This is a genomic window from Youngiibacter multivorans (genome assembly GCF_017873395.1).
GTDB classification, from domain to species: Bacteria; Bacillota; Clostridia; order Clostridiales; family Clostridiaceae; genus Youngiibacter; species Youngiibacter multivorans.
Genome location: NZ_JAGGKC010000014.1, coordinates 1 through 57,671, shown reverse-complemented (window position 1 = coordinate 57,671; position 57,671 = coordinate 1). Strand labels below are relative to the sequence as shown.

Below are 57,671 nucleotides of genomic sequence, written 5' to 3'. Positions count from 1 at the left end.
AGCTCCGGATCAGTCTTTCTGCCCATGCCACCATAGGGATCGACCTTTTTCTTGCTGCATTTCATCCAACTTAAGGCAACGTTCCTGTTGACTCCAGGATCGATAACCCCCTTGTAAATGAATTCTTCCCATAGTCTCTTTTTCTCATCGAGGTCCAAATGTCTCACTCCTCTTCTAAACGTTTTCAGTTCACCCACTTGAATTTTATCACGAATTTGAGACAAAATCAGTATTTTTTGGAAATTTCAGACCATTCAATATCCAAGCTAACACCAAGTTGGTATAATGAAAATGTAAAACAAGGAGGTTGGAAAATGGCAGGACTATTCGATTCGGGGATGATAGGAAAGACAAAGATAAGGAACAGACTCATTATGCCGGCTGTCGCCACATGCTACAGCGATAATGGGTATATAACAGAAGACCTTTTAAACTACCACAGAAGACTTGCAGAAGGCGGTGTTGGTGCAATCATCGTTGAAGCCGCATTTCCTTGGAAGGGTATTGCTTACGGGAGTGGAGCGCTCGGAATCTGGGATGACTCAACAATAGAAGGCCTTAAGACTTTGGCAGAAACCATCAAATCAAAAGGAGCTGCAGCCATACTTCAGCTCGGGCACAACGGTCCTCAGGGATCAGGTGAAATTGTTTCACCATCGGGCATACCGTACATGAGGGACACCTCACCAAGGATACTGACAATACCAGAAATCATTGAAATCGAAGATGGCTTCACAGCTGCTGCTGAAAGAGCTAAAAAGGCAGGCTTTGACGGAGTTGAACTCCACGCAGCCCATCTCTACCTTCTAAGCTGCTTCCTGTCTCCTTACATGAACAAAAGGACTGACATCTACGGAACCGATGCAGAAGGAAGGTCAAGGATAGTATGTGAGACGATAAGGAAGATCAAGGAAAGGTGCGGTGAAGACTACACCGTCAGCACAAGGATAAACGCAAGGGACGGCATGGAAGGCGGCATGGACAAAGATGAGCTTAAGGCTGTAGTCGGATATCTTGAGAGAGCAGGAGTTGACGTCATAAACCTGTCATCAAACGACATCCCATTCGCTGCCCAGCTTAAGAGATGCACAGTTGGCTCAGTTTCAATTCCAAGAGCCGATACCGAGCAGGGAATCTTTTCGGGATATGCAGCTGAAGTCAAGGAGTACGCAAAGGTACCGGTAATAGCAGTCGGCAAGATCACCGACAAGGATTTTGCCGAGAATCTATTAGCTGAAGGCTCAGCGGATTTCATAGCCATGGCAAGACCACTGATAGCTGACCCGAACCTTCCAAACAAGTTTCAATCAGGCGAGGCAATCAACAGCTGTATCTACTGCAACGCATGCATTGGAGCAGTTGCAAGAAACAGAAGGATGGTATGCACGGTAAACCCTGACATAAAATGAGATAGAAAAAATAAGAAAGGATAAACTGCAGGTTCAGTTTATCCTTTCTTATTACTATTTTTCTGGTATGCACGTCTCGCATGGAACCTTTGTCTGGCACTTGTCGCAGCCATATCGTGGCGCATATTTTGCAGCTGTCGTATCAAGGTAATCTGAGCACTTCTTATGGTCTTTTCCTGTCAGGACAGAGATTGCCCCTGCCGGGCATCTTTTTGCACATGCGCCGCACATGCTGCAGTTTTCATAAAGCTCTGTATAGTACCTCTCATCCTTTTCAATGTCCATATCTGTAAGGATGCTGGCAAACCTTCCTGCAATTCCACGTTTAGTGATGAGCCCCTTTGACAGGCCAAAGGTCCCATGGCCAGAAACATATGCCACATGCCTTTCGGACCAGTTGCTAGTGAACCCTGCCTTTTCCGGATTGGTATTCCCATCGTGTATGACAGACCAGTATCTCTTGTCAAGTGATGGTGCCATGGCTTTGTACCCATAGGATTCTATTTCAGCAACAGCCATAGCCAGCATCATGTTGATGAATGCCTGCCCTTCGATCCTTCCATGAAGCCAAGCGCTTGAAGGCCATTGTGGTGAAGAGTCTTTTCCCCTTCTCACCGCCTCGGTGAAAGGAAGGAAAATCGAGATTACCGTTTTTACCTCTGGCATCCATTCCCTGGGTGATGTGAAATGAGGTCCTATTACACCAGGTTCCTTCAATTTATCAAATATCGGATCCAAAGGATTGCCAAATGCAAACAACGGGCTTTCGAATATCCTCATTCCGGAAAGCTCCGGAAGTATTGCACAATCCCCCGAAACTCGATTCTCAAGAGAATCTTCAACAATTCCTGATATAGCCTGGATCAGTTCTCCCCTATCCATAAATCCTCCTATCTTATGAAGTTCATCCTTGCCTTCTTTTCCCTCTCAGGGGCAGGATATGTCTTCTTGCCTTCATCCACAACCTTCATGAGCCATGCCATGTTCTTTCCAAGAAGTCTCATTATCTGAAGGCCCTCCTCATCCTTTTCAACTTCACCTGGAGCAGCCCCATGGATTACATTCCAGTAGTTTGATGATGGCATGAGCATCTCTGCATAAAGTATGTACCTGTTCATCATGTCAAACGCAGGTACTCCTCCAGACCTTCTTACAGCTCCGACTGAAGCTCCGACCTTATGCCTGAACAGACCTCCGTTGTTGCTTGAAACGTAGAATGCCCTGTCGAGGAATGCCTTCATCAAGGCTGAAATCCCTGAAAAATGTATCGGAGATCCGAGAAGTATTCCATCAGCCTCCTTCATCTTCTGGATCCAGAGATTAAGGTCATCTCCCATGAGCACGCACTTCTCATCCTTGTTTTTTGCGCACATCCCGCAGGCTATGCACTCCTGCACCTGTTTGGCTCCAATATGGATGATATCTGTCTCGATGCCTTCCTTCTCGATCTCATTGAGGACGAGCCTCAGCGCATGATATGTGTTTCCTTCCCTTTTCGGACTTCCGTTGATTGCAACTACCTTCATCATGTTCCTCCCTGATTCAAATTCGTTTTATCCAATTAAAGCTTTGACACACCATATCCTGTTCTGTCAGATTCTCTCCCTGGTTCTCAGTCCTTCTATCTGCCCCATGGCCCTTAAGAACATGCAGTTCCTCACTGCCAGGCTTCCCTTCCACCAGTTTTCTGATATGGCGAACTCTTTAGGATATTTGTCCCATTTCCAGGAAATATCCCATACCCCATCCTTGTTCCTGTTTTTTACCAGCCATTCGGCTTCCTTTAATGACAGGTCACCTATCCCTCTGTCCACCTCGTCTCCCCTTGATTTCACGAAATGAGAAGGGTATGTAGAGTATCCGCCCCAGTTGTCTTTGTCTGAAAGGATCAGCTCTACCGATCTCTCATTGAAAGCCTTGACAGCCTCAGCATACCTCAGCCTGCTCTCTACCCTGGCCCTGGATATGTCTTCAAGAAGGTCCTGTACACATATCAAAGGATGCATATCAATTTTAGGGTTACTGAGAAATTCTCTCAGCAGATCATCCGCCAGGGCCAAAGCCTTTTTGAACAAATCGGAATTCCTGTCGGCAAATACCAGGATAAACCCTGTGAGTGTTGCTGTAGGATTGAACCTCTCCCTTTCAGCACTACCCGAGTCATATGACCACCACGGAGCATGGGGATAAGAGTCATTTGACATAGCTACATTCTCCCATCTGCCCTCTCTGAATCCAGACTCACTTTCAAGGTAACTAAGAATTGCATTCACAAGGCCATCCCTTCTGTCCTGAAATCCTGACTCCTTGAGGATTCCTATTGCTGCAGCAGTCTGTACCGGTGTAGAGTATGGATTCCATGAATCTGCCTCCAGCGCATTCCCGAATCCCCCATCGCTGTTCTGGTATGTTCCCAGGCAGGTCATGACATCATGTATTGAGCCCTCCTCAAAATGGTATTTCCATCTTGCCAGGTCAATGGGCCTTGCATTTCTAAGCATCCAACCGCGGATCCTGTTAAATTCCTTCCATTCAAGCATGGGAATCGCCTCCTTCCTGCTGACTCAATTTTATTATAAAACAAATCCCCATGGTATCGTACCCATAGGCAGAATATTGGCAAAACAATAATCTCCGCATGTTTTCGTTAGACTATTGCTAAATATACCATCGATTGACAAAAAAACGTATACATCACAATATCATTGTTATACAATCATAATGAAAGAAGCAAGTATTATACATAAATTTGTCGGAATATTGCAAAGATTTAGGGGTGAATTTGATGGATAGAGCCAGGAAGGTATCAATCGGCAGCATACTGATGGTAATGGTGGCCATAGGCTCCAATGTATCCATGTCAGTTTATCTGCTTCCAATATGCAGGCTTTATGATATAAGCATAACCGAAGGGTCCTTCATTTTTACAATTGCCGGCATCGGGGCTCTGGTATCATCGCTTGCCATCGGTAAGATCCTTGATGCATTCGGTATAAAGAAGGTTGTCGCAGCCAGTGGAGTCATGATGTTCCTTTTCTTCGCATCCATAGCCTTCATGGGACTTCCTTTCGTATATGCCGCTTCGTTTCTTCTGGGTTCTGCCTCTGTCCTGGCCGGCTTCGCATCTGCACAGGTTGTCATAACCTGGTGGTATGCCAGAGGAAGCGCGAAGGTGATGGGATTTCTTGGAGTTGGAACCGGCTTCGGAGGAATATTCATAGTCCCTGCGGCAGCCTGGCTCATAGAGAACATTGGTGTAAGAAAGGCAGCTCTTGTCCATGGAAGCTTTGCAGGAATATGGATCATCCTGACAGGTATCTTCCTTCTTTCAGAGCATCCTTCCCATTATGGTCTTGAGGCATCAGGCTCAGATGATAAGGCAGAGACAGAAGCAAAAAAAATCACAGGACTTGTTATGCGCGACATAAAGGGAACATTGCAGTTCTGGCTGATTTTTTCAGCCTGCTTCCTTATTGCACTAGCTTTCATGGGTTATTTCAACAATGCCTCTGCAATCTACCAGGGAATGGGAATAACAGCTATACAGGCTTCACTCTGCATATCCATATACAGTATCGCAAAGATGGCATGGGGGCCGATATATGGAGCACTCGCTGATAAAAAAGGCGTAGGCATCGCAACATTGATCTGCATGATGCCTTCTGCGATAATACTTGTGCTATCCCCTTTACTGAAAGGATTCGCAGGTGCTGCGGTACTTGCAGTGCTTATTGCTCCTGCTACAGTGGTTGGAATGCTCGGCACCCTTGCATTCATCAGCGTATTCGGAACTAGAGAATCCGGAACCCTTGTGGGGCTTTCCCATGCGGCTACCAGCATCGGAGGAATAATCGGTCCGCCACTTGCTGGATTTTCCTATGATTCAACAGGCTCCTACATAACATTCCTAGTCATCGGAGGGATCCTGATGATGAGTGGGACACTCCTGACCTACATATCGACCGGCAGGAAGGCAATAAGAGCTGTACGTAATAAGGAAGAATCCATCAACACCATCAGCTGATTAATCCACAGTTTGCTGCGGCATCCTCTGTATCAGTTAAGCTATAGCATATAGATGACCGGTCCGTAAACGGACCGGTCACTTCTTTTCTATGAGTTTGCAAATAGCTTGTCTATGACTGGCATGATCTCAGATACCTTTATGTTCTGGGGACACTGCTCCTCACAGTTTTTGCATGCTGTGCAGGCATCCGCAAGAGTCTCCATTGCGAAATATAGTCCCTTTGATTCATCCATCTTCTTGATTGCAGTGGAATTGTACGCCTCGAATATTCCCGGAATGTTGAGTCCAAATGGACAAGGCATGCAATACTGGCACTTTGTGCAGGGCACAAGGGCCATTGTGTCGTAAATGGTCTTGGCCTTTTTGAACATTTCCTTCTCAGGCTCTGTCAGCATTCCTTTGCCGGACCTGTCTGCGAAGACCAGGTTCTCTTCAACCTGCTCCATGGTACTCATCCCGCTTAGCAGCAGCGAAACGCCTTCATGGTCCCATATATAATCAAAGGCCCACTCTACAGGTGTCCTGGATGAATCCAGGGCATTCTTGACCTGGATTGGAGGAACGGCAAGCTTTCCGCCAAGGAGAGGCTCCATGATGACAAGGCCTATGCCTCTTTCCTTCACCATATTGTATCCTTCAAGACCTGCCTGAGTGTCAGTGTCAATATAGTTGTACTGAATCTGGCAGAAATCCCACTTGTCATAACCATCAAGTATAAGCTTAAATGCATCAAGGTCATCATGAAACGAGAATCCAATATATTTGATTTTCCCAGCAGCTTTTGCCATTTCAGCCCTTTTCAATACATCATGCTTCAGTATGACATTATCCCATCTGTCCCTGTTCATGGCATGCAGAAGGTAAAAGTCGATATGGTCTGTCTGAAGCTTGCCCAGCTGCTCATCGAGATACTTGTCAAAGTCTTCAGGCTTCTCAATCTTCCATACCGGAGATTTGGTTGCAAGGTATGTCTTTTCCCTGTACCCGTCCTGTAAAGCCCTGCCAACCAGTGTTTCGCTGCTGTACTTGTGGTACAGGTACGCAGTATCAACATAGTTGATTCCGCTGTCAATGGCATGCCTGATCATGCCAACTGCCTTATCCACATCAATGTTCCTGCTTCCCGGGTCCCCGTCTGTAGTCGGCAGCCTCATGGCTCCAAAGCCGAGTGCAGAAACCATTATTCCTGTTTTCCCAAATTCCCTGTACTTCATAATTTCCCTCCCATAATTCTCACTTATGACTAGTATATAGCATCTATTATCATCAGTTAAGCATTTGCATCGAAATTTCAAGTTACAAAATTATCAATCATAGATTACTGGTAAGACCAGACATATCGAAAGTATAACGTTTTCTTTTTTGAATGTCAATAATTGCAAACTCCTCATTGTAATTAAATCCGTTACCTCAATTATGAAAACAGCCAGACTATTTACAGAAACACAGGGTAGGATATATAATACAGGTGTCGAGGAAAAACGGGCAATGGCGTCCGCAGCTTTACCATTTGGTTTAAGCTGCGGGCTTTTTTATATTGCTTGTTCTTCCACAGGCGAATAGAGGATATAATTAGGGAAAGAAAATATTAATATTGTACTCAGGAGGTTCAAATGGACAGGAATGAAGTCATCCAGGCCGTGGTGGAGAATCAGGTGGAATTCATTGAATTGCAGTTCACGGACATATTTGGAATAATGAAGAGCGTGTCAATTCCGTCAGAAGAACTGGGAAAGGCTCTTAGCGGCGAGATCATGTTCGATGGCTCGGCTATAGACGGATTCGTGAGGATTGAGGAATCGGACATGTATCTCAGGCCGGACCTTGATACCTTCCTCATACTTCCATGGGCGGAATATCCAAAGGAAGCAAGGCTCATCTGCGACATAGTCGATTCAGAAGGGAAGGACTTCAGCGGCTGCCCAAGGAACACTCTGAAAAGGGTGATCAGGGATTCAGCTGAAAAAGGATATACTCTTCAGGTTGGTCCTGAGTGCGAGTTCTTCATGTTCCATACAACCGATACAGGAGAACCAAGCAGGATAACCCATGACAAGGCAAGCTACTTCGATATGGCTCCCCAGGACCTTGGAGGAAATGCAAGGAAGGATATAGTCAGGACCCTGAAAGACATGGGCTTTTCAGTCGAGGCGTCCCATCATGAGAACGCACCCGGACAGCATGAGATAGACTTCAGGTACAGCAATGCGCTTAATGCCGCAGACAGCATAATGACCTTCAAGATGGTAGTGAGGCTCATAGCAAAGAGACACGGTCTCCATGCGACGTTCATGCCGAAGCCTTCCTTCGGTGTAAGCGGTTCAGGAATGCACCTCAACCTGTCGCTGAGCTCGGAGGATGGATCTAACCTCTTTTATGACGGCAGCGATACTCTTAAAATGTCAAAGCTCGCATATAGCTTCATGGCAGGACTGCTTATCCATGCCAGGGAATATACCGCAGTTACCAATCCGACTGTCAATTCCTACAAGAGGCTTGTTTCAGGCTATGAAGCTCCAGCTCTCATCAGCTGGTCTTCAAGGAACAGAAGTCCGCTTATAAGGGTTCCTTCCATAATCAGGGACTCGACAAGGATCGAGCTAAGGAGCCCGGATTCGTCAGCGAACCCTTACACAGCTATAGCTGCAGTCCTAGCTGCAGGAATGGATGGGGTTTTGAAGAACCTTGATCCTGGAGCACCCCTGAACTCTAACCTCTACGACCTGTCGCAGAAGGAAATTGACGAAAAGGGAATTGAGAGGCTGCCTTACAACCTCTATGAAGCTGTTAGCTGCCTTAATGAGAGCAGTCTCATGAGAGACACACTAGGAGAGCACATATTCGAGAAACTGACTGAAGCATGCATGAAAGAATGGGATAACTATTCCAGCCAGATTACTGCCTGGGAAATCGAGAGGTATCTTCAGAGATTCTGATCCCTTTGGAGGAGCATCATGAAAGAACAGACGATAGTCATTGGCCACAGCAGCATATCGGTCATTGAAAAGCTCCGTTCCTCCCTGGAGAGGCGGGGATATAGGATTTACACTTTCCAGAGCATAGAAGAGGTCTTAAGGACTGCCAGGCGGGTCAAGCCTGACATAGTCATCATGCCCCTTGAAATTGGAGGCGCAAGCACGGTAGCCACGGCAAGGGTCCTTGAATCCGACTATGTTACCTCCGTGGTCTTCATAGTAGACCAGCCTGAAGGAGCCTTCAGGAAGACCCTGGAGACGATGAACCTCTATGCCTATATAACCTTCCCCATGACCCTTGATTCGCTCTACAAGACCGTAGAACTCGCTGTGAACACATCCAGGAAGATCCTTGACCTCAAGCTGAAGCTTCTGGAAGTGGAAAAGAAGCTTGAGGGGAGGATCACAGTAGAGAAGGCCAAGGGCATACTGATGAAGGAAGAGAACATGACTGAGGAAGAAGCCTTCGCATGTCTTAGGAAGATGGCCATGGACATGTGCCTTCCGATGGAGAAGGCCGCCAAGGCTGTAGTAGCCCACGGCTTCAGGAAAGAATAAAGAGCAGGAAGAGTGCGTAAAACACACACTTCCTGCTCTTTATCATTTCTGCACATTACAGGGATTGACCTGGATCAGATTCCGTAAACCCAGTGGTTCATTCCCCTGAATACATCTGGACCGTTCTTGAATGCCACATAGTTGAAATAAAGCTCACTGCCTATCTCCTTGCCCTTGACGATTAAATCGCCCAGGTCTCCCAGGTCGACCATATGAAGTCTTCCAAGGTCATTGAAGCCAGTGACTTCATTTATATTCTTTATCTCATCTACAAGTTTTTCTGCATCGTGCGGAAGAGCGTTTATGCTGAGAACCTCTTTAAGCTGCTCTTCAAGTTCAGTAAGGCTTATGAATGCCTTTTTCATTTGTCATTTCCCCTCTTGATAAAAGATTTCGCGTACCACATTATTATAATCAATTAATAATAAAATGCAATAAATATTTTCAAAGCATGTCAATTGTCGTTAATATTTTAACATTTTTAGAAACTTGCTTTATTATTTTTAATTTTACTATATTTTACTCTGCTAACATTTCAATATATCAGTAATACTTCAAACATGAATATAGTATCATATTGTATCATTATGTATCACGCTGTGATTTTAAGGCATTTCAAAGTATTCCAAAATGGAACAGCTTAGTAAGGCTTCTGCGCTCAGCTTAACCTCAGCAAGCAGATAAGCTTTAGATTTTACGAGAAAATATGCCTTGAGACAGAAAATACCGGGATGCATTAATCTGCATCCCGGTATTTATCTTACTTTATGACACTCTTTCCCATCAGATATTTGTCAACTTCCCTTGCGGCAAGCTTACCTTCCTGAAGGGCCCATACTATTAGGCTCTGGCCTCTTCTCATGTCTCCGGCGGAGAACACCTTCTCGACGTTTGTCTCAAATACTTCATAGTCTGCCTTGACATTGCTTCTCGGATCCCTGTCAACATCCAGCTCATCAAGGATATCATCTTCAGGTCCAAGGAATCCCATTGCCAGAAGCACAAGGTCTGCTTTCCATACCTTCTCGCTTCCGGGAACTTCCTTCGGATAAAGCCTGCCTGACGGATCCTTTTCCCAGCTTATCTCAACAGTGTGTATCTCCTTCACGTTTCCATCCTTGTCTCCTACCATCTTCTTTGTATTGATGAGGTAGTTTCTCGGGTCTCTTCCGTAAAGGCTTATAGCCTCTTCCTGGCCATAGTCCACCTTGATCTTCTTCGGCCATTCAGGCCATGGGTTGCTGTCCTCTATCCTCGCTGCAGGCGGTTCAGGAAGTATCTCCAGCTGATTGACGCTCTTGCAGCCATGCCTTATTGAAGTGGCGACGCAGTCAGTTCCTGTGTCTCCTCCTCCTATTACTATGACATGCTTGTCCTTTGCGCTTACATATGCCCCATCCTTATGATCAGAATCAAGCAAACTCTTCGTGTTGGCCTTCAGGAAGTCAACAGCAAAGTGGACACCCTTGAGGTCCTTGCCCTCGACCTGGATTCCCCTTCCCTTGGTTGCACCTCCGCAAAGTACTACAGAGTCATACTTCTCAACGAGTTCCTTTGCTGAAATGTCCTTACCGACCGAGGTGTTCATGACGAACTTGACTCCTGATTCCTCAAGAACCCTGACTCTTCTCATCACCACACCCTTGTCCAGCTTCATGTTGGGTATTCCATACATCAGCAGTCCGCCCGGCCTGTCGTTCCTCTCATATACTGTGACGTCATGTCCTACCGCATTCAGGTAGTATGCCGTCGACATGCCCGATGGTCCCGCTCCTACGACAGCAACCTTCTTGCCTGTAGGATTTGGCTTCAGCGGCCTTACCCAACCTTCAGAGAAGGCCTTCTCTATGATCTCATACTCAAGGTTGCTTATTGTCACAGGCTCCATGATAAGCCCTTCTGTGCAGGAGCCTTCGCATGGTGCCGGACATACCCTTGATGTGAACTCAGGGAATGGGTTGGTCCTTGCAAGCCTCTTGTAAGCCTCTTCCCACTGTCCCTTGTACACAAGCTCGTTCCATTCAGGTATCAGGTTATGCAGAGGACATCCCGACGCCATTCCATTAAGCAGCACTCCGCTGTGGCAGAAAGGAACTCCGCAGTTCATGCACCTAGCACCCTGCTTCCTTACTGTAACCGCATCAAGCGGAAGCTTTATTTCCTTCCAGTCACTGATTCTTTCCCTGGGAGGTCTTTTCTTGGGGTCTATTCTGTCAAATTCCATAAATCCAGTTGGTTTTCCCATTTTATTCGCCTCCCTAGTTGGATTCCGAGCCAAGCGGAATCTTGAAGTTCTCTGAGAATGCAACCATAAGCGCATCATCGCCTCTGTAGCCCGCATTCTTAGCCCGCTCTATGCTCTCTACCATGTTCTTGTAGTCTGTAGGTATTACCTTGGTGAACCTTCCAGCGTAATTGTTCCAGTCGTCCAGAACCATCCTGCCTCTTGGGCTTCCGGTAACTTCAACATGCTTCTCGATCATTTCCCTAAGCTCCTTGAGCTCCTTCTCCTCGGTGACCCCGCAGAGGAGGATCTTGCCCTTGTTGCAGTATACCTCATCAAAATCGAGTATGTATGCGATTCCGCCTGACATTCCCGCTCCGAAGTTCCTTCCGGTCCTTCCGAGAATTACGACCCTTCCGCCTGTCATGTATTCGCAGCCATGGTCTCCGACACCTTCAACCACTGCCTTGATTCCGCTGTTCCTTACGCAGAATCTCTCGCCGGCTATTCCGCTTATGTATGCCTCACCCTCGGTTGCACCGTAGAATGCCACATTACCGATAAGTATGTTCTCATGCGGTTCGAAATCAGATGTCTTAGGAGGATATACCACTATCTTTCCGCCTGAAAGTCCCTTTCCGATATAGTCGTTGGAATCTCCCTCAAGCTCAAGAGATAGTCCCTTCGGTGCGAATGCTCCGAAGCTCTGTCCTGCACTTCCTACGAAAGTAAGCTTTATGGTATCTTCAGGAAGACCTGCCTCTCCATATCTCTTGCTTATCTCGCTTCCAATAATAGTTCCGACCACGCGGTCAACGTTGTTGATCTTAAGCTTGGCCCTTATTGGCTTCTGGTTTTCAAGGGCAGGCTTGCACATCCTCAGCAGCTTCTTCATATCGAGTGATTCCTCGAGCTTGTGGTCCTGAGCTACTGTGTTGTACCTTCCTACATCAGCACCCGCATACGGCTGGTAAAGTATCTTGGAAAGGTCCAGATGCGATGCCTTCCAGTGGGTAACATTATCTTTCGGCCTTAGCCTGTCGGTCCTTCCAACCATCTCAATAATGGACCTGAAGCCCATCTTGGCCATGTATTCCCTCATTTCCTGGGCGATGAACCTCATGAAGTTAACTACATGCTCCGGCTTTCCGGTGAAGTTCTTCCTCAGTCTTTCGTCCTGGGTTGCAATTCCTACAGGGCATGTGTTCAGGTTGCAAACCCTCATCATAACGCAGCCCATGGATATGAGCGGCGTAGTTGCAAATCCGAACTCCTCGGCACCAAGCATTGCAGCTATGACCACGTCTCTTCCTGTAAGAAGCTTTCCGTCGGTCTCAACTACAACCCTGTCCCTCAGCTTGTTCAGAACAAGTGTCTGATGGGTCTCTGCGAGTCCAAGCTCCCATGGAAGTCCTGAATTCCTTATGCTTGTCCTTGGAGATGCTCCAGTACCTCCGTCATAACCCGATATGAGTATGACGTCAGCCTTTCCTTTGGCAACTCCGGCAGCAATCGTTCCGACTCCCACCTCAGATACCAGCTTGACGTTTATCCTCGCATTCCTGTTGGCATTCTTTAAGTCAAGTATGAGCTCGGCAAGGTCTTCTATTGAGTATATATCATGATGCGGTGGCGGCGATATCAGCTCTACTCCAGGAGTTGAATGCCTTGTCTTGGCGATCGAAGGGTATACCTTCCTGCCAGGAAGCTGACCACCTTCACCAGGCTTTGCGCCTTGAGCCATCTTTATCTGTATCTCTCTCGCATTGACAAGGTAATTGCTTGTGACTCCGAATCTTCCTGATGCCACCTGCTTTATGGCGCTGTTCTTGCTGTCTCCGTTCTCCATGACGAGGAATCTCTCCTCATCCTCTCCGCCTTCACCGGTGTTGCTCTTTCCTCCGAGCCTGTTCATCGCTATGGCAAGGCACTCGTGAGCCTCTTTGCTTATTGATCCATAGGACATTGCTCCGGTCTTGAATCTCTTCACTATCGAATCAACTGATTCAACTTCCTCTATCGGAATCGTATCGCCAGGATTGATCTTGAAGTCCAGAAGGCCTCTCAGAGTGAATATCTCCTCATCGTTGATCTTTCTCGAGAAATCCTTGAACAGTTTGTAGTTCGACTCCCTTACCGCTCTCTGCAGCAGGTATATGGATTCTGGATTGTACATATGGACTTCTCCATCATCCTTGACCTGGAAGTGTCCGCCTACTTCAAGAGTATCCGTGAACGGCGAATTCGGCGCATATGCGCTTTCGTGCCTCATCTGGCTTTCCTGGGCTATGTGCTCAAGGCCTATTCCCTCCACCCTTGATGGGGTATTGGCGAAGTATTTGTCTATGAGGTCCTTCCTCAGGCCTACTGCCTCGAATATCTGTGAACCATGGTAGCTCCTTGTGGTAGAGATTCCCATCTTGGTTATGACCTTCAGTATTCCCTTGACCGAGCCCTTTATGTAGTTCTTCTTGCCTTCCTCATAGGTGAGGCCGTCAAGCTGATCTCTGCATGCAAGGTCCCTTATTGATTCGTATGCCATGTATGGATTTATGGCAGTAACTCCGTATCCTAGAAGGGTACAGAAATGATGCACTTCTCTCGGCTCTCCCGACTCAAGTACAATTCCCATGTTGGTCCTTATCTCGTTCCTTATGAGATGGTTATGAAGACCTGCAGATGCCAGCAGAGCTGGAATCGGTGCATATGTCTCATTTACGCCCCTGTCTGAAAGGATGATTATCTTTGCTCCATCCTCCACAGCCTTGTCAACTGCCCTGAACATCCTGTCCAGCGCCTTCTCCATTGCTCTGGGGCCTCCTGCGGCCTTGAAGAGGATCGGAATCACGGCAGACTTGAAGCCGCCCTTATCCTGATTCTTGAGTATCGCAAGCTGCTCATTCGTGAGTATCGGATGCTCAAGCGAAATGCTTACTGAAGCCGAATCGTCTGGATTAAGAAGATTTCCGGTATCACCTAGAAGCATGGTGCTTGAAGTGACAAGCTCCTCCCTGATTCCATCGATAGGCGGATTTGTGACCTGGGCGAAAAGCTGCTTGAAGTAAAGGTAAAGAAGCTGCGGCTTCTCTGAAAGCACCGCCAGCGGTGAATCCATGCCCATTGATCCTATCGGGTCGTCTCCGCTCTCAGCCATGGGGATGATCGTCTTCTGGATATCCTCAAAGGTATATCCGAAGGTCTTCTGAAGCTTCAGCAGCTCATCAACATGAGGCTCTTCGAATTCATCGAAATTCCTCAGGTCCTCAAGCTTCGTGATATGCTTTGCATTCCATTCATCGTAAGGATGTATGGTTGAGACTCTCTGCTTTATCTCCTCATCAGAGATTATCCTCTTTTCCTTGGTGTCGATGAGCAGCATCCTGCCCGGCTCCAACCTGCCCTTATACTTTATGTTCTCAGGCTTGATGTCGACAACTCCGACCTCTGATGCCAGGATTACCCTGTCATCCTTGGTCACATAGTACCTTGATGGCCTGAGCCCGTTCCTGTCAAGCACTCCGCCTATGATGTCACCATCAGAGAAGGCCATTGCTGCAGGTCCGTCCCAAGGCTCCATGAGGAAGGAATTGAACTTGTAGAACTCCTTCTTCTCCTTGGACATGAGGACGTTCTTCTCCCAGGGTTCCGGAATCATCATCATTACAGAATGAGGAAGGGTCCTGCCGGTCATATGAAGGAATTCAAGGCTGTTGTCAAACATGGCGGAATCGCTTCCTGACTCATCGACTATAGGATAAGCCTTTGTCAGGTCATCGAAGTACTTAGACTTCATATTCTTCTGCCTTGCCCTCATCCAGTTGACATTTCCTCTTATGGTATTTATCTCGCCGTTATGGACTATGAACCTGTTCGGATGCGCCCTTTCCCAGCTTGGGAATGTATTTGTCGAGAACCTCGAGTGCACCATGGCCAGAGCCGATGAAAAATCAAGGTCTGAAAGGTCAAGATAGAAGTGCCTCAGCTGCTCAGCTGTAAGCATGCCCTTGTAGACTATTGTCTTTGACGAAAGGCTCGATACATAGAAGGTGCCTCCCTTGTCTTCACAAAGCGGAACTATCGCCTTCTCTGCAAGCTTCCTTATAATGTAGAGTTTTCTTTCGAAATCCCTCTCGTTCTTTATGTCTTCGCTCTTCCCGATGAATACCTGAATGAATCTTGGCATGACATTCTTTGCAGTAACGCCAACCATCGTCTTGTCGATAGGGACTTCTCTCCATCCGAGGATGCTCTGCCCTTCCTCTTTGACGATCTTTTCGAATGCATCCATCTGAATTCTTCTGAATTCGTCGTATTTGTGCGCGAATATCATACCAACGCCATAATCGCCTTTCTCAGGCAGCTGGAATCCCAGAACTTCGCATTCGCGCTTATAAAAATCGTGAGGTATCTGGACAAGTATGCCCGATCCGTCTCCGGTTTTCTCGTCAGCTCCCGCGGCTCCCCTGTGGCTAAGGTTCTCCAGTACTGTAAGCGCCTCGTCGATTATGTCATGCGACTTGTCTCCCTTGATATTTACGACAAATCCCATCCCGCAGGCATCGTGTTCGAACTGAGGGTCGTACAACCCCTGCTTCTTCGGTAACCCATGCTCCATATTCCTCACCCTTTGTCTCCCTAACTCGTCGTTAGAATAATTCCACCATAAGGATGGTTTTATCCACCTTAATGATTGATACGTAAAATTGTATACCAGAGGTTATGGCAATTCAATATTTATTTTACAAAATATTAATGATTTATGATTAAATTCGCTTTAATTTTGATAATTGCCTATCATCATGCAATTTTACCTTCATTTAGGGATTCATTTTTCATGTTTTTGCAATACGAACCTTCAAATGTCAAAATTCTTATTAGTACGTACCTGTACGAAGGACTCTTTCAATATCGAAGCAATGGTTCAGAGGTCCGCTTCCTTTTCCCAGATCCAGGCCGGTGCCCAGAGCTCCTGCGACATATTTTTTGGCCATTATTGCGCTCTCTTCAACAGTCATTCCGCTTGCGAGTCCTACGGCCAGTGCTGAGGATAATGTGCAGCCTGTCCCATGGGTGTTATTGCTGTCTATCCGTTTACCACTGATCCAAATGAATTCATTCTTCCTGCATAGAAGATCATCCGCACTCCCATTAAGGTGCCCACCCTTTAACAGCACCCACCCCGGAATCATATCAGAAATCGCCTTAGCGGCCATTTCCATATCAGTCTTATTGTTTATCTTCATTCCTGTAATCTTCTCAGCTTCAGGAATGTTTGGAGTGACCAGGTCAGCAAGCGGCATAAGTTCTTTCACCAGAGAAACCTCAGCGCCATTACCGAGGAGACTGCTTCCGCTGGTTGAAACCATGACCGGGTCAACCACGATGTTCTTGGCTCCATACTCCCTGAGCTTTCCTGCTATCACACAGATGAGCTCCCTGTTAGACACCATGCCTATCTTCACTGCATCCGGGTATATATCCCTGAATATACAATCAAGCTGAAGAGAAAGGAACTCCGGGTCAGATTCAAGAATCCCATATACTCCTGTAGTATTCTGTGCAGTGAGTGCCGTAACCGCGCTCATGGCATACGCCCCAAGCGCAGTCATAGTCTTTATGTCAGCCTGTATTCCAGCTCCTCCGCTGCAATCAGAGCCCGCAATCGTCAATACCTTTATCATTTTAAAACCTCCAGTCAGCCAGCGTTTCAATATATACATCCGCGACCCTGATTATCTCCTTCAGCTCACCATGGCTTGCTTCATCCTCCACAGCGACAGTAATGAATCCTGCTTTTTTGGCTGTCCTCAGCGCATGAAGCGCATCCTCGAAGACTGCGGTCTCCTCGATTGACGTGCCAAGGATGTTGAGAGCCCTTAGGAAGATTTCCGGCTCCTTCTTGGTTGCCCCTGCTTCACGCTCGGTTATCAAACCGGAAAACAGGTCTATTACACCGAGCCTTTTAAGTGCAGCCTCTGCAAGGGCTCTGTCTGTTGCAGTGGCTGCTACCGCCTTCACACCCATAGCCCTCAGCCTTTCGAGGAACTCTGCAGCATATGGCTTAAGCTGCAGAGTCCTTGTGTATCCTTCCTCAATCAATGACAGGATTCCCTCATATATTTCCTTATCATTCATCGGCAGAGCATACTTTTTCCTAAGGTATTCACATGCCTCCCCAATACCCATGGGAGCAAGGATCAGAGACAATCCTTCTTCAGGCCTTATTCCCAGCCCTACAAGGAACTTCTCTCCCAGATTCTTCCACATTCCCATCGAATCAATTATTGTACCGTCAAGGTCCAATATAACTCCCTTGATCTTCAAGTCAACAACACCTCCATTCCTGCAGCAAGCTCCTTAGCCGCCTTTTTAGGGCACTTTGCGGAAAAGATCGCTGACACCACCGAAATGCCAGCTATACCAGTACCTGCCAGCAGATGCAGGTTGTCCTTTGAAATTCCTCCTATTGCGACAACAGGAATGGAAACGCTGGAGCAAATGTCCCGCAGCGTCTCGATATCCACTAAACCTGCATCCGACTTGGTTGAGGTTGAAAACATTGCTCCTACTCCGATATAGTCAGCGCCTTCAGCCTCAGCCTTCCTTGCCTGCTCAACAGTCTCGGCTGAAACCCCAAGGATCATCCTTCCTCCTATGATTTCTCTTACACTTTTCGCATCAAGGTCGCTTTGCCCCACATGGACACCTTCTGCCTCCAGCATAAGCGCAGCTTCAACATCATCATTAACTATCAGCGGCACACCACTCCTTCTGCATACATCGAGAATACCTAGACCAAGCTTCGCATACTCCTCTGAACTCAGGTCCTTTTCCCTTAGCTGTATCATGGTTGTACCACCTTCAATCGCAAGCCTTACAGCCTCGGCAAGCTCCATATCACCTAAATCCCTCCGGTCTGTCACGGCATACAGCAGGAGGCTGTGCTTATCTAACCTCAATCTTCATCCCTCCTTCGAGTTCAGTTGAAGTCATGTTTCCCATGGCATCGATGATAAAAGACCTGTAGGTTGAGGGACCTCCACCTGACTTCATCAGACGCTCATATGCGATCTCGCCTGAAAGGCCCATGGCTGCTATGGCCGTGGCACATGCTCCAGCCATTTCTTCAGGATTTGCTGACACATAAGATGCGATTACAGCTGTAAGCATGCACCCGGTTCCTGATACCTTCGACATCATCGGATGACCGTTCCTGACGATATAAGCTGCTGTACCATCAGCGATGATGTCTATTGCACCTGTTATCGCGACAACTGCCCCTGTATTCTTTGAAAGCCCTCTGGCGAGGCTTATCTTCTCATCCAGGTTATCTTCAGTAACAGTATCACCTATGCTGGCATCCACACCCTTGGTGCTGCCTGTACCGTGATAGAGCGTCATGATCTCCGAAATGTTTCCTCTTATGACCGCCATCGGTATTTCTTTGATAAGCTTAAGGGCAGTCTCTGTCCTCAGCTTCGTGGCTCCGGCTCCAACCGGGTCAAGAACCACCGGGTGACCAAGCTCTGAAGCCTTCCTCCCAGCCAGCATCATCGAGTCGACAGTCCTCTCATTGAGGGTGCCTATGTTAAGCACAAGCGCATCGCATATGGCTGTCATTTCCTCGACCTCAGCCGCCTCATCCGCCATTATCGGAGCTCCTCCGCATGCTATGAGCATGTTGGCAACATCGTTGACTGTGACATAGTTCGTGATGCAGTGTACAAGCGGATTCTTAAGCCTGTTCTTTTCCAGATGCATTTTTGACATATTGAATTCCTCCATTCATCATAATAGTCGCAAGGCTTATAAGTCCCATTACCGGAAGTGTGCTTCCCAGTATAGTGTCCATAGACATGAATAGCCTGTAGACCATGAAGCCTGCTGCCCAAAGGGCAAGGTTCAGAAAATTAAATGACTCTCCTGAGCTGTCCTTGCCAAGTATGTAGTGATCAGTCAGCATTATCGCAGCCATTGGAGCGAATACGGAGCCAATCAGGTAAAGGAATCCCTCGAACCTGAAGACATCGACGCGAAGAGCAAGGATCGTACCAAGAATGCAGGCTGCTATTGCGACAGCTTTGCGTCCAGGCCATTGGGATATTGATGTAAAGCTCTCCCCGGCAGAAAACACATCCAGGAACGTTGTGGTTACAGTTGATGCTATGACCACATATATCCCAAGCACTCCAAATCCGGCTCCTGCCATTATGACAGCAATATCTGATTCACCCAGGAATACTGCAGCACCGAGACCTATGGCATACATCCATATGCTTCCGGCTGTATAGGCAAAGGCTGAAACGAGGGAAACTGCCTTCTTCCTCCCTGCTCCCTTTGTATAGTCTGCCACAAGCGGAAGCCACGAAAGAGGCATGGCAGCTGACAGCTCCACCGCTGCACCGAATGACATGGTACCTCCTGCTGCACTTCCGGGATCCCCCTTGAATACTGCTAGGCTTATGGCGACTGTCATTAGGAAAAGCGCTCCCACTATAACAATATTGACCTTGCCAAGGTTCTTCATCCCCATGACAAGCCAGGCAAGTATCAGCACGCCAATTGCCAGGCTCCATAATGAATAGCCGCCTGCGCCGTTTGCTGCAAGATTCGCCGCACTCGCCCCTGAGGCTATCATTATTGCTGTCCAGCCGATAAGCTGCAGCACGTTGAGAATTGAAAACAGAGCAGCCCCCTTCTCCCCGAAGGAAAGCTTGGCAGTGTCCATTGCCCCTCTCCCGCTCCTTGCTCCAAGGAGTCCGGCTAGATAGATAAGCACTCCTCCTATAAGGTGTCCGGTTATTACTGCCGCCATACCTTTGGAAAAGCCCAGTGGTGAAATGAATGTACCTGTCAGTATCTCAGCGATTGATACTGATGCCCCGAACCAAAGCAGTCCATGACTTGAAACGGGGTCCTTCTGATTTCCCATTTGATCACTCCTTCTTACTGGAATACCGGTACCAAAAGACAATGCTGTGTGCGGGAATAAAAAAAAGCGGGATGTCCTATAAGGTCATCCCACATATCTACTGTGTGAAAGCTTTCCCTACGTTGGCATTATCCAAATCAGGTTCCAGGGTCGAAGTTGATTACTTCCTCTCAGCCTGCACACAAGCTCCCCACATATTCCGTTATGACTCGATGTTACATTAATATCTGGCAGGTGTCAAACTCCCGTGAGCAAAAAATCCCAGCTCTGCGCTCCTATGAAGCACAAAAGTTCCTCATTGACAAACACTTCACTCTGGATTATCATCATAGTTAACCAATTTAATACTAAAACCTTTGATTGAGAGAAGTAACAGAAGTTTCCTTTCCAAAGAGAGCCGCAGATGGTGTGATTGCGGTGCTAGGACCTCTGCGAATGGACTCATGAGGGCGATGCAGAAACCAATAATGGCAGTATGCAAGCCGGGATCTCGACCCGTTTCAAAGTGAGCGCGCATGAAGGTGTGTAGAACGAGCGGCGATTTATCGCAATTTGGGTGGTACCGCAGAGACTTTGTCTTTGTCCTATGTAGGACAAGGGCTTTTTTTATTTTAATTTTAACTTGAAAGGATGAGTAACATGGAAAAGATACCTTACAAAATCTATCTCTCTGAAGATGAGATGCCAAAGAGCTGGTACAACGTCAAGGCAGTCATGAAGGAGCTTCCTGACCCGTTCCTTCACCCCGGTACACTTCAGCCAATGACTGCAGATGAGCTGAAGCCTATTTTCTGCGATGAGCTGGTCGACCAGGAGATGAACACAAAGGATGAGTTTATTCCTATACCTGAGGGCGTCACGGATTATTACAGGATGTACAGGCCTTCGCCTCTCGTCAGGGCCTATAACCTTGAGAAGCAGCTTGGGACACCGGCCAAGATCTACTTCAAGTTCGAGGGCAATAACACTTCAGGCTCCCATAAGCTGAACTCTGCGGCAGCTCAGGTCTACTACGCGAAGCAGCAGGGAATCGAGAGCCTGACCACAGAAACCGGAGCAGGACAGTGGGGATCAGCCCTTTCAATGGCATGCGCATATTATGGAGTACCCCTTGATGTCTTCATGGTCAAGATATCCTCGGAGCAGAAGCCTTACAGGAAAGTCCTCATGGAAACCTACGGCGCAAAGGTCCATGCTTCGCCTTCAACTGAAACCGCAGTAGGCAGAAGGATACTTGAAGAGAATCCTGGAACAGGCGGTTCACTGGGATGTGCCATATCTGAGGCTCTTGAAACTGCAATGAGCAGGAAGAACTGCAGATATGTACTTGGAAGCGTACTTGACCACGTTATACTTCACCAGACGGTAATAGGTCTTGAGACACAGACAGCCTGCGAAAAATACGGCATAAAGCCCGATGTCATAATCGGATGTGTCGGCGGCGGATCGAACTTCGGTGGACTCATAGCTCCTTTCATGGGAGGCAGGATAAAGGGAGAGAATAGTATCGAGTTCGTCGGAATAGAACCTGCTTCCTGTCCATCTCTCACAAGAGGAAGATATGCGTATGACTTCGGCGACACCGGCAAGATGACTCCTCTCATAAGAATGTACACCTTGGGCTCAGGCTTCATGCCTTCTCCAAACCATGCAGGCGGCCTCAGATACCATGGCATGAGCCCCATAATATCCAAGCTGTTCCACGATGGCTATATCACTGCAAGGTCAGTGGAGCAGAGCAAGGTATTTGATGTAGCCTCGATTTTTGCAAAGTGCGAGGGTATCCTCCCCGCCCCCGAATCATCCCATGCCATCTATGGCGCTGTTGAAGAAGCTCTCAAATGCAAGGAAACCGGTGAGGAAAAGACTATACTCTTCGGACTCACAGGCACAGGCTACTTCGACATGACAGCATACATGAACTACAACAGCGGCAACATGGTTGACCATATACCAACTGATGAGGACCTTGAAAAAGGCTTCGCAACAATACCGGACATCGGAAAGTAAGAAAAGATTGAACCTCTCATGACTAAAGTCACGAGATTCTTGGGAACAGAGCATACTTACCGGCTTATTTCTTTGCCGCCAGAGGTTTCTCTTATTTACCAAGCTATCCCCGCAATTCCTGCGGTTCTTGTTTGTTTCTGTATTACTAAGACCCTGGAGTCAGAGCTCTTATCCTGAGTCCTTCTGCCAGTATATTTCTTGCTGCATTGACATCGCGGTCATGGTGGGCATGACAAACAGGACAGGTCCACACCCTTACATGGAGTGGCTTCTTCCCGTCCTTGTGGCCGCACTCTGAGCATATCTGACTTGACGGAAACCATCTGCTTATCCTGATGACTTCTTTTCCATACCAGGAAGCCTTGTACTGCAGTTTCGATACAAGGCTCGTCCATGATACATCAGAGATGCTTTTTGCCAGTTTATGATTGCGCATCATGCCCTTAACGTTAAGGTCCTCGATACAGATGATATCGTGGTTTTTGACTATCTCTGTACTGAGTTTGTTAAGAAATTCATTCCGCTGGTTTGCAACCTTTTCATAAAGTCTCGCTACCTTCCCCTTTGCTTCTGATAGTTCCTGGCTTCAGAAAGGGGAATGCCCCTTTTCTCCGCAGCAAGTGCACGCCTTGCAAGCTTTCGCTGCTCACGTCTAAGCCTCTCTTCCATTTGCCTGGTGAAATGGTTGTTGTCATTCCTGGTGCCGTCTGACAGGACTGCAAAGTCAGTGATTCCGAGGTCAATTCCGACAGCAGAGTCAGTCTTAGGCAATTCACAGATTTCCTCTTCACAAAGGATCGATACGAAGAATTTCCCACTCGATTTCCTTCGTATTGTGGCATTCAGTATACGTCCTTTCATCTCCTGGCTGTCTGCAAACTTGACAAGGCCTAGCTTGGGCAGCTTCAGGTAATTTCCGGATACTGCGATGTTGTTGTTCGTTAATTGTGTAGTATAGCTTTGCCTCGGGCTCTTCTTGCTCTTGAACTGGGGATGCTCATTCTGTCCTTTGAAAAATCGGGAGAAGGCGTCCGACAGGTTACGAAGGGAATTCTGGAGCGAGAACTTATCCACTTCACAAAGCCATACTGTTTCCGTGTCCCTCTTCATCTTGGTCAGAAGTTTGGAGCATGCGAAATAAGTCAGACCTTTTCCAGTCTCCTCATATTCCTTGTTCCAAAGTTCCAGAAAATGGTTGTATACGAACCTTGAACTGCCGATTGTCTTTGCAATCAGCGTTTCCTGTTTCTTATCTGGATAGATACGGTATTCATAGGCTTTATGCTGCAGCAATGCACTCACCTCCACCATTGTCAAAGCTTGAACTGTCTCATTTTTTCTGATTCTGTATGTACCTGTGGATTTGCTCCTCGGTGTTTTCACTGACTGTGGCAACAAAGCAGCTGGGATTCCACTTGACTGACCGCCCCATAACCGTTTCTTCAGTTCAGGGTGATTCTTGAACAATACCCTTGCTGATACCCCTTTGAGTGCTTTCACGACATTTGGGATATAGTGCTGAGGTTTGCAGTCAATCAGAAGATACACATAATCATTATGCTTTCCCATCTCCAGAATATACAAATCATTGTCATCAGTAATCAGATTTAACAAATCCTTCACATTTCCATTCGTCTGTCTGATTAGGATATCGTGCCGATACTTTACGCAACAAACCATAGGATACTGGATTGTTTAGACGTATCCGCGTCCATATGTATTTCAGACATAAGAATACTTCAGAACCGTTTAACACTTGAATAATGCAAAACTATTATTCACTTCGCTTGCTAACTCACGACTGAAGTCACGAGTTTGCGCAAGCTTTTTCATCAAGGGCTTCACCTGGATCTCAGCAAAAAGCTGAGAGTTCAGGTGAAGCCCTTTTAATTAATTGAATCAGCAAAATTTCCTCATATCTTCCTTGTCCCGAACCTCAGGACACCCTTTTTACAAGCACCGGTGCATTCTCCGCACATGATGCAGTCAGGATCTTCTATTGATCCCTTCTTTAGGTCCTCAGATACATTTATCCCCATCTGGCACTTCCTGTCACAGGCTCCACAGGATATGCAGCTCTTCGGCTCGGACAATATCCTAAGCTGAGGCAGCTTGAGCCTTCTTCCCAGTCTGTAACCACCTTCCAGGAATGGCGACATCCAGCAGATGGAATGGCGACATCCAGCAGATGGAATGGCATGCGCCCCTCTTGCCAAGGGCGAAGGTCAGCACAGTGAAGAGAAGCAGGACCATGAAGTAGACAATGTACTTTACCGGTTCATCGACAGATATCACATTCTCGGTCATATGTAAGGGTGCGATGCCTTTTATACCGCCTGATTTTATGAACATGACGATTATCCCGCCAAACCATATCGTGAATATCACAAGCCTTATCTTCCGAAGCCTCTTAGTGTTGACGCTTTTCCCGTTCACTGACAGTGCATATTCGCTAAGACCTGCCATTGGACATGCCCAGCCGCACCATGCCCTTCCAAGGAACACTCCAGACAAGAACAGCATGCCGAATAAGATCAGGCTTCCTGAAACCAGACCGTTCATTGCACCATCGAAAGATACATATGGTGAGAAATAGTTCAGGGTAACTGGAAACAGAAGCAGCGAAACCAGAATTATTGCCTTTCTTGTTCTTTGAAGCATGTTGTCCCTCCATGTAAGCATTAATATTTCACAAGTGGAACTGGTCACCAAGTGACAGCAGTAAGTCATTCACTGCTCCTCAGTTCCAACACACAGCTTATAACCCGTATTCCCTGTTCATTTTCTCAAGTAAGCTCTTTACAGAAATCACATTCCCGTTACTCAAGTCACTAATGCCCTTATTAATCTCAGCATTGAAGTCATCTTCTGTCAATAATTCACGCATCCCTGGTTTACAATCAGGAGAATTTATCTCGGTATCAATCCTGACAAACATTTTTGAAGTCCTTGTCATCGAGCCACCTCCTCATACTGCTATTGTATGCAAATGCATAGTTTGTATCAATCTCAAATATACAATAAATAAAGATAATTGAAGAGGGGCCCGGAAGTGCACTCAGGCATTCCAGACCCCCAATTATTTACATTGCTCTTACTTTTTCGAACTCGTCAGTTATCTCTGTCGAAGGCTCCTTTGTCAGAAGCGATACCAGGAGTATGACTACGCATGATACCACGAATGCCGGGAACAGTTCATATATCCCAAATACTCCGCCAATCTGCTTTATGACCAGCTTCCAGATGAACACGGTAGCTCCGCCTGCAAGCATTCCAGCGATCGCACCCTCCCTTGTGGTCCTCTTCCAGAACAGTGAGAAGAGCATGACCGGTCCGAAGGTAGCTCCGAAGCCTGCCCATGCAAAGGATACTACAGTGAATATTACACTGTTCTCATCCATTGCAATGAATACCGCGATTATTGCGATTATGACAAGTGTTATCCTCGACATGTTGAGGACCTGCCTGTCAGTTGCATCCTTCTTGAGTATTCCCTGGTAGATGCTCTTCGAAAACGCCGAAGCTGCTATCAGAAGATATGAGTCGGATGACGATATTGTAGCAGCAAGTATTCCAGCCATTACGATTCCTGCCACAAGCGGCGGGAAGAAGTGGGTGGAAAGTACGATGAATATGCTTTCAGATGCGCTCTGGGTAAGAAGCTCTGTTGGAAAGAGAAGCCTACCGATAATTCCGATTGCAACTGCTGCAGTAAGTGATATTGCAACCCAAACAGTAGCTATTCTCCTTGAGAACTTAAGGTCCTCTGAATTCTTGATCGACATGAATTTCAACAGCACCTGAGGCATACCGAAGTAGCCGAGGCCCCATGACATTGTTGAAATTATCGTCAGGAGTCCATAGCCTGCAGCATCTCCGAATACCGGTGCTCCGTTCACTACCTTCTGCACTCCATTTTCGAGAGCCGGCTGAGCCATTCCGAAGAATTCAAAGAATCCTGGAATTTCCTGTGCATTTTGGATGACCTGTGATACTCCTCCTGCGGAAGCGATTCCTGCAATCAGGACAGCGCTCAGTGCAAGTATCATAACGATTCCCTGCATGAAATCTGACGCGCTTTCAGCGAGGAATCCACCAATGAAGGTATAACAGACAACAAATACCGCACCTGCTATCATCATCAGGACATACGATGTTCCGAACAATGTGCTGAACAGCTTGCCTACTGTTACGAAGCAGCTTGCAGCATAGACACTGAAGAATACAAGTATGAAGACAGCTGCTATTACCGACAGTACCTTCTTCTTTTCCTTGTACCTGTTACTGAAGAAATCAGGTATTGTTATTGAATCACCGGCAGCGTGCGAGTAGTTCCTGAGCCTCTTTGCAACAAACAGCCAGTTAAGGTATGTTCCGATACCAAGTCCGATTGCTGTCCATGCAGCATCACTCAACCCGTACCAGTATGCTACTCCTGGCAGCCCCATCAGCAGCCATCCGCTCATGTCGGATGCCTCAGCTCCCATGGCTACGACCCAAGGTCCAAGTGACCTTCCACCTATAAGATAGTTGTCGCTGCTTTCACTTGCCCTTTTAGCGTAAAAAATTCCGATGCCTATTACTACAGATATGTATAATGCCATTGCTATTAGAATTTGAATGTTTCCACCGTCCATCGGTACCCCTCCTTTGTCCCTTCCCCTGAAGGCATATGCAAAATATTTTACCGCATATCTATTCATTTGTACATATATTTATAACAATAAACCTAATCCATGATGTTCTTTATCAATTTAATAATCTCATGACATTCAAGGAAATGGCAAAGGGCCGCTTATTGCGGCCCTTGCATTTGACTGTATAAACTTTAGCTTAGTATGTTTATTCTCCCCTCCACGGCCGGTGCTACCGGGCTGTGAAGCTTCAGGTACTCTACGAGTATCTCATCAAGTGCTGGATACTCAATAAGTATCGGTGACCCGACAAGCATGGTGTAGTTATCCCCGCCTGCTCCCAGGAAATTGTTTAGGGCTACCGTATATTCCCTTGCCAGGTCGATAGGCACACCAGAAACCATGATGTTTGATACCCTTGAGCCTTTTGCCTTTGATATATCAGCATCGAAGGTGATACCGCCAACCTGAAGGAACGATCCGGCCGCGGACGGCAGGAACTCAACGCTGTGCTCCAGAGCTACCTTTATGATGCTGCCGGTGTATTTCCTTGTTTCAACATAGTTTCCGAATGGCAGAACTGTTATAACCTCTCCAAGAGTAATATCTCCGATATTTATGGATGACCTTATTCCTCCGCCATTCATGAACGCAAGCTCTGCGCCGGTCTTCTCAATCATTGCATCTGCTATGAGATTACCAAGGTTTGTCTCCCTTGATCTAACATTATCCCTGACTCCGTCAAGAACTACGTTCGAATACCCTACGACTTCCTTCAGGATCTCCGCCTGTCCGGCATTGATCTCAGAAATTATGGAGGTAACCTCGCTATCTCCCTTTATTGCAGTTGTACTTGCCATATTCACAAGGATAGGTTCAAGCACATCGACACTCCTCTTGCCTACCAGGAGATTTACAACTCCAACATTCTTGTTGTATTCACCTGCGCTGGCAATCATTGTTCCGTTGACTACCTTTCCAAACTCAAATACGGTATGGCTGTGCCCGTCAAGTATTAGGTCGATCCCATCAACCTCCATTGCTATGGCGGTTGATCTTTCATCCTCTTCAGTAGACAGGTCCGTACCAAGATGCGCAAGAGCTATCTGGACATCACTAATCGGTTCGAGCATTGCCATCATCATCTTCGCTGTCGTCACCGGGTCATTAATTGTGAGTCCGGCTACATTGCTTGGAAGAGTCTTGTAATAGGTCTCAGGAGTGGTCAGTCCGAAGATTGCAACCTTGATTCCATCAACCTCCTTGATTACATATGGCTTCAGAAAGTTTGTCTCGTTCTCATAAGTAATGTTGGAGGATATTATGTCAAAGTCGGCCATTGCTGCAAGCTCAAGCAGCCTTTCCTTGCCATAGTTGAAGTCGTGGTTTCCTGGTGTCATGACATCATATCCGACCTCGTTCATTACCTTCACTACACTCGCACCTTTTTCAAGGGTTGCGAAGGTTGTTCCGTGAAGGACATCGCCAACATCAAGAAGCAGAACTGATTCGTTATAACCGATGAATTCATCCCTAAGCCCTGCTACCTTTGCCATACCAAGTCCATCACCAGGGGTTACCCTTGCATGCTGGTCGTTGGTATGGAGGATTGTAAGCATCTTCTCCTGTCTTTCTCTTACTTCGTATAGTGCTACTGTTCCTGAAGCTTCACAGGCTACAGCAAGAAGCGCTTCACCTGTTGGTGATTTCTCAGCATCCACGAAGAGAAGGTCAGTAGGACCTGAATCAACATTTCCACCAAAATCCCTTGATGCGGAGTATGACACGAATTTTGGATCAGTTATGTCATTAAGACTGTATGCTGCAACTCCACCGACTTCTCCAAGTCCGATGAATGCATAAGTAGTGTTACCGATCTCACCTGCAGCGATAGCCTGAGGTGCCGGACCGTTTTCATCGGACCTTGCATCCCTTGTCGCATCTTCAGAGGAGGCATTGAAGTATTTGTATAGTGATTTTGCGGTAATCTCTTCAAGCTCGTCTCCGCTTTCATAGACTTTCTCCATGCTCTTTGCGTCAACAACAGAGAAAGACCTTCCGCCGAAACTGTAAAGGGCATCGTATTTTCCATCCTCACCAATGCCTTCAAGCCTGGAGACCGTCATTCTCCCAAGTCCATCTTTGAATCCAGCAGCAGCTACCATTGCATCTATTGCTGTCTGTTCCAATCCTCCGTATAGTGAGGCATCAAGACCCAGAAGACCCTTTGCCATGATCTCATTGACGGTTATCGTATCGTTCCATTTGCTGTAATTCTGCCACGCCCCTTCGTTGGCAGTAAGAAGATATTCCTTCCCCTTTACCGTGACCAGTTCCACATCATCAGGCATGTACATTCCAAGGACTGGATACTGCGCAATGTTTATGTTGTCCTTGTCACTTGCATCAAGCCTGCTGTCAGGAAGTGAATGGTCTTTGACACCCATGTCAAAGACACCAGTGAATTTCATGGCCTTCAGGTCAAGCACTGCAAGAGCGTTTGACTCCTGGAGTGAAACATATGCCGTTTTGCTGTCCTTCGCTACCGTTATGTGCTCAGGCTCGAAGCTCTCAGCCCATGTGGCAGCAAGATCAGTCTTTCTAACTGTCTCCTCTACAGGAACCCCTTCGAGTCCGACAGTGAAAGCAGAAGCCTTCCTGACTCCGCTCCTGACATCAATTACAGTGACCGAGCCCTCTGGATCGGTTGTGTATAAGTCATCAGGCTCCCCTTCATTTGCAACGAGGAGAGTATTGTTGTCGGGAGTCAGCACCATCATTCCAGGCTTGGGTCCTGCCCCGATAACCTTCGTGACATTACCCTTCATATCAAGAAACACAACCCAGCCATTTTCCTGAGGCACGGAAGCTGCCACTGATACCGCGACAAAGGACTCCTTTTTATCCACAACTACAGAGGTTATTTCCCCAATTGATTCCAGTCCGTCAACATCATCAAACGCTATCCTCTTCGTCATGTCGAGTGTGAAGTCTTCTCCAGCACCTGAAAGGTCTACAATGTCCAAAGCCTTCTTACTTGAATTCACAACAAACAGCTTTTCAGCCTTGTCAGCATATGCAGTGTAAACCGCTCCTCCATCACCGCTCCCCGAGTCATATCTGCCTACAAATTCCATCAGAACATCCATCGACCCCGGGTAAACTACATCTGCTACATTGACAACCTCAGCCTTGACATCAAGCGCGAATACAGAGCATGCAAACAGAGCGGCGGAGAACATGGAAACTAGCTTCTTCACGTTCATTCCTCCATTTCTATTTATTGCCTTGTTCCGGACTTTTCCTTCGCAAGGGAATTATCTTATTGCTATTAGAGCCTTGACACCAGTGATATCTTTCCTTTGGCTTTCCTTTCTTCGAAATATCTGTGAGCATCAGCTGCCTCATCAAAATAGAAGGATCTTTCATCCCTGTTTATCCTAAGCTTTCCTTCATCTATCAGCTTTGCTACATTCTGAAGTATTTCACCCTGTTCCTTCCTGCCTTTTCCAGTCACAAGCGGAAGCGCCATGAACACGACGTTCAAGGTAAGCGCCTTTTGGTGCATCGGGGAAAGGTCCAGAGACACTCTTCCATTGGTAGTCACGACAGTACCCTTGATTTTGGCTGCAATGAAGCTATTGGAAAGGTTCTGTCCTCCTACTGTATCAAATACAAGGTCGAAGCCTTCCCCTCCCGTGCATCTTTCCTTATACTCATCAGGGGTCTCTACCCCAGCAATTATAACTTCATCTGCTCCGAATTCCTTCGCAAGACTAACCTTATCACTTGATGTGACTGTGCCGTATACCCTTGATCCCGCCATTTTCGCCATCTGTGCCGCGATGTGGCCTACTCCGCCTGTTATTCCGTGGATAAGGACCTTGTCAGCACCATCGAGCAATGATCCAGTCATCAGCGCTTCCCATGCGGTTATGGAAACCAGCGGATAAAGGGCAGCTGTCTCGTGGCTTATGCTTTTTGGCTTGAGTGCGATGAGATCGGCATCTGCCAGAACATATTCCGCAAGGGCTCCCTGCATCTTTCCTACTCCGCCGCCGATTCCGAACACTTCGTCTCCAGCCTTGAAGCCAGTGACTCCGCTGCCGACTTCGACAATTGTTCCTGAGAAGTCCATGTTAAGCACTGCTGGCATTGGTGGACAGCTTCCTGCTGCTATCCCTGACCTTATCTTTATCTCGAGTGGATTTAGGCTGCTTGCCGTGACCTTTGCAATCACGTGGCCCGTCTTTAGCTCCGGATAAGGAACCTCAGAGAGAGTGAACACCTCCGGTCCACCGAATCCTGTCATAACTATAGCTTTCATTCAAGCACCTCCAAATCTGATTATTCTGATAATTCATTTCGTAATTCATTTGCATCACTATTATACATCAAAAACAATCCAGTTTCATCTGACAGGACCAAACTGTCAGTTTTGCCATTAACGTACAATTAATATTTTTTATCAATCAATATTCGTATTGCATATGCGTTTCAATTGATATAGAATAGAGAATAATATTTTGCAATTTCCAAAAACGAATCCGTCAAATTTACATACGAACGCATAACCCACAGTGAAGGGACATCAGCGGAAATCGTTATGCACTGCGGGAAAAGGAGGAACACATGGTAATCAGAAGCAACAGCATAATAGAAGAAAGGCTCGACGAACTTGCAAAAGTCGTTCAAAGCAACAGCTATATTTCTCCAGAGCTTTACAACAGGTATAACGTCAAGCGGGGTCTGAGAAATCAGAACGGCACTGGCGTGCTTGTTGGAATCACCAGAGTTGGCTCTGTCATTGGTTATGACCAGACAGATGGAGCTAAGATACCCATAGAAGGTAACCTCTACTACAGAGGTGTCGATATGAGCGATATAGTCACCGGATTCCAGGGTGACGGTAGGATGGGCTTCGAGGAGGTAGTTTATCTTCTGCTTTTCGGAGAGCTTCCGACAAGGGAACAGCTTTCTGACTTCAACGAATTGCTTGATGCCTGCAGGGAGCTTCCACATTCCTACAAGGAAGACGTCATTCTGAAGATACCTTCTAAAAACATAATGAACAAGCTTCAGAGGACGATCCTTACCCTTTACTCCTATGATGAGAATCCGGATGACACTTCAGTAAGGAACGTACTTGCCCAGTCAATCAACCTGATCGCCAAGACGCCGCTCATCGCAGCCTATGCATATCAGGCTAAGAGACATTACTTTGACAATCAGAGCCTTGTTCTCCACACACCCAAGGTGGGTGTCGGAACTGCAGAGAACATGCTTCACATGATAAGGACTGACTCGAACTACACCAGGGAAGAAGTCGAGATGCTTGACCTGCTCATGGTCGTACATGCTGAGCACGGCGGTGGTAACAACTCCTCCTTCGCGACTCATGTCGTATCATCTTCAGGAACTGATACCTATTCAGCCATGGCAACAGCTATCGGTGCCTTGAAGGGCCCTAAGCACGGCGGAGCTAACCTTATGGTGGCTTCCATGTTTGAGGAGATCAAGCAGAATGTCAGTGATTGGGAGAATGAGGCTGAGCTTTCGGATTATCTTGCAAAAATACTCGACAAGAAGGCCTTTGACGGAAAGGGCCTGATATATGGTATGGGACATGCTGTATATACACTGTCTGACCCGAGAACAGTACTGCTGAAGAAGAAGGCTCAGGAGCTTTCAAGGCACAAGGGTCTGGACAGGGAATATAACCTTATCGCCGATGTCGAGAGGATATCGAGCAAACTTATACAGGAGAAGACAAATAAAGACTACGCGCCTTCAGCGAATGTAGACATGTACTCAGGCTTCGTATTCGACATGCTTGGAATACCAAGGGACCTTTTCACCCCAATATTCGCAGTATCAAGGATTGCCGGCTGGAGTGCCCACAGACTTGAACAGATACTCGACGACAAGATAATGAGACCGGCTTATGTCAATCTGAGCGAGCTCAGACCATATACACCGATCGACGACAGGATGACACCTTCAGGAGAGTGATTCTGATGGAAATCAATCCAAAAAGAGGCTTTGACAGGGCGGACCGTGATGACTTCACCGGTTCCGCCCTTTTGCGCCTGAAGACGGCAAGGGAAGAACTTATCTGGCTCCTTGACAGAGGGTACTCCATGGATACCGCCTCAACTTTCGTCGGTAATCACCACAGCCTTACAGCAAGGCAGAGAAATGCCATGAAGAGGAGCTCATCCTCAAGAAGCGATTTAAAGCAGAGACTCGGTAAAAGGATCAGTCCTTCTGAAATCAATGGAAAGGAAGTCCTGATCGACGGCTTCAACATAATAATCACTCTCGAGACCTCATTATCCGGCAGCCTTCTCATACTTTGCGGTGACGGAGTTATTAGGGACCTTGCAGGTCTAAGGGGAACATACCATCTCATACCTCAGACCGATACAGCAATAAGTCTGCTGCTTGAATCACTCGAAAGGCTTGGGACAGCATCAGCAAAAATTTACCTTGATTCACCGGTATCGAACTCAGGCAGGCTTAAGAAAAGGATCCTTGAGATTTCCTCAACATTCCGGCTTCCTGTTGAGGTATCACTGGCAGATGACTCCGACAAGTCTATGGCAGGCAAAGAAAGGATAATAACAGGTGATTCCATACTCCTCGATTCATGCACCAGCTGGGTTAATTTGACAAGAGAAATCATACTGAGTAGTGTACCTGATCCTTTCATAGCTGACCTTTCTGAATGACTCGTAATAACTTGATTTAAATATTTTTCCTTATTAGTACAGCCTCGGAATTTTCCGAGGCTGCTTCTTATTTCGGCAGATCGCCGTTTATTATGAAGTTTCTGATGTCCTTTAGCGACATGTTGGAAAGTCCCATAGTCTCTACGTTTCTGCCCTGGGCCCTGTAATCAGTCTCGTGAAGGATAGAGCCGAGAAGAATTATGGAATCAATGGTCGGAGTCTCTACGCCTCCGAGCTTTCCAAGCTCTGCAATGGGCACCAGGCTCATTGGTATGTCTTCGGTAATGTACCTGGTATAGACTGTCTTAGGTGCCTTGATTCCATCGTAGCCTCTGTTGTTTCTCATTGCCTCGAACAGAGTCCTCCCCGCCGCATCATATGCAATATACAGCCACTCTCTGGCTGTCATCGCCCTGAAGCCGAGAGATTCTGCCACATTAACCCTTTCCTGGTCCATCTTGTCAAGGATCAGGGCTACAGATGCTGTTATACCCTCAGTATAGTAATCAAAGTCACCGTTTGTGCTTTCAATCCTGGCAGCATTAAGGAGAGTCACGGCAGGATGGAATATTGCCCCAATGTTGTCAAGGCTCGTCTTCATTACATTATCTCCAGGGATGAACTGAGGGAGAGCCTTTCGCAGCTTCTTTACGACCTCAGGTGTCCTGTGTGCAGGAATTGCTGCAACAGGCACGCTGTTCTTTACTCTGAAAATTTGAGTCTGCGCAGGGTTTATCGCCCTTGAAGCATACAGAAGTGTCTGCGCCTCGCATACTGTGACATCAGCCGTGCAGCCAAGCTTCCTGATAATGTTCAGCACTTCAAGCGCTCCGCCAGTCCTGCCTGGATTCAGCACTATGATCTGTCCATCAACAAGGTGCGGTGCCATGTGTTCTGCCATAAATGCATGTCCTGTCGCAGGTACGACGACCATCAGTATATCCTTTCCTTCGATGGCCTCCTTCATATCAGATGTGACAACTTCTAATTTAGCATGCCCGTGAGGCACTGTATCGGTATTACTGACAATCTCGAGACCCCCATTATCCTGAATTGCCCTTATCCTGTCAGCTCCCCTGTTGTAGAGACTGACATCAATACCAAGCAATGAAAGGTGTCCCGCCATTGCAGTACCACCATGACCGGCTCCAAGAACAGCAAATTTCGGCTTGTTATTGTTCGTATCCAATTAAATGCCCCCCATCTGTGTAGTTATATTCATGTTTTTCATGTCATCATAAAATATTTGAATTGATCCAAATCAAGTATACCTAATAACCCTTAAATTTATTATATCTTCTATATTCAGGATATTTGATGATGTTACACTCTATTTACAAAAAACTAACCTCTGTGAAGAGATTGGAATGATTCTTCTCAAGTTGCATTAAACCTGCACCAGAAGTATAATCGAACTAATATGCCAAGGAGGTACTATAATGCCGCATGAGGTCATGAAAGACATTTATCTGATAAGGGTCCCTCTTCCGGGGAATCCTCTGAAAAATCTTAATACGTATTTGATCAAGGGTGCTGAGCGCAGCCTTCTAATAGATACAGGCTTCAATATTGATTCATGCCATGAAGCGCTTATTGAAGGGATAGCTGCCCTGGGAGTAAGCCTCGATGACCTGGATATATTCCTGACCCATGTCCACTCTGACCACACAGGCTTGATTGGAAGGCTTAAGACTGAGAAGAACAGGATATTCATCTCATCTACCGACCTCCTGGTACTGGACAGATTCAGAAGTGCATTGAGATGGAAGGATATAGAGGAGCAGTCGATTAAGTACGGCTTCAGCGAAGAAGAGATCCACGAAAACAGGAGTACCAACCCCTTCAAGAATTATCTTCCTCCAAAGAATCTCGAAATTGAACCCATTGAGGAAGGATTCATATTTAAGATAGCAGGTTACAATCTGGTAGCCATTTCGACACCTGGGCATACTCCCGGCCATATGGTCCTATACGATGAAGCTTTTGGAATTCTAATCGCTGGAGACCACATAATTTTCGACATTTCACCGAATATAACAAGGTGGTCTGAGCTTCAAGACTCACTCGGCGACTATCTGAACAGCCTCGACAAGATATTCAAGCTTCATGTCAGGACAACTCTCTCAGCACACAGGAATCCCAATGGTGATGTCCGTGAGAGGATTACAGAGCTGAAGGAACACCATATGCTGCGTCTCGATGAAGCTCTGGCTATCATAAAAACCGAACCGGGGCTGACCACTTATGAGATCGCAGCAAGAATGACCTGGTCGATAAGGGCCAAGAATTGGATCGAGTTCCCGCTGACCCAGAAGTGGTTCGCAGTCGGAGAAGCCGGCGCTCATCTCGACCACCTTATACAGGGCGGTCTGATTGAAGAATATGAAGAGAACAGCAAACTGAAATATAAATAAACTTTTGAATACTTTGAAGAAATACCAGCCGCCCGGCTGGTATTTCATTTGCCATTATTTATCTGTTTCTTCCGATCACCTTTTCAATCGCACTGAACAGTATAACTACTGCAGTCCTGTCATCATAAGGAACCTTGGCTGAGCCCTTGCCGAATTTTGCTTTCGGAAGCAGGCTCTTCAGCTCCTCAATCATATCGAAATCTAAAGTATGGAACGTAAAGTGATCGCTTGCTGCCGAAAATGCCACATACATTCCATCGAACTTGAACATGGGCATCTGGTAGGATATCCTTCCTGGAATCTCAGGATGGTGTTTCCTCATGTATCCGACAAAGGTATGAAGCCATTCACGTTTCTCACCATCGAACCTCTCCATGTATTCATCAATCGGGTCCATGTCGCACCTCTAATACTCTTCGGCATAAAGCATAGTTGAGTAATCAACTGAATCAATGACAAATATCTTGCCATCCTTGTTTTCACCATCAACCTTGATCAGGTGTTCCTTCTCATAATGTGGAACCTCCTGCCTGTGTATTACCTTGAGCCAGTCCCTTCCGAAAGACTCCAGCACGAAAACCTGGAGGTAATCCTTCTCGATTTCCATCCTGTCGATAAGATTCCAGAGATAGAACTGAAGTCCCGGACATAGTCCTGACATCACTCCCCTGGTAGCATACCTTCCACCACTGAACAAAGATTTTTCACTCATGATATCCCTCCTGCATTTCTTTACTTCATTATGCGGAGGACAAATCATATTATTCAGTTACTACCGGGTGATAAAGTCGTAAATATCACCCCTGACCGGAGTGTGAAGAGAGTAGTAGAGCTTGACAGCTGAAACATTTGTTCCAGGCATCGTGAATTCCTCTGGGGTTCCGGTTGTCTTCATGGTTCCAAGGAAATAGAACTCCTTCGAACTACTATCATCTTTGTTCTTTCTTACAAAGAGTAGTAATGTAATCCCTTCACTATCGGAATTATACGCGCGAACCACTTCTTTTGATGTTACTGACCTTTTGTTTTTTGATATTGCCTTAAGTATCTCTGATGAAAGGAAGATGTCCTCGTATTTTGTTGTAGCACTTATATCCTCATGCTTGTCATAATTTATGAACACTGGATATGTCCTGGTTTTTTCATCGAACCGGTAACCACCGATATTCTGTGCTAAGATGTTCTTCTCCCAGTCAAGGCACCTGCAGACATCCTCATATGTATACTTTTCATAGAGTTTTAAGTTAGTCTGCCTGTATCTGTCCGAGTACCTTTCCTGGTATCGTGACAATCCTACATCTAGCAGCTCATCGAACTGCAATCTGAAGTCAGGATTATCGAGACATTCCACAAATCCAACAGCACCTTTGGAATCAGACATGAACACAACATCCTTGTAGCTGCCCTTCGCTGAGCCTGTGGCGAAATTCTGAGTCATCTGGTTTTCCAGGTTAAGCCTGGTGTTTTCATTTATGACTATTCCGTATTCCTTTAAAAGTAGTACCTCAAGGTTATCTATGGGATGCTCCGCATTTCCCGCAATAAGCCTGAGCAATTCAAGCTCATGTGGTCTCTTCCCGGAAGCATATTTCATTGAAACATACTCGATGTACCTTTCCTCCAGAACGGAAAGCTTAACCTTATATTCATCTTCGTACTTCTTCAGGAAATTATGGTAGGATCCGGTTTTCTGAAATATCCTTTCAATGGCTATGGAGCCGAATTCAGCAAACTCACTCAATCTTGGAATCCTGCCAAGCCTCATCTTCAGCATCATGTAGGATTCCTTGATTAGCTTGATGTCGTTGACATTTGCCCTGTCGATTGATGAATATATCCTGTCCCTTGTTATCCTGTCGAAGTTGATCGTGGAGCACCCCGGTATTACCCTTGTGCCTTCAGCAACGAACCTCCTCATTGTATCCTTGTTATAGCTTTGGTCTCCCGATAAGGCTACAGGTATCAGGAAATTCTTGTCATAATTACCAATAAAGTCAAGGACTACGACATACTCCTTGTCATCAAAGTGCCTGAGTCCCCTTCCCAGCTGCTGCACGAAGATTATTGCTGATTGGGTCGGTCTGAGCATTATCACCTGATTCACAGATGGAACGTCGATACCTTCATTGAATATGTCAACGGTGAATATGTAGTCGAGTCCTCCATCACGTTCCTTTTGCTCGAGGCGGTTCACCGCTTCAATCCTTTCATCCTGGCTGCTTGCTCCTGAAAGCGCTACTGTACTGTATCCCAGGAGATTGAATTTACCAGAAAGCACTTCAGCCTCTTCCCTACGGCTGCAGAATACGAGACCTCTGACCCTGTGTCCGCTATAACCATAAAATTCAGCCTTTTCAGCAATGTTCCTGACCCTTTCATCTGAAGTCAGCTTTGAAAAACTGGTTGTGTCATCGATAAGGATACCGTCCACCTTGATTTCCGATACTCCGAAATAATGGAAAGGACATACCATGTTTTCCTTCATTGCCTGCTGCAACCTTATCTCGAAAGCAACATTATGGTCGAACATCTGAAACACATCAAATCCATCAGTCCTTTCAGGAGTAGCGGACATTCCAAGAAGGAACTCCGGCCTGAAGTGATCGATTACCTTCTTATAAGTCGCAGCCCCTGCCCTGTGGACTTCGTCTACTACAATGTAGTCGAATTCATCTGGTTTGAAGCCATAAAGTATCTCATCCTTCGAAAGAGTCTGGACTGTTGAAAACAAGAAATCAGAAGCAACACTTTTCGAACCCCCACTCAGGACAGACATCGACCGCTCGGTTCCGAATACACGCCTGAAGCTTTCCATAGCTGCCTTAGCTATTTGCTCTCTGTGTACTATGAATAGGAACCGTCTCGGATTGAATTTTCTGACATCAAAAGCTGAAAGGTATGTCTTTCCGGTTCCAGTTGCAGATATGACTAAAGCCTTGCTTAGGTCTGAATTCCTTGATTCATCCAATGCAGCAAGTGCTGCACTCTGCATTTTATTTGGCATTATCCTTTGAAAATGGATAATCCCTTGTGCTGAGGTTTTATCAAGAATCTTCCTGGCTTTATTGTGATAATCGTAAATTGATTGGTACTGCTCAAGGTAAGCTTCATCGACCTTTATGGACTTTTTCGCGAGCTGCTCAAACTCATGGAGCGTTTCAAGAAGAAGAGCTCCTTCGTTGGTGGAGGTTACCTTCAGGTTCCATTCCTTATTTACTGAGAGTGCGCTCTGAGTAAGATTGCTGCTACCGACGATTATCGAATATTCATTGCCTTTCCTGAAGATGTAGCCCTTCGTATGCATCTTACCCTGTTCCTCGGTAATTATGCGTAGGTCAATATTACCAAAACCCATTAGCGTCCGAAGAGCAGCAGGGTCTGAAAAATTCTGGTACTGAGAGGCGATGATTCGGCCCTTTACGCCTTTTTCATCGAGCTCCTTCAGAGTCTCAATGAGTGATGTTACCCCGCTCTTTGTGACAAATGCCACTGAAAAAAGGTACTCGTCGCAATCAGACAATTCAGTTATTATACTGGTGAGTACCTTCTCTCCTTTTTCATTGTCGTTGATAAGAAGCCTCGGTCTGTAATTTGCCAATGAAGGTATCTTTTCATCTATAAATCCCTTGAGCAATCCATCTCTAAGGCTAAACGCGCTCTCCATCCAAAACCTCACTATCCTCAAGTGCTTCAACTATAGGCACATCCGCCGGAGCCCAGTCAAGCTGCATCAGTTCCTTTTTTCCGAGCCACCTGAAATCAGAATGCTCCATCATTGTAAATCTACAGTCATCCACCTTGCATATAAAGCTGTGCATCGTTATTGAGAAATCAGGATAATCATAGTGCACAGTCATGAAGTAGTCATCCTCTGAAATCTGCACATCAATATCCATCTCTTCCTTAAGCTCACGTATCAGGGCTTCACTGTTTCTTTCTCCAGCTTCGACCTTCCCGCCTGGAAACTCAAATTTCCTTGAAACATATTCGTACTTGCTTTCACCACGCTGCATGCAAAGAACTCTTCCATTACAGACTATGATTCCGGCTACAACCTCAAATGATTTCATAACAACACCCCACAAGAAAAACCTTATGCTGCAATTATAGCATATACAGGTGCTAACCGATCATATATCTACAGCAGTGATTTCCTTGATTCAAGCAAAAACCCTGCTTTTATGCAGCAGGGTCACTTAGTTATTTAGCTTGTCAGATTTTATTCGAGAGACAGCCACAATACTCTACTTTGGTCAATCCTTTGGCAATATTCGAGCTTAAGCACCTCAGAGCCTTACCGGTTCGCCTCTTAATGAAGATTCATAAAGAGCCTCAACCATTTTCTGCACATATGCACCTTGTTTCGCAGTCACAAGCAGCTCCGCTTCTCCTCTGCATGCCTTAACGAAGTTCAAGAGGCTTTTAAAATGAAGGTCATCGTCTTTGGCAAATGGATATTCAGTATTGGTCAACATGCTTCTTTCCTCACCGAAGGTTTCAGGAGGGAAGATACTTGCCCCCAGTCTGTCTCCATAAATCTCCAGATTCTTCCTGTCCTTTTCCTTCATATTCAGTGCAAATGAATTTGATATGCTAAGACTCGATCCATCTTTGAACCTTATGAATCCGAAAAGTGAATCCTCTACGTTGAACTTATCAGGATCCCAGTCACCCATCAGACCAACACCCTTTCTCTTTCCGATCAGGTCATGGGAGGTAGCTGATACATGGTCAATTTCAGGGTAATCCATCAGGTAGACTGCAATATCAAGCATATGAACTCCGATGTCTATGAGAGGTCCACCTCCCTGGATATCACTGTTTGTGAAATTGCCCCAGCCTGGTATTCCACGTCTTCTGAGCCATTCTGCTTTCACAAAATATATCTGACCGAATTCGCCATTAAGCGCCTTTTCCTTCATTATCCTTACATTTTCTCCATGTCTAAGATGAAAGCCATAGCTAAGTAGCCTTTTGCACTCCTCTGACTTCTTCATCATTAGCTCAGCTTCCTTGTAAGAAATACCAGGAGGCTTTTCACATAGAACATGGCAACCGGCATCAAGTGAATCGAAGACTGCTGCATAGTGAAATTTGTTAGGGACGCATACATTGACTATGTCAGGCTTAACCATCTTAAGCATTTCCTTGTGGTCTGAAAACCAGTCAGGGATTCCATTCTCTGCCGCTGCTGACATCGCAGCTTCAATGTTCCTGTCACAAATGCCAACTATTTCAACTTCGTCTCCCATTGAGAGGTAATTGGGTATATGTGACTTCCTTGCTATCTGACCGGCACCGATTATTGCAGCCCTTAGTTTTGCCATTTCGTGCATATCCCCCATTCCATCAGATGAATCTTCTCATATATTCAACCGATTCCCTGTAAGCCCTTTCCGGATCCTCGCCTCTCACCCTGCATTCGTACACAACCGCTCCATCATATCCGATATCCTTCAAAGTCCCCAAGAGAATATCGAAATCCATTGAACCTGTTCCAGGCTGATATCTATGGTTCTCGGCAATGTGGACATGTCCGATGTATTTGCTGTATTTTTCAAGGGATTTTCTCATATCATCCTCTTCGATAGCCATATGGTAAAAGTCGGCTGTTATCTTTACTGCTTCAAATCCTCCTGCTTCTATCACATCGCTTGCATCCTTCAATGTGTTCAGCATGTGGTCCTGATATCTGTTAAGTGGTTCAAGGCAGATTGTTATCCCGCACTCCTTTGCAACCGGATCAAGCTCCTTAAGAGAATCAAGTATCGTCTTACGATCACCTTCCTGGCTTCTTGGGGATACCATCGGCGGAAGCCTGTAGGTGAACATCCCCCAGGCAGCGGGGACAACAACGCACTTACCCCCTACTTCCGCAAGAGCCCTTATGATCCCCTTAAGGTCTTCAATGGCATTTAGTCTTCTCTCTTCGATGAAGTCCCCGATCCATCCTCTGTATCCACCGCATGCTGATACGATTGGAAGTCCTGAAGCCATTATTGCTTCCTTCACCTCAATGGTATTTTCTGAGAGCACCTTGCCGTCGATCTCGAAACAGTCAAAGCCCATCCTTTTGATATGAATGAACTTTTCAGTCAGTCCTTTCGGGAAGAAATCCTTGTCCTGTGTACCAAGCCTCATATCTTGTCCCTCCTGAAAGCTATTCCGATCTTTATACTCAGGTCCGGCTCAAGGTCCACATACTTTTTGAAGCCTTCAGCACAATCCTCGAATTCCACAATCGGATCGATTATGTCTTCACAATCAAGATATCCGTTCATCAGCAGTTCCCAGCATACGTCCTCTATCCTTTTTCTGGACCATCTTGGGTACTCAGGATTAGGTTCGCTGCCTGCCCTGGAAAATATGATCTTTCCATAGTTGAAGTGGGCTTCCTGTCCGAGCCATAGCCCTGCCGGGAATGGCTTTGCGAATGCGACATATGCAATAGTACCGCCATAAGCTAATCCTCTCAGCGAACTTTGCAGTGCATGCACACTTCCGCTGGTTTCAATTATCGAATCAGCCCCTGCCTTTCCCGTGAGTCTCTTTATCTCAAGTCCGGCATCGCATGCTGTAGGGTCCATTACAAAATGAGCTCCGTGCTTTAGCGCGATTTCACGTCTTTTTAGAATTGGGTCGATGGCTATCACATTTGCTGCACCTGCCTTCGCTGCAAGCTGGACTGCAATCTGACCTATTGCTCCAAGGCCAATGACAGCTACATTGTCGCCAGCCCTTACATTTGCATCCCTTATGCCTCCCAGGGCGAACTGCGCAGGGTCATAGCATACTGCGTTCCTTTCGGAGTCATCAGCCTTCATCTTCCTGAGCTTATAGTTGTCCACAGCGTTTACTATCTGAGTTTCCCTTATGGATCCGTAGGAGCATACCCTGTCCCCGACCCTGTAGTCAGTGACATTTTCGCCTGCTTCTACGATCATACCGACAAACATGTTTCCAAGAGGCAGATCCCCGTATTCCAGTCCCCTTGGCTCATCCTGATCCCTGGTCTTGAAGATTTGCCACTCTGGATCATATTTCCCATCTATGAATGGGGTAGTGCCCCTGAAATCCGCTATTTCAGTGCCATGCTTCGGTGATGCGAACTCAACCCTTACCTTCACTTCATTAGGCTTTATCGGCCTGTCGTCATATTCTGCCAGCTCTGCATTACCTGGCGCTGTACATATCAGTTTCCTCATGATCCCGCTCCTTATACCCTACATATGTTCAACAATCTGAAATCCTGATGTCAGAAGTTGTGGCACTGTCTATGACATATCTCTCAATAATTTCCTCATAGCTATTTGACCGAATGATCACATCTGATGCGTCTCTTACCTCAACAGCAATGCTGCTGTTTCTGAACAAGTTGCCTTCAATCACTACATTCCTGTTGTGTGGGTCATTGAAGCCCTGGGATTTTATAGCTATGCATGCTCCTCCGAATCTTCCATATCTTGGCTTGAAGCCGCAATTATCGAATCTGCATCCCTTTATGACAATATTTATTGCGTGTCCGCCCTCGCTATGAGTATCCAGTTCCGCACCCATAAGGATCCCTGCATTCAACATATTTTCATAGCTGCACCCTTCAATAAGTACATCCTTGCATCTCAGGAGCTGACCTGCACCTGCAATGTTTTTAAAAACAGTGTTCCTGCAGATATATGCTTCCGGTTCCCAGCACAACGGCGTCATAAGTGTTCCCTTTGATACGAATGCTTCAAACTCATCTTCAAACGACACCTCATACATGGTGATGTAGTTGGATGCCCCAGGAACCACCGCTCCAGCTGTTTCCGAGTCTCTTCTCACATGAACCACAGGATTCCTTCCGATGATCCGCCAACTTTCAATCCTGTTCTGAACGATTCGAGTACCATCATGGAATTCCATTTCAGAACCAGCTTCAAGCGGTATAGGAGCATATTTGCATGAACACAGCATGCTTCTGGAGTATAGGATCGTCTCAACGACCATGAAGTTGCTGTGGACATTCTGCCCGTCCATCCGTACTCCTTCAAAGTGGCATTCATCAAGTATGATCTTCCCGCTGCACCTGTATATCTTCCATCCATCCCTGGAGCCAGTGAAAAGCTGACCTTTTCTTGGTTTCAGGACAAGCCTGTTAGCCCTTATGTTCCTGCAATGTTCAGTAAGAATTGCAAAACTATTCGAATTGAATATCCTCACATTATCCATCCTGATATTTTCACAGTCTCCGAAAAACAGCTGAAAGTCGGTTTTGCCTGTCTGATGCCAGGATACTCCATCACCCACCCTAAGGATTGCAGCAAGATTGTCATCTTCGAGTGTCAGTATCCTTTCCCCGGTTTTCCTGAATCTCCTGTCAAATCCGAATCCAAATGTAAGACTGGCTCCCTGCAGGCTTCTGTCCGAAAGATCGAACCTGTTCATGCAGTATGCTCCCATCCCATCATTACAAGGCAGGCCTTCAAAGACCTCAACTGTCACGACTGATCCATGAACTGACACAATCCTTCCTGAGCTTGCGGTTTCAGGATTCCGTATAAACGCGAGGTTTCGGATAGTGATATTTCTTGACCCGGTTACCCAGAGTATCGAGGGAAGCAGTGTATCCGGGATAAGGCTATTTGAGCCTGCCAGTATGGTTCCCGGACTCCCATCCTCAAGACATGAGCCCTTGAGCGCGATCCCATCCATACCTTCCAGGAGCAGGTGAACATCCTTCACATGGATATCTCCGCATCCGTCATCATGGGCAATGGAATATGTTTCAATGGTCCGCCATTCATCAAGCTGATAGGTTCCTTCGCCAAACCTTATCTCATCTGCCTGAATGCTCCTGGCGTGGTCAATTGCAGCCTGTATTCCGAATGCTGCATGCATCCTGTCCTTTACGAAATCATCTGCATAAACTATCTTCTTCTGCATTTTTACACCAGCTTCACATTAGAATATTGATTTCCTCAACTCGGCATCAAGGATGCGGTGAATCAGCTCATATCCGTTTCTGTTCGGATGCACACCGTCCTCGAGATAGTAATCTGAATTGTACAAATGGATCCCCGACAGCCTTCGCATGTCTATGAGCGGAAATCCATGAATGAGGCTTGCTCTCTGTATCGTTTCAGTGTAATCAAGCAGGGTGCTTCCGTTCTTGTTTAATGTCCTGAAGGCATCACCTGCTGTTTCTATTCCGTCAGGCTTCTCCATACGGAATATTGGAGTCACCCATATTATTATAGCTTTCGGAAAGTTCATTCGAAGCCTGTCAATGACAAAGCTGATTGCCCCGTTGAAGGTATCGGGCTTTTTGTCATCCATGGTTCCCAGAGGAACACTCCAATACCAGTCATTGCTCCCATGCCAAATGAGGATGATATCAGCCTCTTCAGGCAGCCTTCCTTCCTCCAGCAAATCGGCCATGCATCCTGCTGAACCCTTAGAAAGTGAGCTTGAACCCACAGCAAAGTTATAAATCTCAGAAAGGCAAAGGGATCCCTTCAGCTTTTCCTCATAGCCCCCTTCACCATGAGTACCGGTAGACAGGCTGTCGCCGTATATCGCAAGCTTCAATCCTCTAAGATCCATCCTTCCATTCCTCCATAAGGGTCTGCAGCCCCAAAAGTACCGAGCTGTCAGGGTCGTCTGCCACAAGAAACCTAAGGTTTCCCCATGGTGTCCACGCTCTTCCCTGTACCCCTCTGATTATCGCGGGAAGTATATGGTCCTTGCCCTTCATCACCCCACCGCTTAGCACTATTGCTTCAGGGTCGTAGGCATGCACAAGGTTCGTTATTCCAGCGGAGTATGCATCAATGACCATTTCAAAGGCTATTCTGCTGAAGCTATCCCCATAAATCATGCAATCAATTATTTCCTTCATTCCAATATGATCCAGTTTTGAAAGCTTGCTCCCTGAGTATCCTTCGATCCTTGAAACTGACCTTCCGAGTTCCCTGGAGCCTGCAATTGTTTCAAGGCATCCTCTTCCGCCGCATGTGCACTCTTCCCCATTGATATCAGCAACAAAATGACCTCCAAGTATTCCTGCCTGAAAGTGCTTTCCTCTGATCGGTCTGCCGTTCATTATTGCAGCTGTCCCTATTCCCGTGCCAAGGATCATCATGACCACATTGTCTTCCCCCTTGGCGCATCCTCTTGAAGCTTCACCGATAAGCGCTGCATTAGCATCATTGTCCATTACAAGGGGACAGCCGAATTCATCAAGGCACCACTTCTGAAAGTCGAAACCCACAGCATCTGCATACTTGGCATTTGCTGAAGTTATTGTCCTTTTCTCAATGTCCACGATTCCTGGCACAGCAATGCCCATAAGCTCGATCTTGCCTGTATATTCTGTCCTTATGAGCCCTGCAGCCCTATCCAGGTTCTTTCGTATCCCTGCCCCGGCTTCCGTATCGATCGGTACAAGCTTCGAAAGGACTCCGTCATTGACTAAACCAACCTTTATAATTGTACCTCCAAGGTCCACAACAGCTCTCATATCCTGACCCTCGCCTTTATGGTTGTGATTTCCTTCCCTTCAGAGGCACCATGAGGTCTTATGATATATTCACCTGCGGCTTCAGGTATTACGAATGTCTCCGCATAATGGACAATGAGTGGCTCAAAGCTTCCATCAGGTGACTCTACAATAGCCTCTTCTCCCTCAACAAGGTTTAGAACATTCACACTGCCCTCAGTATTATGGGCGACAGGCCTGTTGAACCAGTCCCTGACTGTTTCAATGAACTGAAGTTCATGGAGTCCTGTCCTTTCACTTCTCCACCCTTCCTCCTCACAAAGCACAGTTACCCTGTTTATGAGATTCTTTTCAACCCATTCTGTATCCCTCTCGATCTTCACGACCTCTTTGCCGTGGCTGATGTTTATAGGTCTTGGCTTGCCATCGGTTCCCAGTCTTCCCCAGTCCCACAGCTTAAAGGTAAATATGAATGGAGTCGATGAAATTTCAAGGACCATAGTATCCCTGCCGGAACAGTGGACCGTTCCCGGGGGTATCAGAAGATGGTCATGCTTCCTGACCTTAATTGTGTTAGCAAACCTTTCGGCCAGGAAATTCGCACCTTCACCCTGTGCCTTCTCCAGTTCCCTGAAGAATTCCTCCTTCCTGGTCCCTGTATTCAACCCAAGGTAGACCAGTGGTTCCCTGTCCTCATATGCATCCAGGATGTAGTAAGACTCCTCCTGGGTATAGTGCATTCCGAATTTCTCCTGAATATACTCCACTGTAGGGTGTACCTGCAGGCTAAGATTCTGGCCGTCCATTGTGTCAAGAAAGTCAAACCTTATCGGAAACTCAGCCCCGAACCTTGCCACGACCCTTTCACCCAAAAGCCTTACGGGCTCATAGAGTACCAGGTCCATAGCAGGAAGCTCAATTGTAGTCCCTCCGAAATCCAGGAGGATCGAATTCTCCTCCGGCACACAGTCAAAGCACCATGCATAGTTTATCTCACCTTCATCAAGTCCGCACACCTTCTTCATCCATTGCCCGCCCCACACACCGGGGTCAAAGAAAGGAACCAGCCTGAACGGTCCTGATGCGAGCTTTGACAGCCCGTACCTGAATGCATCTCCGGTGATCATAACCGGGCTGCCTTTCTTATTCGTATCAAGCACGAAATCAAAATCTTCAAAATGTCTTTTCTTATGCCTGTCAGCTACCCTCCATTCGAAGAAGTAACCCCACTTGTACTTCTGAAGTATGTCATCAAACCAGATCGAGCTCTTCCAGCTTCCTATCTCATTTCTCCTTAACCGACCCTGTATCTCCCATCTGGCAAGGTCCGCGTATACATATATATCTGGCTTCACGAGTATGTTTGCTGCAGCTCCGTAAACAATGACAAGTCCCTTTGTGGTATCTGCCAATATAGCAGCAGACCTGAGCTTTTCCTCATCAATCAGGTCCTCGTATGTTTCCAGGCACATCTGTCCGAACACCCTGTCGTCTGTTATCCTTCCCACTATCCTTGAAGTTATCGATTCCTCGCTCTGGAAGATTTCCTCGTCAGAGAAAATGGATAGGCTTGGATCCAGCCTTTTTGTCAGTTCCTGTTCCAGCTCCTCATATATCATACCTGGATAGCAGTCGATAGCAACTACCACCCTTTCCCTGGTCTCAAGCAGGGACCTTGAACGTTCCCTCAGGACCTCAGCTATCTCTTCATATCCCTTATAGGCTGCTTCGCCTTTATAATCCACGGTTGTTCTGGGATACCTGTCATAACTGCTCATTTTCTTCACCAATGGTAACTTCAAGTCTGCCATCCACAAGGTATCGCTGCTTAATTCCTTTGAATATTACTTCAAGTTCAAAGGGCTGCGATGTCTTGACCTCAATATTAAGCTTGTTATCATCCATTTGTGCCATAAAGTCAGCTGTTATTCCAAAGAACCAGTAATTCTTACAGCCTGCAAAACCGTCCTTTAACATATCACTACTGATATCCCATATGAGCAGATCTCTCTCGATATCGGTCCTAAGCCCAATTCCGTACCTTAACAGGAACAATATTGGTCCCATTCCTGACCAGCCCACAAAATCCTTCTTGTCTGAGTTGCCGCTGGTTATGGAATCAGCAGGATAGTTCTCCCAAATTGTTCCGGTATTCGAGAAGACCCTGGATACCGCATCAAGGTGATTTATTCCGATTTCCCTTGCAAGGTCAAAGTATCCGTTCTTTTCAAGTCCAAGCACCACCATTGTATTTGTAGGAGCCCATACTGAGCCTTTCCAATAGCCTCCTTCAGGGTCATATCCTTCCTCATTTGCAGCAAGTACGGGAACACGATGCGGCCGGTTGAAGGTATCCCTGTCATTCAGCCATTCTGCAAGGAGTCTCGCCTGCCTTTGGTCGGCCACTCCTGATACCAGAGACCAATATGCCGCGATCGTCTTCATGCCTGTCTGCCTGCCATCAAATGTCAGGTCATAATAGAACCCATCCTCATCATTCCACATAAGGCTGTTTATGCGGCCCGAAAGTCCCCTGATGTCTTCTTTAAGCTCAGATCTCCTTGGTTCATCAGAATCCTTTAGCCCGTTCTTTTCAAGTACATCCATGATATCCAGGAGGTTCCTGGCAAACAGGACCATTTCACAGCTTGTGTCTATTGCAAGTCCAAGGTATTTGTTCCTTGGAGAATTATCCATGCTGGCCCAGTCAGTGACATAAAGTCCGTTTGCATGCATAAGATGATACTTCAAAGCAGAATAATACCTGTACAGGGGTTCAAGAACAAGCTCAAGCCTTGATGCATTCTTAGTATGACAGTAGCTCTCCCACTCGGCCCAAGCCAGAATGGGATGGTTGAGGTTATCCAAAGTCAGGTATGGGTTCTTCTCTATTTCCCTTCCCATATCCGGTTTGTACATCTCCTCATAGGGTACGGGTGCCTGCCCCTTCAGCCTTCTGTGGCCGTAATGGTTATGGAAATATGAGTAGAGCGGCTTGTCATAGCCGTTAACCCAGACCAGAAAATCCTTTCCAGTATCTCTGACCATTTCCCTGGGAATTTCGCCATCATCGAACTGCCTTGTATAGAAATTGTCCAGCGAACGAATTCCCGGGACATAAGGGTGCAGAAGGTTGCAGAACATTGTCATGAAGGCAGTATCCCATAGGAATATATTCTCATTGAAGGCCGCATCCACAAAATTGCTGACATACCCGCTTTCTTTTGTCGGTACGTGTTGATTTGTGAAAAGAACCTTTAAAGCATACCAATAGCAGGCAGTCCATTCCTCCCTGCCCGGAAGGATTGGTTCGGGTAAATATGCCTTCACTTCATCAAATGAATTCAGGTCAGTGTCAGAGTATGACTTTTTGTCGAAATACATGCCCCTTTGCAATTTGTCCAAAAAAGTAAAATCTCTTTCCATCATTCCTCCGTACGAACCTGCATCGCCGGTTCACTGAGCCTTATCCATCTGTACTGGTATGGCAAAAGCCTTATGCTTCTATTAATCTCGGATCCTTCTATCAGGTCTGTACCTGAATAATCAGTCTCTAAAACCAGCTCATCCCTTGAAACATTCACGAGTACTAGAATACTTTCCTTATCTCCCCTGATCAGGGCAAAAACCCTGTAATCCAGGAAGAGAGTCCTCTGCGTACGGTTCGGATCGAAGGCTGGCTGTACTTTCCTTATTGCAATCAGTTTCTTGTAGCTGTCCAGTACGATCCTTCTTAGTGAAGTCTTGTCGTCAAGCTCTCTTTTAAGCAAATCGAAATCCAGCTTGGCCCTGTTGATCCTCCTCTTGATTCCAGACTCCTCGAAGTCCCTGTAGGAGTTCCTGGAGCCAAGGATGCTGTGGTAATAGATTGCCGGCATTCCGACGAATGACAGAAGTATGCACTGGGATCCCATGAATTTTCGAGCCATGGTCTCCAAATCGCTCTCATCACCTGCTATGGCATCAAGGTAATTGATGTTAAGTTCATAGGCCGTCTGAGAACCATCAGGAAGAGTCCTCCATCCTATCTGTCCTCCCCTTTTCTGAACCTCGTCAATTATGGATTGAACCTCTTCCTTCTCAAGTATCCCTTCTACAGGCCTTACACCAATTCCATCATGGGATGCAAGAAAGTTGAAGAATGTGGTGTCTTCAGTCGTTGGTTCCAGAGAATCAGCCCAGCTCGACAGCTTCGATGCATTTCCTGTGAGATATGCATGCAGTGTCAATGGCGGAAGCGGGAACTGGTAGACCAGTCCTGCCTCGTCGTGTCCGTTTCCAAAGTAGCTGATGTTGTCCTTGTGGGGTACGTTCGTTTCAGTGATTATGGACACTCCCTTGAAGCATTCCTCTATGACCTCCCTCATTAGCTTGACCAGCTCATGGGTCTGTGGAAGGTGCATGCATGTAGTACCGGCTTCCTTCCATGCGAAGCCAATGGCATCAAATCGTATGAACCTTGCTCCCTTAGAAGCATATAAAAGAAGTATCCCCAGGATCTCGATGAGGACCTCCGGATCCTTAAAGTTGAAGTCCGCCTGGTCTTCGCTGAATGTGGTCCAGACATATTTTGTACCTACTGGTGATTCGAATCTTGTCAGAAGAGGATGTGTCCTTGGCCTTGTCACCATGCTGTAGTCTTCATCCGGATCTCCAGTCAGGAAAAAATCCCTGTACTTCTCTGTACCCTTAATGAATTCCTTGAAATATTCGCAGGAAACGGAGGCATGGTTTATGACTGCATCAAACATAAGACTATATTTTTCATCAAGCGCCCTTATGTCATCCCAGCCTCCCAGCTGAGGATCAACTGCTTTGAAATCCGAAACTGAAAAACCATCATCAGAGGTATAAGGAAACATAGGCAGTATATGTACATTATTCACATATCCTTCAAGCACCACGTCCATGAATTCCAGCAAAGTCTTAAGGGGAGCTTCACCTTCTCTTCTAAATGCATCCCCGTAGGTTATAAGTACCACATCCTCTTTACCTACCCAGGGATAGCTTCTTGCTTCAGAGGTTTTAAAGCTTTCAACAAGATTCTGGATTCTTGGATAGATTTCTTCAACTTTTCCGGGATAGAGGAATTTAAGTCTTTGTTTCACACTCATCTTTACCCTCCAATATTTTAGGCAAATTTCTTGTCATTCGCTTCCGCTAAGGTTTTCTGATCCTCTTTGTAGTCTCCCTGTCGAAGAACATCACCTTGTCTGGTTCAACATTCAGCGCTACTGTGGTATTCGGTTTTATGTACATATGAGAGGTCGTATGTATCTTAACCTCGGTCTCACCGATCCTCGTGATCAGTATGGAATGGGATCCCTGAGGCTCCACGAAGCTTATGACCGTATCACTCAAATGCCACTTTGTCCTTTCAAGCTCTGGAGAAAGACCTATGAATTCAGGCCTTATACCCATGTCCACTGATTTTCCCTCATAAGGTCTCAATGCTTCAGAAAGCTCATCCGGCACTCTGAATTCAAACTCCGGATTCACAGCCTTAAGACTGCCGTCAATTTCCCTGATAGTGACATCAAAGAAGTTCGTTGGTGGAGTTCCTATGAATTCGGCCACGAACTTTGTGGCGCTGTCCATATAAACCTCCATGGGGGTTCCGATCTGCTCGATTTTGCCCTTAAATATTACAACTATCCTGTCAGCCATGCTCATCGCTTCAGACTGGTCATGCGTTACGAATATGCTGGTTGAGTGCTGCTTCTCGTGTATGTTCTTAAGCTCAGTCCTCATGGATACCCTTAGCTTGGCATCAAGATTGGAAAGTGGCTCATCCATAAGGAATATCTTTGGCTCCACAACTATCGCCCTTGATACTGCAACCCTCTGTCTCTGGCCTCCCGACATCTGGGCAGGATATCTGTCAAGCATACCCACAATATCGGTTGCCTGCGCTACACTCTTAACCCGCCTTTCGATTTCTTCCTTGCCTACCTTCTGCAGCTTCAGAGGATATGCGATATTGTCAAATACAGTCATGTGCGGCCATATGGCGTAGCTTTGGAATATCATGGATACTCCCCTGTCCTTTGGCTGCTTTCCTACGATATTTTCTCCTTCGATCATTATTTCCCCGGAAGTCACATCCTCAAGACCGGCTATCATCCTTATTATTGTCGTCTTTCCACAGCCCGATGGTCCGAGGAATACTATGAACTCACCCCTGTCCACTGAAAGATTGACATTGTCTATTACAAGAGGTCCGCTTTTTGTGTACCTCTTCTGCAGGTTCCTTATTTCCAGATAACTCATATCTCTGCTCCTCCTATAGCTCTACGCCGCCCCACATCTGACCGATGTAGCGTCTTATTATGAACGTGAATACCAATGCAGGCAGGATCAGCACGATGCTTCCTGCGGCAGCATATTGTATACCGCTCGAGGTTGTTCCTATCGCCTTGTACACTACAAGAGCAAGTGTCTGGTTTTTGTCCGTGAGTATCAGGGCTGAAATCGTGTCATTCCACGCAGTCAGGAAAGAATACATGGAGCTTGCTGCCAGTGCCGGGAACGCTAATGGAAGAGTAATCTTCATGAACGTCTGGATTCCGTTTGCACCGAATACCATGGAAGCCTCTTCAAGCTCCCTGTTTATGCCTATGAAGATGCTGCTTGTTATCCAGGCAGTCAGTGCGATATTTGGCACTGAGTAAAGCAATGCAAGGCCGATAAGCGTATCGAACAATCCGAAGCGTATAAGAAGCAGTGCCATGGGAATGCTTATTCCAACCATGGGAAACATCCTTACGATAAGCAGCGACACGTTGATCTCCTTCTTGAACCTGAAGTTGTACCTGGCAATGCCGTAACCTGCCAGACTTCCAATCGTAAGGGAGATTGCAATAGTATATAGGGCTACCAAAATACTGTTCTTAAGAGCCGAGCTGGCATTCGGTACGATCTTGAAGAACTGGTTGAAGTTGTTGAATATGTCCTTTCTATACGTGAATTCCATGGGACCCTTCTCCAGAGTCTGTGAGAAGTCCTCAAGGAGCTTTTCACCCTCAATGGTCACTCCATATTGCCTAGCGAAATGATTCTCAAGCTTTACAGCATTCTTGCTGGTGATTATCGAAGTGTAGCCTTCTCCGCTGTCAAAGAAAAGTTCATATTCACCGAGATCATTTGGTACGATCTTTACAGTAACGCCGAAGTCTGGAAGCAGCTTCTTTGGAAACTGGGACATTTCAACTGCATTTGAAAATGCTACAGTAGTAAAGAAGATAAGCGGAATCACTATGGTCATTACCGCTGCAGCAAGTATTATGCTCATCACTGTTTTCTGTACTATGTTCAACCTGTCCATCACCTGCCACCTCCGCTTGTATTTCCCTTTGATACCTTCAGGAATATGATCGTGGCAATAAGAACTACGATAGTGGTCGTAAACGACAGGGTGAATGCAATTTTACTGCTCGTATTTATTCCCGGAACCACATCGACAAAGAAAGCTATCCTCTCAACCAGGAATGGAACCTTGCTGTATCCAAGGACCATGACCGCTATTGCCCAGACCTGAATTGCAGCTATCAGCCTCATGATCACCGAAGTTATTATCGATGGCTTGAGTATTGGAATCACTATATCCATCAGGATTCTCCACTTGTTTGCCCCAAACAGATATGCAGCTTCCCTGAGCTCCTTCTGAACTCCCTGAAGACCTGCGATAAGTATGATCATGACTGACGGAGTTACTGTCCAGGTATCGATCAGGATAATAAGAAGAAGCATTGACAGGCCTTCCAGGTTCATGAATACGAAGGGTTTGTCGATTATGTTGAGCCCGACCAGCATGGTGTTGAGCCATCCGTCCCTTACCAGTCCTGTCTTCCAGATTATGGCGACAGCTGTAGGCGTTATGGCCATGGGAATCATTGTCACGAACATAAGGAGCTTTGACCCCTTGAATTTTCTTGAGAGCAGAACTGCAAGCGTCAACGCAAGAAAATACTGAATGACCACTGATATGGCAGCAAAAAGGGCCGTATTCATTACAGCCTGGTCGAACAGGTCAGATTCCAGCATAAGCTTGAAATTGCCAAAAAGTGTGAATTTCCCGTCAAGGCCAGTAAATACCTCATTCATTCCAGATGCTACCGGCAGAAGCCAGAATACAGCATAATAGATAAAAACGGGAAGAAGAAGCAGATATGGCATGTTGTCCTTGCTTACAAGCCTTTTCCCCTGAACCTGCCCCGAGACTTTGTCCTGTTTGTTGTCAAGCCTGTTTCCCACTTGCATTCCTCCATTCTTGATGAGTGAAGGAGGACGAATGTCCCCCTTCTCTCAAGGCCATTGATCTTCAGTTATTGTCAGGGTTTCTTCAATGCATCAAGCTTGGTCTGCATCTCTTTGAGATAGTCGTCGCCAGGTACAACCTTGTTCTTCAGTATGCTGTTGTAGATATCTCCAAAGAGAAGCTTCACAGCATTCCAATCTGTGTACTTTGTAGCAGGAACTCCAGTTACAGTAGTTGTCTTCAGCATTTCGATTCCAGCCCTCATTACAACATCGCTTGATTCAAGAATGTCGCCTACCTCTTCAATTGGGCTGAGCGATCCTCCATAATTTGAGCAGAAGTCATAGTTGACCTGAGGATCTGCAACATATGCAATGAATTTCTCAGCGAGGTCCATATGAGGAGCGCCCTTCTGGATTCCATAGCACCATGCTCCGGACGTCGAACCCGCACCTTTGCTTCCCTTTGGTGCTGCGCCTATTACGAAATTGTTAGGTGCTGCCGAGTAGCTGACTCCGACAGGTCCCATATGAGCGAATGTCAGCCATACATCTCCGCTGTTAAGTGGTTCGGTAGGCGCCGTGTACTGGTTCTGCTCCGCATAGAATCCATTTGCAGCAGCGATCTTTGCGATAACTCCAAGAGCCGACTTGAAGCCCTGTGATGTGAATTCAGGGAAAGCTCCGCCGTATGCAAGGCTCATTCCGCCCATCGGATAAAGCAGCTGAGACCCGGTAAGGTTCGCAGGCATCATGGTCTTTCCTTCGCCCTCGCCTTTAGCTATAGCTACAGCCCAGTCAGCATACTGCTCCCAGGTAATTCCCTTCACGACATCTTCCTTGGTAAGTCCTGATGGCAGATAAGCAAGTGCCTTGACGTTGGCAACAGTGATATAGACATCATAGCTCATCGGAGCGAAATACCTTTTTCCGCCGGAGTTTGTGGAACCGTCAAACATCTTCGTATAGGTTGACCCTGTCTTATCAACGATCGATGTAATGTCCTCCATCCATCCGCCATTGACATAAGGAGCCATATTGGCAGTATCTGCGTAGATAATGTCAGACACGATGTTCTTGGTTGTCTGCTCTGACTCGATCTTCTTTATGGCATCCGCCTGAGCTACGAAATCAACCTCAACCTTTACGTTGTACTTGGCCTCGAATCCTTTGAAGAAAGTGTTCATCAGGTATTCCTTCTCATGTACCTGAGGTGTTCCGCTGTAAGTTACCTTAAGAAGTGTCGATGCAGGCTTCGTTGGAGCCACGGTAGCAGATGGAGTAGTCGCTGTAGGCGTTGCAGGCTCCTTTGCTCCGCATCCTGAAGCGATGACAAGCATACTGGCCGCGAGAAACGCTGAGATGATTTTTTTGTTCATTTTTTCCGCTCCTTTTATTTTTTATAATCAATGTCCGATCAGAAGGCTATCCCCCTGAAAATACCTGGATTTTATCCAGGTGACCATCCGCATCGGCCATTCATCAACAGATTGATATGGACATAACTCTGTGAACGTTTACTTCAAGCACCCGCTGGGTCAATAGTCAGCGGATAATTATTATTAAATAGACAACGTTGTCATTTTATGGAAAGCAATCACGTGGATTGCTTCCTGCTACAAATATTCAGGTTGAATCGCGCTCGATTATCGCTCCCGGAATAAGTATCTTTCTCTTGACGTCCTCCGTCATACCTCCCCGAAGCAGGATAACCACCCTGCATATGCATTCCCTGGCAAGAGTGTCAAAATCCTGATCGATGGTAGACATTGGCGGAAACATGTACTTGCCCTGCGGTATGTTATCTATCCCTAGAACTGCCACATCCTTTGGAATTCTCAAAGATTTCTCATATATTGCCCTGTATACTCCGATAGCCCTCTCATCACCTGAAACAAAGAAAGCATCTACTCTTCGTCTGTCAAGTATGGCTAATGTCTCCCGATATGCCTTCTCGATCGTATCGATTCCCGGAATCTCTTCGTGATTGACTCCAGTACCTTCAATCGCATCAAGAAAACCCTTTATCCTCCGCTGATTGGAAAGAAACCTGGTTTCACCAAGCATGAACACAATGTCCCTGAAACCCTTGCCGGCTAGATACGTTCCGCCCTTGAATCCGACATCGTAGTTGTCCAGGCTGACTGAATAAATATCTTCGCCTTCGGGCTCTCCGAATACAACATATGGTATACCATGCTCCTCGAGATATTCGACTCTCTTGTCATTCTTCACGTTTTCAAGAAGAATGGCTCCATCAGCTACTCCGCTTGAAAGCAGATAAAATCCGTCGGTCTCATCCTCAAGGTATTCCTCACTGTTTGATGGTGAAATGACGATCTTCAGATTGTTCTTCTTTGCATACTGGATGAGGTATTTGATCATTATGTTGTGCCACAGGCTGAAGTGCTCTTCCTGATGCCTGTCGATGAACACGATGATTATATTGGTCCTGCTGCCCTTAAGTCCCCTTGCGAACAGATTTACCTGGTAGCCCTCTTCCTTCATCGCTGCAAGGACCTTGTCCCTGGTAGCCGGCTTCACGTCAGGACTCTGATTTAAAACCCTTGATACGGTCTTTATCGAAACTCCGCACTTTTCTGCAATATCCGTTATCGTTACTCTACTTATCATTATCTTTTGCTCCTCAAATGTCCTACGTTGTCATTATATGCATAAGTACAACCTGAGTCAATTACACGAAATTTGCATATCTTCAGAATATTTGATGCTTTATCAATTATTCCATGAAAACCATATCCTGTTTTTCCAATCCTTTGAGTTTTAATCTTTGATATCTTTGAATCAATATAAATTCGATATATTCAGTGCTCATTTTCCACCATTTCTTTTACTATGGCTTACCATAACTCTCTTTGCGTTTATTCCACAGGAACCTATAATTGTATTTATCGGATTGTAATCACATGGAGCATTCCTGTAATGAAAAAACCTGAACTTTGAAAAAGGAGACCCATAGCAATACAATGAAAGTGTGCTGATCCAGGACAAGAAAGGCACAAA

At 46.4% G+C, this 57,671-nt stretch carries 47 protein-coding genes, 2 pseudogenes, 1 riboswitch and 1 other annotated feature (1 of these 51 running past the window's edge); of the genes and pseudogenes, 8 read left to right on the top strand and 41 right to left on the bottom strand.

What is annotated here, in order from left to right:
* Window positions 1-158, bottom strand: the beginning of a protein-coding gene (locus tag J2Z34_RS09300; RefSeq protein WP_209459588.1) for a sigma-54-dependent Fis family transcriptional regulator. The gene continues 1,795 nt to the left of window position 1, outside the view; the window shows 158 of its 1,953 coding nt (coding positions 1-158); the start codon lies at window positions 156-158; its stop codon lies off the left edge, out of view.
* 156 nt (window positions 159-314) lie between these two features.
* On the opposite strand from J2Z34_RS09300, the gene J2Z34_RS09295 reads away from it, so the two are divergent.
* Window positions 315-1,409, top strand: coding sequence for an NADH:flavin oxidoreductase (locus tag J2Z34_RS09295; RefSeq protein ID WP_209459587.1), 1,095 nt, complete (start codon window positions 315-317; stop codon window positions 1,407-1,409).
* Between the two features lie 54 nt (window positions 1,410-1,463).
* Here J2Z34_RS09295 and J2Z34_RS09290 read toward each other — a convergent pair whose 3' ends face one another.
* The 3 genes from J2Z34_RS09290 to J2Z34_RS09280 all read right to left on the bottom strand — a co-directional run bounded on the left by J2Z34_RS09290 (window position 1,464) and on the right by J2Z34_RS09280 (window position 3,949).
* Window positions 1,464-2,291 (bottom strand): 4Fe-4S binding protein, encoded by an 828-nt coding sequence (locus tag J2Z34_RS09290; RefSeq protein WP_209459586.1) that lies wholly within the window; start codon window positions 2,289-2,291, stop codon window positions 1,464-1,466.
* A gap of 8 nt (window positions 2,292-2,299) precedes the next feature.
* Window positions 2,300-2,935 (bottom strand): flavodoxin family protein, encoded by a 636-nt coding sequence (locus J2Z34_RS09285; protein WP_209459585.1) that lies wholly within the window; start codon window positions 2,933-2,935, stop codon window positions 2,300-2,302.
* Between the two features lie 66 nt (window positions 2,936-3,001).
* The gene (locus tag J2Z34_RS09280) at window positions 3,002-3,949 is read right to left on the bottom strand and encodes a hypothetical protein (RefSeq protein ID WP_209459584.1); all 948 of its coding nucleotides are present in this window, start codon (window positions 3,947-3,949) and stop codon (window positions 3,002-3,004) included.
* A gap of 245 nt (window positions 3,950-4,194) precedes the next feature.
* Between J2Z34_RS09280 and J2Z34_RS09275 the strand changes: the two genes are divergently transcribed.
* Window positions 4,195-5,433: an MFS transporter gene (locus J2Z34_RS09275; protein WP_209459583.1), complete on the top strand. Its 1,239-nt coding sequence runs from the start codon at window positions 4,195-4,197 to the stop codon at window positions 5,431-5,433.
* A gap of 89 nt (window positions 5,434-5,522) precedes the next feature.
* Here the strand turns inward: J2Z34_RS09275 and J2Z34_RS09270 are convergent, their stop codons facing one another.
* Window positions 5,523-6,650, bottom strand: coding sequence for an aldo/keto reductase (locus J2Z34_RS09270; RefSeq protein WP_209459582.1), 1,128 nt, complete (start codon window positions 6,648-6,650; stop codon window positions 5,523-5,525).
* Window positions 6,651-7,049: 399 nt separating this feature from the next.
* Here J2Z34_RS09270 and glnA point away from each other — a divergent pair, with 399 nt between their 5' ends.
* Both glnA and J2Z34_RS09260 read left to right on the top strand, forming a co-directional pair.
* Window positions 7,050-8,372: a type I glutamate--ammonia ligase gene (gene glnA / locus J2Z34_RS09265; protein WP_209459581.1), complete on the top strand. Its 1,323-nt coding sequence runs from the start codon at window positions 7,050-7,052 to the stop codon at window positions 8,370-8,372.
* Between the two features lie 18 nt (window positions 8,373-8,390).
* A complete protein-coding gene (locus J2Z34_RS09260) occupies window positions 8,391-8,969 on the top strand; it encodes an ANTAR domain-containing response regulator (RefSeq protein WP_209459580.1) in 579 nt (192 codons plus the stop codon).
* Between the two features lie 74 nt (window positions 8,970-9,043).
* On the opposite strand, the gene J2Z34_RS09255 is transcribed toward J2Z34_RS09260, so the two are convergent.
* The 8 genes from J2Z34_RS09255 to cytX form a co-directional block, all read right to left on the bottom strand.
* The gene (locus tag J2Z34_RS09255) at window positions 9,044-9,334 is read right to left on the bottom strand and encodes a hypothetical protein (protein WP_209459579.1); all 291 of its coding nucleotides are present in this window, start codon (window positions 9,332-9,334) and stop codon (window positions 9,044-9,046) included.
* Window positions 9,335-9,729: 395 nt separating this feature from the next.
* Window positions 9,730-11,214 (bottom strand): glutamate synthase subunit beta, encoded by a 1,485-nt coding sequence (locus J2Z34_RS09250; RefSeq protein WP_209459578.1) that lies wholly within the window; start codon window positions 11,212-11,214, stop codon window positions 9,730-9,732.
* Window positions 11,215-11,227: 13 nt separating this feature from the next.
* Window positions 11,228-15,808 carry a glutamate synthase large subunit gene (gltB, locus tag J2Z34_RS09245; protein ID WP_209459621.1) on the bottom strand — a complete coding sequence of 1,527 codons (4,581 nt, stop codon included), beginning with the start codon at window positions 15,806-15,808 and terminating at the stop codon, window positions 11,228-11,230.
* A gap of 259 nt (window positions 15,809-16,067) precedes the next feature.
* On the bottom strand, window positions 16,068-16,874 hold the full coding sequence (gene thiD / locus J2Z34_RS09240) for a bifunctional hydroxymethylpyrimidine kinase/phosphomethylpyrimidine kinase (protein WP_209459577.1): 807 nt from the start codon (window positions 16,872-16,874) through the stop codon (window positions 16,068-16,070).
* 1 nt (window position 16,875) lies between these two features.
* Window positions 16,876-17,517, bottom strand: a complete 642-nt coding sequence (locus tag J2Z34_RS09235) for an HAD family hydrolase (RefSeq protein WP_209459576.1) — start codon at window positions 17,515-17,517, stop codon at window positions 16,876-16,878.
* On the bottom strand, window positions 17,514-18,152 hold the full coding sequence (gene thiE / locus J2Z34_RS09230; protein ID WP_209459575.1) for a thiamine phosphate synthase: 639 nt from the start codon (window positions 18,150-18,152) through the stop codon (window positions 17,514-17,516). The genes J2Z34_RS09235 and thiE overlap by 4 nt, the downstream gene beginning before the upstream one ends.
* Entirely contained in the window at window positions 18,139-18,963 is an 825-nt protein-coding gene (gene thiM, locus J2Z34_RS09225) for a hydroxyethylthiazole kinase (protein ID WP_209459574.1), read from the bottom strand. Before thiM ends, thiE begins: the two co-directional genes overlap by 14 nt.
* Window positions 18,929-20,125 (bottom strand): putative hydroxymethylpyrimidine transporter CytX, encoded by a 1,197-nt coding sequence (gene cytX, locus J2Z34_RS09220; RefSeq protein WP_209459573.1) that lies wholly within the window; start codon window positions 20,123-20,125, stop codon window positions 18,929-18,931. Before cytX ends, thiM begins: the two co-directional genes overlap by 35 nt.
* A 97-nt stretch (window positions 20,126-20,222) precedes the next feature.
* Window positions 20,223-20,328, bottom strand: a riboswitch (TPP riboswitch).
* Window positions 20,329-20,472: 144 nt separating this feature from the next.
* Window positions 20,473-20,715, top strand: a binding site (T-box leader).
* Window positions 20,716-20,764: 49 nt separating this feature from the next.
* On the opposite strand from cytX, the gene J2Z34_RS09215 reads away from it, so the two are divergent.
* Window positions 20,765-22,135, top strand: a complete 1,371-nt coding sequence (locus J2Z34_RS09215) for a TrpB-like pyridoxal phosphate-dependent enzyme (protein WP_209459572.1) — start codon at window positions 20,765-20,767, stop codon at window positions 22,133-22,135.
* A 145-nt stretch (window positions 22,136-22,280) separates the two neighbouring features.
* Here J2Z34_RS09215 and tnpB read toward each other — a convergent pair.
* The 8 genes and pseudogenes from tnpB to J2Z34_RS09175 all read right to left on the bottom strand — a co-directional run bounded on the left by tnpB (window position 22,281) and on the right by J2Z34_RS09175 (window position 31,096).
* Window positions 22,281-23,446: pseudogene (tnpB, locus tag J2Z34_RS09210) on the bottom strand (IS200/IS605 family element RNA-guided endonuclease TnpB).
* Window positions 23,447-23,465: 19 nt separating this feature from the next.
* A pseudogene (tnpA, locus tag J2Z34_RS09205) lies at window positions 23,466-23,815 on the bottom strand (IS200/IS605 family transposase).
* Between the two features lie 233 nt (window positions 23,816-24,048).
* On the bottom strand, window positions 24,049-24,228 hold the full coding sequence (locus J2Z34_RS09200) for a 4Fe-4S dicluster domain-containing protein (protein WP_209459571.1): 180 nt from the start codon (window positions 24,226-24,228) through the stop codon (window positions 24,049-24,051).
* A gap of 4 nt (window positions 24,229-24,232) precedes the next feature.
* Window positions 24,233-24,796 (bottom strand): 4Fe-4S binding protein, encoded by a 564-nt coding sequence (locus J2Z34_RS09195; protein ID WP_209459570.1) that lies wholly within the window; start codon window positions 24,794-24,796, stop codon window positions 24,233-24,235.
* A gap of 97 nt (window positions 24,797-24,893) precedes the next feature.
* On the bottom strand, window positions 24,894-25,091 hold the full coding sequence (locus J2Z34_RS09190) for a hypothetical protein (protein WP_209459569.1): 198 nt from the start codon (window positions 25,089-25,091) through the stop codon (window positions 24,894-24,896).
* A 127-nt stretch (window positions 25,092-25,218) separates the two neighbouring features.
* Window positions 25,219-26,772: a sodium/proline symporter gene (locus tag J2Z34_RS09185; RefSeq protein ID WP_209459568.1), complete on the bottom strand. Its 1,554-nt coding sequence runs from the start codon at window positions 26,770-26,772 to the stop codon at window positions 25,219-25,221.
* Between the two features lie 191 nt (window positions 26,773-26,963).
* Complete coding sequence (locus J2Z34_RS09180; protein WP_209459567.1) at window positions 26,964-30,029, bottom strand: choice-of-anchor I family protein; 3,066 nt, start codon at window positions 30,027-30,029, stop codon at window positions 26,964-26,966.
* A gap of 71 nt (window positions 30,030-30,100) precedes the next feature.
* Window positions 30,101-31,096, bottom strand: coding sequence for a zinc-dependent alcohol dehydrogenase family protein (locus J2Z34_RS09175; protein WP_209459566.1), 996 nt, complete (start codon window positions 31,094-31,096; stop codon window positions 30,101-30,103).
* Window positions 31,097-31,401: 305 nt separating this feature from the next.
* Here J2Z34_RS09175 and J2Z34_RS09170 point away from each other — a divergent pair, with 305 nt between their 5' ends.
* On the top strand, window positions 31,402-32,781 hold the full coding sequence (locus J2Z34_RS09170) for a citrate/2-methylcitrate synthase (RefSeq protein ID WP_209459565.1): 1,380 nt from the start codon (window positions 31,402-31,404) through the stop codon (window positions 32,779-32,781).
* Window positions 32,782-32,786: 5 nt separating this feature from the next.
* Entirely contained in the window at window positions 32,787-33,500 is a 714-nt protein-coding gene (locus J2Z34_RS09165) for a DUF434 domain-containing protein (RefSeq protein ID WP_209459564.1), read from the top strand.
* A 67-nt stretch (window positions 33,501-33,567) separates the two neighbouring features.
* On the opposite strand, the gene J2Z34_RS09160 is transcribed toward J2Z34_RS09165, so the two are convergent.
* A complete protein-coding gene (locus J2Z34_RS09160) occupies window positions 33,568-34,689 on the bottom strand; it encodes an NAD/NADP-dependent octopine/nopaline dehydrogenase family protein (protein ID WP_209459563.1) in 1,122 nt (373 codons plus the stop codon).
* A 250-nt stretch (window positions 34,690-34,939) separates the two neighbouring features.
* Here J2Z34_RS09160 and J2Z34_RS09155 point away from each other — a divergent pair, with 250 nt between their 5' ends.
* Window positions 34,940-35,914 (top strand): MBL fold metallo-hydrolase, encoded by a 975-nt coding sequence (locus J2Z34_RS09155; RefSeq protein ID WP_209459562.1) that lies wholly within the window; start codon window positions 34,940-34,942, stop codon window positions 35,912-35,914.
* 58 nt (window positions 35,915-35,972) lie between these two features.
* Here J2Z34_RS09155 and J2Z34_RS09150 read toward each other — a convergent pair whose 3' ends face one another.
* The 19 genes from J2Z34_RS09150 to J2Z34_RS09060 form a co-directional block, all read right to left on the bottom strand.
* Window positions 35,973-36,311, bottom strand: coding sequence for an iron chaperone (locus J2Z34_RS09150; RefSeq protein WP_209459561.1), 339 nt, complete (start codon window positions 36,309-36,311; stop codon window positions 35,973-35,975).
* A 9-nt stretch (window positions 36,312-36,320) separates the two neighbouring features.
* Window positions 36,321-36,626 (bottom strand): DUF960 family protein, encoded by a 306-nt coding sequence (locus J2Z34_RS09145; protein ID WP_245250594.1) that lies wholly within the window; start codon window positions 36,624-36,626, stop codon window positions 36,321-36,323.
* A 60-nt stretch (window positions 36,627-36,686) separates the two neighbouring features.
* Window positions 36,687-39,578: a DEAD/DEAH box helicase gene (locus J2Z34_RS09140; protein ID WP_209459560.1), complete on the bottom strand. Its 2,892-nt coding sequence runs from the start codon at window positions 39,576-39,578 to the stop codon at window positions 36,687-36,689.
* The gene (locus J2Z34_RS09135) at window positions 39,562-39,984 is read right to left on the bottom strand and encodes a (deoxy)nucleoside triphosphate pyrophosphohydrolase (RefSeq protein ID WP_209459559.1); all 423 of its coding nucleotides are present in this window, start codon (window positions 39,982-39,984) and stop codon (window positions 39,562-39,564) included. Before J2Z34_RS09135 ends, J2Z34_RS09140 begins: the two co-directional genes overlap by 17 nt.
* 216 nt (window positions 39,985-40,200) lie before the next feature.
* Window positions 40,201-41,241 (bottom strand): Gfo/Idh/MocA family protein, encoded by a 1,041-nt coding sequence (locus tag J2Z34_RS09130; RefSeq protein WP_209459558.1) that lies wholly within the window; start codon window positions 41,239-41,241, stop codon window positions 40,201-40,203.
* A gap of 22 nt (window positions 41,242-41,263) precedes the next feature.
* Window positions 41,264-42,055 (bottom strand): sugar phosphate isomerase/epimerase family protein, encoded by a 792-nt coding sequence (locus J2Z34_RS09125; RefSeq protein WP_209459557.1) that lies wholly within the window; start codon window positions 42,053-42,055, stop codon window positions 41,264-41,266.
* On the bottom strand, window positions 42,052-43,119 hold the full coding sequence (locus tag J2Z34_RS09120) for a zinc-dependent alcohol dehydrogenase (RefSeq protein ID WP_209459556.1): 1,068 nt from the start codon (window positions 43,117-43,119) through the stop codon (window positions 42,052-42,054). Before J2Z34_RS09120 ends, J2Z34_RS09125 begins: the two co-directional genes overlap by 4 nt.
* 28 nt (window positions 43,120-43,147) lie before the next feature.
* Window positions 43,148-44,836 carry a right-handed parallel beta-helix repeat-containing protein gene (locus tag J2Z34_RS09115; protein WP_209459555.1) on the bottom strand — a complete coding sequence of 563 codons (1,689 nt, stop codon included), beginning with the start codon at window positions 44,834-44,836 and terminating at the stop codon, window positions 43,148-43,150.
* Window positions 44,837-44,854: 18 nt separating this feature from the next.
* Entirely contained in the window at window positions 44,855-45,496 is a 642-nt protein-coding gene (locus J2Z34_RS09110; protein ID WP_245250593.1) for an SGNH/GDSL hydrolase family protein, read from the bottom strand.
* The gene (locus J2Z34_RS09105; RefSeq protein ID WP_209459554.1) at window positions 45,486-46,412 is read right to left on the bottom strand and encodes an ROK family protein; all 927 of its coding nucleotides are present in this window, start codon (window positions 46,410-46,412) and stop codon (window positions 45,486-45,488) included. The genes J2Z34_RS09110 and J2Z34_RS09105 overlap by 11 nt, the downstream gene beginning before the upstream one ends.
* Window positions 46,409-48,169, bottom strand: a complete 1,761-nt coding sequence (locus J2Z34_RS09100; protein WP_209459553.1) for a class I mannose-6-phosphate isomerase — start codon at window positions 48,167-48,169, stop codon at window positions 46,409-46,411. Before J2Z34_RS09100 ends, J2Z34_RS09105 begins: the two co-directional genes overlap by 4 nt.
* Complete coding sequence (locus J2Z34_RS09095; protein WP_245250592.1) at window positions 48,156-49,796, bottom strand: MGH1-like glycoside hydrolase domain-containing protein; 1,641 nt, start codon at window positions 49,794-49,796, stop codon at window positions 48,156-48,158. Before J2Z34_RS09095 ends, J2Z34_RS09100 begins: the two co-directional genes overlap by 14 nt.
* Window positions 49,797-49,816: 20 nt before the next feature.
* A complete protein-coding gene (locus J2Z34_RS09090) occupies window positions 49,817-51,505 on the bottom strand; it encodes a sugar phosphorylase (RefSeq protein WP_209459551.1) in 1,689 nt (562 codons plus the stop codon).
* 46 nt (window positions 51,506-51,551) lie between these two features.
* On the bottom strand, window positions 51,552-52,661 hold the full coding sequence (locus J2Z34_RS09085; protein ID WP_209459550.1) for an ABC transporter ATP-binding protein: 1,110 nt from the start codon (window positions 52,659-52,661) through the stop codon (window positions 51,552-51,554).
* Window positions 52,662-52,674: 13 nt separating this feature from the next.
* Complete coding sequence (locus tag J2Z34_RS09080; protein ID WP_245250591.1) at window positions 52,675-53,715, bottom strand: carbohydrate ABC transporter permease; 1,041 nt, start codon at window positions 53,713-53,715, stop codon at window positions 52,675-52,677.
* Window positions 53,715-54,644 (bottom strand): carbohydrate ABC transporter permease, encoded by a 930-nt coding sequence (locus J2Z34_RS09075; RefSeq protein ID WP_342453141.1) that lies wholly within the window; start codon window positions 54,642-54,644, stop codon window positions 53,715-53,717. The genes J2Z34_RS09080 and J2Z34_RS09075 overlap by 1 nt, the downstream gene beginning before the upstream one ends.
* 77 nt (window positions 54,645-54,721) lie before the next feature.
* Window positions 54,722-56,026: an ABC transporter substrate-binding protein gene (locus J2Z34_RS09070; RefSeq protein ID WP_245250590.1), complete on the bottom strand. Its 1,305-nt coding sequence runs from the start codon at window positions 56,024-56,026 to the stop codon at window positions 54,722-54,724.
* A gap of 247 nt (window positions 56,027-56,273) precedes the next feature.
* A complete protein-coding gene (locus J2Z34_RS09065; protein ID WP_245250589.1) occupies window positions 56,274-57,281 on the bottom strand; it encodes a LacI family DNA-binding transcriptional regulator in 1,008 nt (335 codons plus the stop codon).
* A gap of 198 nt (window positions 57,282-57,479) precedes the next feature.
* The coding region (locus J2Z34_RS09060; RefSeq protein WP_209459547.1) for a hypothetical protein at window positions 57,480-57,671 on the bottom strand (192 nt) is incomplete at its 5' end.

Excerpts from the sequence above, each read along its gene's own strand:
- J2Z34_RS09290 (WP_209459586.1), bottom strand. The coding sequence starts at position 2,291 with ATGGATAGGGGAGAACTGATCCAGGCTATATCAGGAATTGTTGAAGAT.
- J2Z34_RS09130 (WP_209459558.1), bottom strand. The coding sequence starts at position 41,241 with ATGGCAAAACTAAGGGCTGCAATAATCGGTGCCGGTCAGATAGCAAGG.
- thiM (WP_209459574.1), bottom strand. The coding sequence starts at position 18,963 with ATGTCAAAAATGCATCTGGAAAAGAACAGGCTTAAGAATCCGCTTGTA.
- J2Z34_RS09120 (WP_209459556.1), bottom strand. The coding sequence starts at position 43,119 with ATGAGGAAACTGATATGTACAGCGCCAGGTAATGCAGAGCTGGCAGAA.
- J2Z34_RS09285 (WP_209459585.1), bottom strand. The coding sequence starts at position 2,935 with ATGAAGGTAGTTGCAATCAACGGAAGTCCGAAAAGGGAAGGAAACACA.
- J2Z34_RS09165 (WP_209459564.1), top strand. The coding sequence starts at position 32,787 with ATGGAAATCAATCCAAAAAGAGGCTTTGACAGGGCGGACCGTGATGAC.
- J2Z34_RS09125 (WP_209459557.1), bottom strand. The coding sequence starts at position 42,055 with ATGAGGCTTGGTACACAGGACAAGGATTTCTTCCCGAAAGGACTGACT.
- J2Z34_RS09090 (WP_209459551.1), bottom strand. The coding sequence starts at position 51,505 with ATGAGTGTGAAACAAAGACTTAAATTCCTCTATCCCGGAAAAGTTGAA.
- J2Z34_RS09150 (WP_209459561.1), bottom strand. The coding sequence starts at position 36,311 with ATGGACCCGATTGATGAATACATGGAGAGGTTCGATGGTGAGAAACGT.
- J2Z34_RS09080 (WP_245250591.1), bottom strand. The coding sequence starts at position 53,715 with ATGGACAGGTTGAACATAGTACAGAAAACAGTGATGAGCATAATACTT.
- thiD (WP_209459577.1), bottom strand. The coding sequence starts at position 16,874 with ATGATAAAGGTATTGACGATTGCGGGCTCTGATTGCAGCGGAGGAGCT.
- J2Z34_RS09115 (WP_209459555.1), bottom strand. The coding sequence starts at position 44,836 with ATGCAGAAGAAGATAGTTTATGCAGATGATTTCGTAAAGGACAGGATG.
- J2Z34_RS09135 (WP_209459559.1), bottom strand. The coding sequence starts at position 39,984 with ATGAAATCATTTGAGGTTGTAGCCGGAATCATAGTCTGTAATGGAAGA.
- J2Z34_RS09175 (WP_209459566.1), bottom strand. The coding sequence starts at position 31,096 with ATGAAAGCTATAGTTATGACAGGATTCGGTGGACCGGAGGTGTTCACT.
- J2Z34_RS09280 (WP_209459584.1), bottom strand. The coding sequence starts at position 3,949 with ATGCTTGAATGGAAGGAATTTAACAGGATCCGCGGTTGGATGCTTAGA.
- J2Z34_RS09070 (WP_245250590.1), bottom strand. The coding sequence starts at position 56,026 with ATGAACAAAAAAATCATCTCAGCGTTTCTCGCGGCCAGTATGCTTGTC.
- J2Z34_RS09140 (WP_209459560.1), bottom strand. The coding sequence starts at position 39,578 with ATGGAGAGCGCGTTTAGCCTTAGAGATGGATTGCTCAAGGGATTTATA.
- glnA (WP_209459581.1), top strand. The coding sequence starts at position 7,050 with ATGGACAGGAATGAAGTCATCCAGGCCGTGGTGGAGAATCAGGTGGAA.
- J2Z34_RS09190 (WP_209459569.1), bottom strand. The coding sequence starts at position 25,091 with ATGACAAGGACTTCAAAAATGTTTGTCAGGATTGATACCGAGATAAAT.
- J2Z34_RS09270 (WP_209459582.1), bottom strand. The coding sequence starts at position 6,650 with ATGAAGTACAGGGAATTTGGGAAAACAGGAATAATGGTTTCTGCACTC.
- J2Z34_RS09215 (WP_209459572.1), top strand. The coding sequence starts at position 20,765 with ATGGAAAAGATACCTTACAAAATCTATCTCTCTGAAGATGAGATGCCA.
- J2Z34_RS09275 (WP_209459583.1), top strand. The coding sequence starts at position 4,195 with ATGGATAGAGCCAGGAAGGTATCAATCGGCAGCATACTGATGGTAATG.
- J2Z34_RS09110 (WP_245250593.1), bottom strand. The coding sequence starts at position 45,496 with ATGGATCTTAGAGGATTGAAGCTTGCGATATACGGCGACAGCCTGTCT.
- cytX (WP_209459573.1), bottom strand. The coding sequence starts at position 20,125 with ATGGGAAATCAGAAGGACCCCGTTTCAAGTCATGGACTGCTTTGGTTC.
- J2Z34_RS09250 (WP_209459578.1), bottom strand. The coding sequence starts at position 11,214 with ATGGGAAAACCAACTGGATTTATGGAATTTGACAGAATAGACCCCAAG.
- J2Z34_RS09085 (WP_209459550.1), bottom strand. The coding sequence starts at position 52,661 with ATGAGTTATCTGGAAATAAGGAACCTGCAGAAGAGGTACACAAAAAGC.
- J2Z34_RS09185 (WP_209459568.1), bottom strand. The coding sequence starts at position 26,772 with ATGGACGGTGGAAACATTCAAATTCTAATAGCAATGGCATTATACATA.
- J2Z34_RS09170 (WP_209459565.1), top strand. The coding sequence starts at position 31,402 with ATGGTAATCAGAAGCAACAGCATAATAGAAGAAAGGCTCGACGAACTT.
- J2Z34_RS09145 (WP_245250594.1), bottom strand. The coding sequence starts at position 36,626 with ATGAGTGAAAAATCTTTGTTCAGTGGTGGAAGGTATGCTACCAGGGGA.
- J2Z34_RS09100 (WP_209459553.1), bottom strand. The coding sequence starts at position 48,169 with ATGAGCAGTTATGACAGGTATCCCAGAACAACCGTGGATTATAAAGGC.
- J2Z34_RS09255 (WP_209459579.1), bottom strand. The coding sequence starts at position 9,334 with ATGAAAAAGGCATTCATAAGCCTTACTGAACTTGAAGAGCAGCTTAAA.
- J2Z34_RS09260 (WP_209459580.1), top strand. The coding sequence starts at position 8,391 with ATGAAAGAACAGACGATAGTCATTGGCCACAGCAGCATATCGGTCATT.
- J2Z34_RS09155 (WP_209459562.1), top strand. The coding sequence starts at position 34,940 with ATGCCGCATGAGGTCATGAAAGACATTTATCTGATAAGGGTCCCTCTT.
- J2Z34_RS09195 (WP_209459570.1), bottom strand. The coding sequence starts at position 24,796 with ATGCTTCAAAGAACAAGAAAGGCAATAATTCTGGTTTCGCTGCTTCTG.
- J2Z34_RS09065 (WP_245250589.1), bottom strand. The coding sequence starts at position 57,281 with ATGATAAGTAGAGTAACGATAACGGATATTGCAGAAAAGTGCGGAGTT.
- gltB (WP_209459621.1), bottom strand. The coding sequence starts at position 15,808 with ATGGAGCATGGGTTACCGAAGAAGCAGGGGTTGTACGACCCTCAGTTC.
- J2Z34_RS09295 (WP_209459587.1), top strand. The coding sequence starts at position 315 with ATGGCAGGACTATTCGATTCGGGGATGATAGGAAAGACAAAGATAAGG.
- J2Z34_RS09105 (WP_209459554.1), bottom strand. The coding sequence starts at position 46,412 with ATGAGAGCTGTTGTGGACCTTGGAGGTACAATTATAAAGGTTGGTTTA.